Annotated in this window: 40 protein-coding genes, 2 tRNA genes and 1 pseudogene (1 of these 43 only partly in view); 35 read left to right on the top strand and 8 right to left on the bottom strand. The window is 72.3% G+C overall.

Annotated elements, in window-relative coordinates; translation table 11 throughout:
- The 5 genes and pseudogenes from I3F54_RS20165 to I3F54_RS20145 all read left to right on the top strand — a co-directional run.
- Positions 1-410 (top strand): annotated as a pseudogene (locus I3F54_RS20165) (ribonuclease E/G); the annotation flags it as partial.
- A 265-nt stretch (positions 411-675) separates the two neighbouring features.
- Entirely contained in the window at positions 676-996 is a 321-nt protein-coding gene (gene rplU, locus I3F54_RS20160) for a 50S ribosomal protein L21 (protein ID WP_009188585.1), read from the top strand.
- A gap of 13 nt (positions 997-1009) precedes the next feature.
- Positions 1010-1264: a 50S ribosomal protein L27 gene (gene rpmA / locus I3F54_RS20155; protein WP_205384449.1), complete on the top strand. Its 255-nt coding sequence runs from the start codon at positions 1010-1012 to the stop codon at positions 1262-1264.
- 125 nt (positions 1265-1389) lie between these two features.
- A complete protein-coding gene (gene obgE / locus I3F54_RS20150) occupies positions 1390-2835 on the top strand; it encodes a GTPase ObgE (RefSeq protein WP_240120218.1) in 1446 nt (481 codons plus the stop codon).
- Positions 2836-2993: 158 nt separating this feature from the next.
- A complete protein-coding gene (locus I3F54_RS20145) occupies positions 2994-5021 on the top strand; it encodes a glycosyltransferase family 4 protein (RefSeq protein WP_240120217.1) in 2028 nt (675 codons plus the stop codon).
- 102 nt (positions 5022-5123) lie between these two features.
- Here the strand turns inward: I3F54_RS20145 and I3F54_RS20140 are convergent, their stop codons facing one another.
- Positions 5124-8732 (bottom strand): bifunctional glycosyltransferase/CDP-glycerol:glycerophosphate glycerophosphotransferase, encoded by a 3609-nt coding sequence (locus I3F54_RS20140; RefSeq protein WP_240120216.1) that lies wholly within the window; start codon positions 8730-8732, stop codon positions 5124-5126.
- 25 nt (positions 8733-8757) lie between these two features.
- Positions 8758-10989 carry a bifunctional glycosyltransferase family 2 protein/CDP-glycerol:glycerophosphate glycerophosphotransferase gene (locus I3F54_RS20135; RefSeq protein WP_240120215.1) on the bottom strand — a complete coding sequence of 744 codons (2232 nt, stop codon included), beginning with the start codon at positions 10987-10989 and terminating at the stop codon, positions 8758-8760.
- Positions 10990-11256: 267 nt separating this feature from the next.
- Here I3F54_RS20135 and galE point away from each other — a divergent pair, with 267 nt between their 5' ends.
- From galE to I3F54_RS20105, 6 genes are all read left to right on the top strand, one after another.
- Positions 11257-12228 carry a UDP-glucose 4-epimerase GalE gene (gene galE, locus I3F54_RS20130; protein ID WP_240120224.1) on the top strand — a complete coding sequence of 324 codons (972 nt, stop codon included), beginning with the start codon at positions 11257-11259 and terminating at the stop codon, positions 12226-12228.
- Positions 12229-12675: 447 nt separating this feature from the next.
- On the top strand, positions 12676-13800 hold the full coding sequence (proB, locus tag I3F54_RS20125) for a glutamate 5-kinase (RefSeq protein WP_240120214.1): 1125 nt from the start codon (positions 12676-12678) through the stop codon (positions 13798-13800).
- Between the two features lie 158 nt (positions 13801-13958).
- Positions 13959-14453: a hypothetical protein gene (locus I3F54_RS20120; protein WP_240120223.1), complete on the top strand. Its 495-nt coding sequence runs from the start codon at positions 13959-13961 to the stop codon at positions 14451-14453.
- A gap of 61 nt (positions 14454-14514) precedes the next feature.
- Entirely contained in the window at positions 14515-15801 is a 1287-nt protein-coding gene (locus I3F54_RS20115; RefSeq protein ID WP_240120213.1) for a glutamate-5-semialdehyde dehydrogenase, read from the top strand.
- 110 nt (positions 15802-15911) lie between these two features.
- Positions 15912-16529: a hypothetical protein gene (locus I3F54_RS20110; RefSeq protein ID WP_240120212.1), complete on the top strand. Its 618-nt coding sequence runs from the start codon at positions 15912-15914 to the stop codon at positions 16527-16529.
- Positions 16530-16630: 101 nt separating this feature from the next.
- Positions 16631-17701 (top strand): hypothetical protein, encoded by a 1071-nt coding sequence (locus tag I3F54_RS20105; protein WP_240120211.1) that lies wholly within the window; start codon positions 16631-16633, stop codon positions 17699-17701.
- Between the two features lie 229 nt (positions 17702-17930).
- On the opposite strand, the gene I3F54_RS20100 is transcribed toward I3F54_RS20105, so the two are convergent.
- The gene (locus tag I3F54_RS20100; RefSeq protein WP_240120210.1) at positions 17931-19058 is read right to left on the bottom strand and encodes a M48 family metallopeptidase; all 1128 of its coding nucleotides are present in this window, start codon (positions 19056-19058) and stop codon (positions 17931-17933) included.
- 114 nt (positions 19059-19172) lie between these two features.
- Between I3F54_RS20100 and I3F54_RS20095 the strand changes: the two genes are divergently transcribed.
- The 9 genes from I3F54_RS20095 to I3F54_RS20055 all read left to right on the top strand — a co-directional run bounded on the left by I3F54_RS20095 (position 19173) and on the right by I3F54_RS20055 (position 24763).
- Complete coding sequence (locus I3F54_RS20095) at positions 19173-19334, top strand: hypothetical protein (RefSeq protein WP_240120209.1); 162 nt, start codon at positions 19173-19175, stop codon at positions 19332-19334.
- A gap of 138 nt (positions 19335-19472) precedes the next feature.
- Positions 19473-19637: a hypothetical protein gene (locus tag I3F54_RS20090; protein WP_205384439.1), complete on the top strand. Its 165-nt coding sequence runs from the start codon at positions 19473-19475 to the stop codon at positions 19635-19637.
- A gap of 82 nt (positions 19638-19719) precedes the next feature.
- Positions 19720-20448 carry a nicotinate-nucleotide adenylyltransferase gene (gene nadD, locus I3F54_RS20085; protein ID WP_240120208.1) on the top strand — a complete coding sequence of 243 codons (729 nt, stop codon included), beginning with the start codon at positions 19720-19722 and terminating at the stop codon, positions 20446-20448.
- A 17-nt stretch (positions 20449-20465) separates the two neighbouring features.
- Entirely contained in the window at positions 20466-22295 is a 1830-nt protein-coding gene (locus tag I3F54_RS20080) for an LCP family protein (protein ID WP_240120207.1), read from the top strand.
- Positions 22296-22455: 160 nt separating this feature from the next.
- Positions 22456-22902 carry a ribosome silencing factor gene (rsfS, locus tag I3F54_RS20075; protein ID WP_240120206.1) on the top strand — a complete coding sequence of 149 codons (447 nt, stop codon included), beginning with the start codon at positions 22456-22458 and terminating at the stop codon, positions 22900-22902.
- Positions 22899-23570 carry a histidine phosphatase family protein gene (locus I3F54_RS20070; protein WP_240120205.1) on the top strand — a complete coding sequence of 224 codons (672 nt, stop codon included), beginning with the start codon at positions 22899-22901 and terminating at the stop codon, positions 23568-23570. Before rsfS ends, I3F54_RS20070 begins: the two co-directional genes overlap by 4 nt.
- 123 nt (positions 23571-23693) lie before the next feature.
- Positions 23694-23766, top strand: a tRNA-Ala gene (locus I3F54_RS20065).
- Positions 23767-24326: 560 nt separating this feature from the next.
- Positions 24327-24560, top strand: coding sequence for a hypothetical protein (locus tag I3F54_RS20060; protein WP_003976229.1), 234 nt, complete (start codon positions 24327-24329; stop codon positions 24558-24560).
- A 130-nt stretch (positions 24561-24690) separates the two neighbouring features.
- Positions 24691-24763 (top strand) — tRNA-Ala (locus I3F54_RS20055).
- Positions 24764-24900: 137 nt separating this feature from the next.
- On the opposite strand, the gene I3F54_RS20050 is transcribed toward I3F54_RS20055, so the two are convergent.
- Both I3F54_RS20050 and I3F54_RS20045 read right to left on the bottom strand, forming a co-directional pair.
- A complete protein-coding gene (locus I3F54_RS20050; protein ID WP_240120204.1) occupies positions 24901-26514 on the bottom strand; it encodes an NADH-quinone oxidoreductase subunit NuoF family protein in 1614 nt (537 codons plus the stop codon).
- The gene (locus tag I3F54_RS20045) at positions 26511-27791 is read right to left on the bottom strand and encodes a cytochrome b/b6 domain-containing protein (RefSeq protein WP_240120203.1); all 1281 of its coding nucleotides are present in this window, start codon (positions 27789-27791) and stop codon (positions 26511-26513) included. The genes I3F54_RS20050 and I3F54_RS20045 overlap by 4 nt, the downstream gene beginning before the upstream one ends.
- A 409-nt stretch (positions 27792-28200) precedes the next feature.
- Between I3F54_RS20045 and leuS the strand changes: the two genes are divergently transcribed.
- The 9 genes from leuS to I3F54_RS20000 all read left to right on the top strand — a co-directional run bounded on the left by leuS (position 28201) and on the right by I3F54_RS20000 (position 39805).
- A complete protein-coding gene (gene leuS, locus I3F54_RS20040; protein ID WP_240120202.1) occupies positions 28201-31074 on the top strand; it encodes a leucine--tRNA ligase in 2874 nt (957 codons plus the stop codon).
- A 140-nt stretch (positions 31075-31214) separates the two neighbouring features.
- Positions 31215-31877: a hypothetical protein gene (locus tag I3F54_RS20035; protein WP_240120201.1), complete on the top strand. Its 663-nt coding sequence runs from the start codon at positions 31215-31217 to the stop codon at positions 31875-31877.
- 72 nt (positions 31878-31949) lie between these two features.
- Entirely contained in the window at positions 31950-32795 is an 846-nt protein-coding gene (locus tag I3F54_RS20030) for a DegV family protein (protein ID WP_240120200.1), read from the top strand.
- Positions 32796-32943: 148 nt separating this feature from the next.
- Positions 32944-34068 carry a ComEA family DNA-binding protein gene (locus I3F54_RS20025; protein WP_240120199.1) on the top strand — a complete coding sequence of 375 codons (1125 nt, stop codon included), beginning with the start codon at positions 32944-32946 and terminating at the stop codon, positions 34066-34068.
- Positions 34069-34127: 59 nt separating this feature from the next.
- Positions 34128-36638 carry a ComEC/Rec2 family competence protein gene (locus I3F54_RS20020; RefSeq protein WP_240120222.1) on the top strand — a complete coding sequence of 837 codons (2511 nt, stop codon included), beginning with the start codon at positions 34128-34130 and terminating at the stop codon, positions 36636-36638.
- A gap of 4 nt (positions 36639-36642) precedes the next feature.
- Positions 36643-37509 carry an arylamine N-acetyltransferase gene (locus tag I3F54_RS20015; RefSeq protein ID WP_240120198.1) on the top strand — a complete coding sequence of 289 codons (867 nt, stop codon included), beginning with the start codon at positions 36643-36645 and terminating at the stop codon, positions 37507-37509.
- Positions 37510-37786: 277 nt separating this feature from the next.
- Positions 37787-38032, top strand: coding sequence for a hypothetical protein (locus I3F54_RS20010; protein ID WP_240120197.1), 246 nt, complete (start codon positions 37787-37789; stop codon positions 38030-38032).
- Positions 38033-38306: 274 nt separating this feature from the next.
- Positions 38307-39296, top strand: a complete 990-nt coding sequence (holA, locus tag I3F54_RS20005; protein WP_240120196.1) for a DNA polymerase III subunit delta — start codon at positions 38307-38309, stop codon at positions 39294-39296.
- Positions 39297-39406: 110 nt separating this feature from the next.
- Positions 39407-39805, top strand: coding sequence for a nuclear transport factor 2 family protein (locus I3F54_RS20000; protein ID WP_240120195.1), 399 nt, complete (start codon positions 39407-39409; stop codon positions 39803-39805).
- A gap of 262 nt (positions 39806-40067) precedes the next feature.
- Here I3F54_RS20000 and rpsT read toward each other — a convergent pair whose 3' ends face one another.
- The gene (rpsT, locus tag I3F54_RS19995) at positions 40068-40334 is read right to left on the bottom strand and encodes a 30S ribosomal protein S20 (protein WP_205386425.1); all 267 of its coding nucleotides are present in this window, start codon (positions 40332-40334) and stop codon (positions 40068-40070) included.
- A gap of 250 nt (positions 40335-40584) precedes the next feature.
- Here rpsT and lepA point away from each other — a divergent pair, with 250 nt between their 5' ends.
- The 4 genes from lepA to hemW all read left to right on the top strand — a co-directional run bounded on the left by lepA (position 40585) and on the right by hemW (position 48460).
- Entirely contained in the window at positions 40585-42453 is a 1869-nt protein-coding gene (gene lepA / locus I3F54_RS19990; protein ID WP_240120194.1) for a translation elongation factor 4, read from the top strand.
- Positions 42454-42694: 241 nt separating this feature from the next.
- A complete protein-coding gene (locus I3F54_RS19985) occupies positions 42695-44569 on the top strand; it encodes a long-chain fatty acid--CoA ligase (RefSeq protein WP_240120193.1) in 1875 nt (624 codons plus the stop codon).
- A gap of 306 nt (positions 44570-44875) precedes the next feature.
- Positions 44876-47200: a SpoIIE family protein phosphatase gene (locus I3F54_RS19980; RefSeq protein ID WP_240120192.1), complete on the top strand. Its 2325-nt coding sequence runs from the start codon at positions 44876-44878 to the stop codon at positions 47198-47200.
- A gap of 27 nt (positions 47201-47227) precedes the next feature.
- A complete protein-coding gene (gene hemW, locus I3F54_RS19975; protein WP_240120191.1) occupies positions 47228-48460 on the top strand; it encodes a radical SAM family heme chaperone HemW in 1233 nt (410 codons plus the stop codon).
- A 118-nt stretch (positions 48461-48578) separates the two neighbouring features.
- On the opposite strand, the gene I3F54_RS19970 is transcribed toward hemW, so the two are convergent.
- Positions 48579-49385, bottom strand: a complete 807-nt coding sequence (locus I3F54_RS19970) for a DUF3097 domain-containing protein (protein ID WP_240120190.1) — start codon at positions 49383-49385, stop codon at positions 48579-48581.
- 42 nt (positions 49386-49427) lie between these two features.
- A complete protein-coding gene (locus I3F54_RS19965; protein ID WP_240120189.1) occupies positions 49428-50159 on the bottom strand; it encodes an MBL fold metallo-hydrolase in 732 nt (243 codons plus the stop codon).
- Between the two features lie 205 nt (positions 50160-50364).
- Here I3F54_RS19965 and hrcA point away from each other — a divergent pair, with 205 nt between their 5' ends.
- A complete protein-coding gene (gene hrcA, locus I3F54_RS19960; RefSeq protein WP_240120188.1) occupies positions 50365-51381 on the top strand; it encodes a heat-inducible transcriptional repressor HrcA in 1017 nt (338 codons plus the stop codon).
- On the top strand, positions 51382-51839 hold the 5' portion of the coding sequence (gene dnaJ, locus I3F54_RS19955) for a molecular chaperone DnaJ (RefSeq protein WP_240120187.1). Its footprint extends 679 nt past the window's final position; the window shows 458 of its 1137 coding nt (coding positions 1-458); it begins with the start codon at positions 51382-51384; the stop codon falls past the right edge of the window.

The following is a 51839-nucleotide window of genomic DNA, read 5'->3' as shown; positions in this document are numbered from 1 at the left end:
CCGCCGCTCCGGCCCGTCCGCGGCGCCGTGCCGTGCGCAAGGCCACCGCGCCGACCGCGTCGGAGGACACGGCCGTCGTGGTGCTGCCGGCGGCGCAGGACGAGGCAGCTGGGGCGGAGGCGTCCGCGCAGGGTGCTGCCGGGGCCGGTCCCGAGGCCGAGGAGGAGGCGGCGCCGGCCAGGAAGGCGGCCCGCAAGGTCGCCAAGAAGGCCACGGCGAAGAAGGCCGCCACCAAGACGGCCGCGGCCAAGAAGACCGCGGCCAAGAAGACCGCGGCCAAGAAGACCGCGGCCAAGAAGGCGACGGCCAAGACGGCGGCGGCCAAGAAGGCGGCGAAGACCACCAAGACGGCGGCGAAGAAGACGGCGGCGAAGAAGACCGCGGTCCCGGCCTCCGCAGAGGAGAGCTGAGCCGCTACGGCGTGACCGATGCGGGGTGCGGCCGGTCCGGGTGACCGGCCGTGCCCCGTTCTGGGCCGCGTTCCGGGGGCCCGGACCCGGTTTGACCGTCTCGGCCGTGGCCCCGTAACCTGGACCGTCGGCGTGTCCACAGCACACGCCGCATCCCCGTAAACCTTCTTCCTCCCGGTCACAGGGTGGCTGGGAGAGGTCGCCCGTGCATCACGGGAGGCTGGCCTGCGGGGGTTCGTTTCCCGAGCGAGAGAGTGAGTTCCGCGTGTACGCCATCGTGCGCAGCGGTGGTCGGCAGCACAAGGTTGCTGTCGGCGACATCGTCGAGGTTGACAAGATTTCCACCGCCAAGGTTGGCGACACGGTCGAGCTCTCGACCCTGCTCGTTGTCGACGGCGACGCCGTGACCAGCGACCCGTGGGTGCTGGCCGGCATCAAGGTCCAGGCCGAGGTCGTGGACCACCACAAGGGGCAGAAGATCGACATTCTGCGCTACAAGAACAAGACCGGTTACCGCCGTCGCCAGGGCCACCGCCAGCAGTACACGGCGATCAAGGTCACGTCGATCCCCACGGCTGCGAAGTAAGGACTGAGGAGAGATGGCACACAAGAAGGGCGCATCGTCCACCCGGAACGGTCGCGACTCCAATGCCCAGCGGCTCGGCGTGAAGCGCTTCGGCGGTCAGGTCGTGAACGCGGGCGAGATCCTGATCCGCCAGCGTGGTACCCACTTCCACCCGGGTGCGGGTGTGGGCCGTGGCGGCGACGACACGCTGTTCGCCCTGCAGGCCGGCGCGGTGCAGTTCGGCACCCACCGCGGCCGCAAGGTCGTGAACATCGTTCCGGTCGCCTGACCGGACGCATCACTTCGCGAGGCGGACCTCACTTCCCGTGCGGGAAGGCGGGTCCGCCTTTCGCTTGTTCTCATGGAACACAGCACTGCAACGCCATGACCGCACGTATCTGGAGGCACTGAACCATGACCACCTTCGTGGACCGCGTCGAGCTGCATGTCGCCGCGGGTAGCGGAGGCCACGGCTGTGCCTCCGTCCACCGTGAGAAGTTCAAACCGCTGGGCGGGCCCGACGGCGGCAACGGCGGGCGAGGCGGCGATGTGATCCTCACCGTCGACCAGTCGGTGACCACGCTCCTCGACTACCACCACTCCCCGCACCGCAAGGCCACCAACGGCAAGCCGGGCGAGGGCGGCAACCGTTCCGGCAAGGACGGCCAGGACCTGGTCCTGCCGGTGCCGGACGGCACGGTCGTACTCGACAAGGCGGGCAACGTCCTCGCCGACCTGGTCGGCCACGGCACGTCGTACATCGCCGCACAGGGCGGCCGGGGCGGGCTGGGCAACGCCGCTCTCGCCTCCGCCCGCCGCAAGGCGCCCGGGTTCGCGCTGCTGGGCGAGCCGGGGGATCTCCGGGACGTCGTCCTGGAGCTGAAGACCGTCGCCGACGTGGCGCTGGTCGGATACCCGAGCGCGGGCAAGTCCTCCCTCATCTCGGTGCTGTCGGCGGCCCGGCCGAAGATCGCCGACTACCCCTTCACCACCCTCGTCCCCAACCTCGGTGTGGTCACCAGCGGCTCGACCGTCTACACCGTCGCCGACGTGCCCGGTCTGATCCCGGGCGCCAGCGAGGGCAAGGGCCTGGGGCTGGAGTTCCTGCGGCACGTGGAGCGGTGCAGCGTGCTCGTCCACGTCCTCGACACGGCCACCCTGGAGGCCGAGCGCGACCCGGTCTCCGACCTCGACGTCATCGAGGAGGAGCTGCGGCAGTACGGAGGCCTGGACAACCGTCCGCGCATCGTCGTCCTGAACAAGATCGACGTGCCGGACGGCCGCGACCTCGCCGAGATGGTGCAGCCGGACCTCGAAGCGCGGGGCTACCGGGTCTTCGAGGTGTCCGCGGTGGCGCACACCGGGCTGAAGGAGCTGACGTACGCGCTGGGCGAGCTGGTGGCGAAGGCACGGGCGTCCAGGCCCAGGGAGGAGGCCACCCGGATCGTCATCCGGCCCAAGGCGGTCGACGACGCGGGCTTCACGGTCACCCGGGAGGACGTCGGCGGCGAGCCGCTCTTCCGTGTCCGCGGCGAGAAGCCCGAACGCTGGGTGCGCCAGACCGACTTCAACAACGACGAGGCCGTCGGCTACCTCGCCGACCGGCTCAACCGCCTCGGCGTGGAAGAGGAGTTGATGAAGGCGGGCGCCCGCTCCGGTGACGGTGTGGCGATCGGCCCCGAGGAGAACGCGGTCGTCTTCGACTGGGAGCCGACCGTGACGGCCGGTGCGGAGATGCTGGGCAGGCGCGGTGAGGACCACCGCTTCGAGGCGCCCCGCCCCGCGGCGCAGCGCCGCCGCGACCGGCAGGCCGAACGGGACGAGTCGGAGCGCGCGTACGACGACTTCGAACCGTTCTGACCCGTCCCGGAGGCGGAGTTCACCCGATTGCCGTCGAATCGGCCCGCGGCCGACAACTTTTCCGAGCGGTGACACGTCTTCCTTGAGGCGACAGCGGCTTCTGTCGTCGGCGCCTGCCAGCGCTGCGCCTCACCGCCGGACGGAAAGTACTTGTACAGATGAAGATCTCGTTCATTGTCAGCAACCTCTGCCACATCGGCGGTGTGGTGAGCGCGACGCAGAACCTCGCAGGGGCGCTGGCGGAGAAGCACGACGTGGAGATCGTGTGCCTGCGCAAGTCGCGCGACGCGTCCTACTTCCCGCTCGACCCGCGGGTGAAGGTCACCGTCCTCACCGACCTGCGCGGCAACTCCCCGGCGTCCGACCTGGACAACCCGCTGATCCAGGAGTTCCCGAAGGTCTACGTCTTTCCACCGAAGGAGAGGGAAGGCAGGCCGTGGATCAGCCGGCTCGCCGAACTGAGGCTGCTGGAGTGGCTGGAGACCACCGACGCCGACGCGGTGGTCAGCTCCAGCCCGCGGATCACCATCATGCTCAGCCACGCCCGCAAGGACTATCTGCGGCTGGCCCAGGAGCACTCCATGCCCGCGATCTACGCGGAATGGGAGAAGAAGCCGCTCTTCCGCACCTACCACGACCTCGACGCGATCACCGCCCTCACCCCCGAGGAGGTCGCGAGCCTGGGCAAGCTCGTGCCCGGTGTACGCAACCGGCTGGAGGTCATGCCGAACTGCGTGCCCGCCTCCACGCACCGCTCCACCGGTGACAACAAGGTGATCATCGCGGCGGGGCTGCTGAAGGAGAACAAGAACTTCGCCATGGCCGTCGAGGCCTTCGCCCCGGTGGTCGCCAGGCACCCCGGCTGGAAGCTGCGCATCTACGGCACCGGCGCGGAGAAGGCGAATCTGCGCAAGCAGATCGAGAAGCTCGGCCTGTACAACGACGTGCTGCTGATGGGCCCGGCCACCCCGGTGTCACCGGAGTTCGCCAAGGGATCGGTGTTCCTGATGCCCTCCAGGCGCGAGGCCTTCGGCAACGTCATCGTCGAGGCGATGGCCGCCGGGCTGCCGGTGATCAGCACCGACGCCGACCACGGGCCGCGCAACATCATCGCCGACGGCGAGGACGGCTTCGTCGTGCCCAAGGACGACGTCGCGGCGATGACCGCCGCGATGATGACGCTGGTCGAGGACGACGAGCGCCGCCGGAGCATGGGCCGGGCCGCCGTGCGCAACGCCGAACGCTTCCACGAGACGGGCAGCCGCGAGCGGTTCGAGGCCATCCTGGAACGGGCCCTGGCCCGCCGCCGGCTTCCGCACACCGCCACCGCCGTCGTCCAGGGCGACGGCTCCGTCCTCATCGCCGTGGAGCGGATGCCCGTCGACCTCGGCGAGGTCGACATCATCTGCCGCCGGCCCTGCCAGGACGACGAGGAGCGCCGCTTCCCGCTGTCCCCGGCCGGTGAGGCACTCGTGCCCTGGCACGACGGGCTGTCCGAGGGCGAGTGGGAGGTGTCCGTGGGCACCGCGGACGGCCTGGAGGTGCCGCTGACCACGGACGGCTTCGGCGTGGACACCCGGGACCTGCTCACGGTCGAGCTGCCGCGGCCCGGCGACGGCCCGGCCCTGGAGTGGCTGCTGCCGTACCGGCAGGACGACGGGCGGCTGCGCGTGCGCAGCCGGGTCCGTGACCGGCACGCCGAGGTGGCGGGCCTCACCGTGGACGGCTTCACGCTGGTCGTCGACGCCGCGCTGTGGGGCGCGGCGCCGAACGGGACCGTCATCGAGGCGACCCGGCGCGGCAAGGTGCCGGCGACGGTCACCTTCGACACGCAGCCGGGCTCCGGCGGGGCGCTGGTGGCCCGGCTCGACAGCAAGCGGCTGATCGGCGACCACAAGGGCAAGGAGACCATCTGGGACGTGTGGCTGCGGCCCGCACCCGGCGCCGACCGGCTGCCGCTGAGCAAGCTCGCCACCGATGTCCTGAAGCCGATCGACGTCTACACCTACCCGCGGCCCGTGCTGAAGCCCGCCGTGGCTGCCCGGCCGAGCCCGCTGGGCCGGCAGCTGCGCCGGGTCAAGCGGAAGGTCACCGGCACGGCCGCGCCCAAGCCGCCCAAGGGCGTCGAGGTGCGCCCGTACTTCAACAGCGCGGCGCAGCTGTCCGTGAAGACCGTGACCGTCTGAGTCCGCCGGCCGGCCGGCGGCACCGACCTTCCGGGCCCGTCGGCCGACACGGCGAAGGGCCGCCCACCAGGGCGGCCCTTCGCCGTGTCCGGCGCCGGCGGATCAGAGCCTGCTGTCGTACCGGCGCGCCTGCTCGAACATCAGGTCGGCGACCCGTTCGGCGGCATGGCCGTCGTCCAGGTCGCAGAACAGTGTGTGGAAGCGGTCGTACTCGGCGCGGTACTTGTCCGACACCCTGTCGATGTCGCGGATCGCGTCGATGAGTTCCCCGGAGGTGTGGATCAGCGGTCCGGGTGCGTCGTTCTCGAAGTCGAAGTAGAACCCGCGCAGCCGGTCCCGGTAGTGCTCCAGGTCGTAGGTGAAGAACAGCATCGGACGGCGCAGGTGCGCGAAGTCGAACATCACCGACGAGTAGTCCGTGATCATCATGTCCGCCGCGACGTACAGGTCCGCGATGTCCGGGTACTCCGAGACGTCGAAGACGAACCCGTTGCCCGCGCCGGGGATGCTGTCCACGACGTTCGAGTGCCGGCGGATCATCAGGACGTGGTCGTCGCCCAGGCGGCGCTGGGCGTCCTCCAGGTCCAGGCGCAGCTCGAAGCGGAACTGGCCGACGCGGTGCGAGAGGTCGTCCCGCCACGTCGGCGCGTACAGCACGACCTTCTTCCCCTCGGGGATGCCGATCCGCCGCCGCACCTCCGCCGCCCGCTCGTCCAGGTCGGAGGCGTACAGGTAGTCGTTGCGGGGGTAGCCGGTCTCGACGATCTCGCCGTCGAAGGCCATGGCCCGCTTCAGGATCGGGGTGCTGAAGCGGTTGGAGGAGACCATCATCGACCAGTTGGCCGCTTCCAGCCGCAGCTGGTCGTGGTAGTCCGGGTTGAACTTCGGCGCGTCGATGTCCAGGCCGATCTTCTTCAGCATGGTGCCGTGCCAGGTCTGCACGACGACCTGCTCGGGACGGCGCTCGATCCAGTGCGGCAGGTGCGCGTTGGTGACGATGTAACGGCAGCGGGCCAGCGCGTCGTACCAGTCGGCGCCCTGGAACCGCACCGGGGTGACGGTCGACGGCACGTCCACCTGGCCGTCGCGGACCAGCCACAGCTGCTCCAGGTCCGTGCCGCGGCGCATCAGTTCCTCGTGGATGGCGCGCGGGCTGTCGGAGTACTGCTTGCCGTTGTAGCTGATGAACAGCACCGACTCGCGCAGCGGCTTGGTGCGGCCCTGCTCGTACACCTCGCTGCGCAGCCGGGCCTGGTGGAAGGCGCCGCGCTCCTCCATCGTCAGGTCGGGCAGGCAGTGCAGCTGGGGGTGGTCGAACCAGCGGGCTTCGAAGTCGTAGCCGCGGCCGTTGTGCTCGCCGGAGACCGGCAGCTTCGGGGCGGCGTGCCGGTCCAGGATGCACGGCATGTCCGGCTCGTCGCCCCCGGAGCGCAGGAACAGGTTCCAGCGGCCCGTCTTCAGCGGCAGGCTCTGCGCCGCGCCGGACATCCGGGACGGCGTGAAGTGGGCCTCGAAGCGGCCGTCTGCGTCCACCGTCAGATCGACGGTCTTCTCGTCGAAGTAGTCGCGCGCCTTGATCAGGAACGTCCAGCCGGTGATGTCCTGCGGGGCCGTGCCGTGCACGGTGTAGCGGCCGTCGGCCCAGCGCACGTCGGTGACGCAGGCGCGCAGGCTGCGGCCGGTGAACTTCAGGTAGCCGGTGTTGCCGGCCAGTACCGCGAGCTCGAAGCGGTCCGCGCCGTCCCCGAGGGAGTGCGGCAGCCGGATCTGAAGGTCCGGGAGCGCGTCCGCGACGACGGTGCCGAACTTGCGCTTCTTGCCTTCCAGGTCGGTCGCGACCAGTTCCGTCGACCAGGTACGCGTGGCGACCTGCGCCGGGTCGGCGCCGCCGCTGGAGACGTCGGTGCCGGTGGCGTCGATGTGCTCGGGCAGCAGTGCCACGTCCTCCAAGGGCACGCAGACGCGGAACGAGGTGCGCTCGCCCTGGGTCGTGCCCAGCTCGACGGGGTAGTCGAGCCGTTCGCCGCTCTTGCGGTTGGTGACGGACAGCGCGACACGCTCGTTCGCCGACAGCGGCACCCGGATCTCGCCCGTCAGCTCCAGGGTGTCGTCGACCTGGCGGCGGTCGGTGACCACGGCGCGCACCCGCTCGATCCGCAGCTTGAGCGAGCCGGTGGCAGTGCTGGGCAGTATCCGGAAGTTCTCGTCCAGCCACTGGTAGGTGGCGTGGTTCTGGGCGGCGGCGCCACTGGTGTGGATGGCCTTCTTGCGGACCAGGCCGGCCGAGGCGATGCCGACGCCCAGGTGCCAGGTGCCCTCCTGCCAGGTCTTGCCGCGGCGCAGCCGGGCCGGGTCGAACTCGTACTCCCAGCCGGCCCAGTCGTAGTTGTACTGGCGCTGGTTGGACAGCGCGGTGCACTCGGGCGCGTGCACGTTGCGCAGCGGCAGCACGCTGCGCTTGCGGGAGCCGTCGCGCTTGAGTGCCAGCACCTTGATGGCACTGCGCGGGCCGGACTGGTCGACCCGGTTGATCCAGGCGTGGCCGGCCATGTGCAGCTTTCCACCGCGCCAGCTGAGTTCGCGCAGCGGGGCCGCCGCCGTCATGTCGCGGTCGATGCGCAGCACGCGCCTGGGCAGCCGGACCGAGCTGTTCTCCAGCGCGGAGAAGGCGGCGTACTTGCGCAGCAGGCCGTCGATGCGGACGCGGTCGCCGCGCCGCTCGGACTCGAACAGCTCCAGCAGCTCCGCCAGGGCGTGCTTGCGCACCAGCAGCCACTTCACGCGGGCGGGTGCGGGCAGTTCCATGACCAGGTCCGGATCGACCTGGTCGAGGTAGCCGTTGACCACGCGGAAGAACTCGGCGTGGAACTCCTCCTTGCCCTCGGGCAGGACGTTCAGGAAGATCCGCAGGTCACCGGTGAGTACCGTGCGGTCGTACTCGCGCTTCATCTCGGCGGCCGCCGGCTCCGGGCGCTCGGCGAAGAAGCGGCTGACGGACTGGACGGCGGCCGTGCGGTCGCGGACCGCCTTCGGCTCGGAGCGGCGCTGGGTGATGGACGGGGCGGCCTCGCCGTCACGCAGGCGCCAGTAGTACGTGGGGGCACTGATGACGTCGACGGACCGGGCCAGGAACTGGGCCGGGACGATCACCGGGGTGTCCTCGTAGAGCACGCCCTCGGGGAAGCGGAAGCCGTGACGCTCCCAGAAGGACCTGCGGAACACCTTGTTGCAGGCGATCCGGTCGGTCAGCAGCCGCAGGTCGCGGGTGACGTGCGTGCCCTGCACGGCACCGCGCGACAGGATCCGGTGCATCGGCGACTGCCAGATCTTGCTGCTGTTGACGTGCAGCACGTTGCCGGTGACGAAGTCCGAGCCGGACTCGTCCAGGCTCGCCAGCATCAGCCGGTAGGCGTCCGACGGTATGACGTCGTCACTGTCGACGAAGGCGATGAACTCGCTCTGCGGCGCCAGGTGCTCCAGGCCGGTGTTGCGGGCCGCGCCCAGGCCGCCGTTCTCCCGCGTCACCAGGCGGAACCGCGCGTCCTTCGCGGCGAACTCCTCGGCGATGGCCGCGGAGCCGTCCGGTGAGCCGTCGTCGACCATGACGACCTCGAGGTCGGGCATGGTCTGCGCGGCCAGCGACGTCAGGCACGCGGACAGATACCGCTCCACGTTGTAGATCGGGACGATGACACTGAGCCGAGGGGCCATGGCGTGGTGGGTCTCCTTGTCGGGGTCAGGCCCGCTCGACGGGTGCGAGCGCCTGGGCGGGAGTCGGAGCGTGGGTGCGCTCGGGGAACGGGACGAAGGGCACCGGGGTGTCCTCACCGAGGAAGACGCTTCGAACCACCCGTTCGGCTGCGCGGCCGTCGTCGAATTCACAGAAACGGCTGCGGAAGGCGGCGCGGCGCTCGGTCGTGTCGGCGGTGTCGTAGTCACCGGAGTCCAGCAGCCTGACCAGTTCGGCCTGCGAGGTCGACACCGCGCCGGGCGACTCCTGGAGCAGGTTGAAGTAGGTGCCGCGGACGGCGGAGTACACGTCCCAGTCGGGAGCGTGGATGATGATCGGCCGGTCCAGTACGGCGTAGTCGAACATCGCGGAGGAGTAGTCCGTGATCAGCGCGTCGGCGGCGAGGTAGAGGTCCTCGACCGGGTGGTGGGCGGACACGTCGACGATCCGGCCGCTGCGGCGCAGGTCGGCCAGGCGCGGGGAGGAGCCGTAGAAGTAGTGGCCGCGTACCAGCAGCGTCACGTCCGGGCCCAGTTCCTCCGCCATCCGGGCGAGGTCGAGGTGGGGCCGGAAGTCCGGCTGGTACTCGCGGTGGGTCGGCATGTAGAGGAACGCGCGGGTGCCGTCGGCCAGCCCGAGCGCCGCACGTGCCCGGCGCACATCGGCGGCCGTGGCGTTCACCAGGACGTCGTTGCGCGGGTAGCCGGTCTCCAGGGTGGTGTACGAGCAGGGGTACACGCGCTCCCACACGGTGGTGGAGAACCGGTTGGCGCTGACGCTGTAGTCCCAGCGGTCGCAGCGCTCCAGCAGCTTGTCGAAGTCCATGTCGGTGGAGGCCGGGTACTTGCGCTGGTCCAGGCCCATGGTCTTCAGCGGGGTGCCGTGGTGGGTCTGCACGTGGATCTGGCCCTCGCGTTTGACCACGACGTCAGCGAAGTTCACGTTGTTGACCAGGTACTTGGCGCGGGCCAGCGCCGCCCAGCACTCGCGCGACCCCAGGAGCACGTGGTCGACGCCCGCCGGTACCTCGCCCACGGCGTCCGGCCTGAGCACCCACACCCGGCGGATGTGCGGGGCGAGAAGGGCGAGCCGGGCGTCTATGGCGGCGGGGTTGCAGGAGACGCTGCGGCTCCAGTACGACGAGAACACGGCGAGGTTCTCGTCGAGCGGCAGGCGCAGCTGGGACTGGTAGAAGGCGCCCATCGCGCCGCGCTTGGAGAGGCTGACGGCCGTGCGGGCGCGCTTCCTGACGGTCTGACGGAACTTGACCGCGGTCATCGCACCGGCCCAGGCGGCGTAGGCGTCCCGCTCCAGCAGCGCGAGCTTCTTGCCCTTCCCGCCCGCGGGCCGGGTGAAGCCCTTCGGTACCCGCGCCCGGTAGTCGGCGGACGCACGGTGGAAGAACTCCGCGCGGTCGCTGCTCGGCAGCCGCCCGGGCTTCTCCAGCACCGTCAGGTAGTGGCCCACCATCTTGCGGAACAGCGGCTCGCGCCACTGGTCCAGCTCGGGGTGCGCGTCGAGGAAGTCGAAGACGCGCTGGTACTGGTCGAAGACGTCGAAGTGCTTGCGGCTGGTGGTCTTGAGGATGTTGCCGCCCTCCCTGCGCTGCCGGTAGAGCACGCCCACCCGGTCGAGCAGGGTGATGCTCTCGGCGCTGATCAGGGAGCAGTACGTCCAGGGGGCGTCCTCGTAGTACCCGGTGGGGAACGTGAGGCCGACCCGGTCGACGAAGTCGCGGCGGTACGCCTTGTTCCAGACGATCTGGAGCAGGTCGAGCAGCTGGGGGCGGTCCGCCAGCCGGAGCACGTCCTGGCCGTCGCTCCGGAGCAGGTCGGCGCGGTAGTTGCGCTCGATGCGGCCGTCCCAGTAGGAGCGGGCGTAGTCGTAGATGAGGATCTCGGGGTCCCCGGTGGCGTCCAGGCGGTCGGCGATCGCCCCCAGCGCCCCCTCGGTCATCGTGTCGTCGCTGTCGAGGAAGAGGATGTAGTCGCCCCGGGCCTTCTCCATGCCCGCGTTCCGGGCGTGCCCCAGGCCGACGTTCTGGGTGAGATGGATCACGTGAACGCGTGCGTCGCGCCGGGCGTAGTCGTCGAGGATGGCCCCGGACCCGTCGGGCGAGCAGTCGTCCACCGCGATGATCTCGAAGTCCGTGTAGTCCTGGCCGAGGACGGAGTCGAGACACTCGGAGAGATAGCCCTGCACCTTGTAGGCAGGGACGATGAGTGAGAGTCGGGGCATCCTTACAACCTGTTCCGAGGGCTGACCGCGAGGGGGTCGGCGGGCCGGGGCGCTCGCCTGCGGCCCGGGGTGCCGCAGCCCTCAGGGTAAAGGATTCACGTGCTGTTTCCGTGGGCGAGGTGGCGGGCGCCCGCTTGCCCCGCAGGAACTCCCATCCGTCCGCCATTTGCACCTTCTTGTCGACTTGCGGTCCGTATGTCTGATTCGATTTTCCGGTGCGCAGCGGCGAGTCTGCATCCGATGACCGTCGACGGAGGAGACGTGCGGATGAGCTGGCTGGTCACGGGCGGAGCCGGATACATCGGGGCGCATGTGGTGCGTGCGCTGATCGGGGGAGGCCAGAGCGTCGTCGTCTACGACGACCTGTCGACCGGCAGCGCCGACCGCGTGCCCGCCGGCGTGCCGCTGGTCGTCGGCAGTGTGCTGGACGCGGCCCTGCTGGAACGGGCGGTCCGCGACCACGCCGTGACGGGTGTCGTGCACATCGCGGCCAAGAAGCAGGTGGGGGAGTCGGTCGAGCAGCCGCTCCACTACTACCGGGAGAACGTCACCGGCCTGCAGACGCTGCTGGAGGTCATGGCGGCCACCGGCGTCGACCGGCTCGTCTTCTCCTCCTCCGCGGCCGTCTACGGCATGCCCGACGTGGACCTCGTCACCGAGGAGACCCCCTGTGCGCCGATGAGCCCTTACGGGGAGACCAAGCTGGTCGGCGAATGGCTCATCAACGCCGCCGCACGGGCCGGCGGGCTGCGCGCGGCCAGCCTGCGCTACTTCAACGTCGCCGGAGCGGCCGGCCCCGAGCTGGCCGACACGGGCGTGTTCAACCTCGTCCCGATGGTGTTCGAGCGCCTGGAGGCCGGCGAGGCGCCGCGCGTCTTCGGCGACGACTACAGCACGCCGGACGGCACCTGCGTGCGGGACTACATCCACGTCCAGGACATCGCCGCCGCGCACCTGGCCGCGGCCGTCCGCCTGGCCGATGCCGAGCCCGGCACCGCGCTCACCCTCAACGTCGGCCGCGGCGAGGGCAGTTCGGTCCGGGAGATGGTCGACCACATCCTCAAGGTCACCGGCCGTTCGGACCTCGCCCCGGTGGTGACGGAACGCAGGCCCGGCGACCCGGCGCGCGTGGTGGCCTCCGCCGACCGCATCCGCCGGGAACTGGGCTGGTCGGCCCGCCACGGCCTCGACGACATGATCGACTCGGCCTGGCGGGGCTGGCAGCACCACCACGCCTGAGTCCCGCCCCGAGGGCGGCATCAGGCACCGCGTCCCCGCGCGCAGGACCGGGCGGGGACCGTGAGAGCCGGTCGCCGCAGCGGCAGTGGCGCGCGGGGACGGGACGGAGCGTGGGGACGGGCGAGCGCGGGGGTCCGGGGAGCGCGCCCCTCCCCGGACCGGCGGCGAGACGGGGGCCCGGGGCGGTCGCGGCGGCGTGCCGACGGGGAGGGCGAGGGCACGGCCGGGGACTGTTGCGGCCGGGCGGTACCCGCGCGCCGGACCGCGAGCGGCGTCCCCTCCGGCCGGGTGGCCGGCGCTACGGCCGCGCCGGATCCCGCCCACTCACCGGAACCGGAGCGCGGTCCCCGCCCCGCTTCGCGTAGATTGCCGCTCAGGGCATCGGCCCGCAGGAGCGTGTGTGAAGGGGATGGACCGCAGGTGTCAGCGGCAAGGCAGAACGGCGTCATGGCGGCGAGGCAACAGGTCGCCAGGGCCCACCGGATCGTCGTCAAGGTCGGTTCCTCGTCCCTGACCACCGCGGCCGGCGGACTCGACGCGGATCGCGTCGACGCGCTCGTCGACGTCCTCGCCAAGACCCGCAGCGGCGGTGAGAGGGAGATCGTCCTGGTCTCCTCCGGTGCCATCGCCGCCGGACTCGCCCCCCTCGGCCTGCGCCGCCGCCCCAAGGACCTGGCCCGGCAGCAGGCCGCCGCCAGCGTCGGCCAGGGCCTGCTCGTGGCCCGCTACACCGCCTCCTTCGCCCGATACGGCGTCCGTGTCGGGCAGGTGCTGCTGACCAGTGACGACATGAGCCGGCGCGCGCACCACCGCAACGCCTCCCGGACCCTGGACAAGCTGCTGGCCATGGGGGCCCTGCCCGTCGTCAACGAGAACGACACCGTCGCGACCGACGAGATCCGCTTCGGCGACAACGACCGTCTCGCCGCCCTCGTCGCCCACCTGGTCAGGGCGGACCTGCTGGTCCTGCTGTCGGACATCGACGGCGTGTACGACGGCGACCCCGGCAAGCCGGGCACCTCGCGCATCGCGGAGGTGCGCGGCCCCGACGACCTCTTGGGCGTGCAGATCGGCAGCGCGGGCAAGGCCGGCGTCGGCACCGGCGGCATGGTCACCAAGGTCGAGGCCGCCCGCATCGCCGCCGCAGCGGGCATTCCCGTCGTCCTGACCAGCGCGGTGCACGCCGCGGTCGCGCTCCAGGGCGGCGACACCGGCACCTACTTCCACCCCACGGGCAAGCGCTCCGCCGACCGCCTGCTGTGGCTCCAGCACGCCTCCACCCCGCAGGGTTCCCTCACCCTGGACGACGGCGCGGTCCGCGCGGTCGTCGAGCGGCGCACCTCCCTGCTGCCGGCCGGTATCGCCGCCGTCGAGGGCGAGTTCAGCGCCGGCGACCCCGTGGAACTGCGGGACGGCACGGGGCGCGCGGTGGCCCGCGGACTCGTCAACTTCGACGCCAAGGAGATCCCCCGGCTGCTCGGCCGTTCCACCCGGGAACTCGCCCGCGAGCTGGGCCCGGCGTACGAACGCGAGGTCGTACACAGGGACGACCTGGTCCTCCTCCACCCGTAAACGGTGTCGAAACCCTCCGTCCCGGTGGGGGACGTTCCGTAAAACCGCCCCGCGAAGCCGTACGGCCTGCTCAACTGTGTCCCAGGGGATGTGCCCGCGACGCACATTCCGTACGAGCAGTGGGCGAGGACCGGGCGAAGGAGGCCGTCGTGGCCGTCGTGAGACGAGTACGCCCCGAGGCTGCGGCGTCCCGCGGTGGCACGAACCCGGGTGCCCGCGGCCTCCGCGGTCCCCGCGCAGACGGCGCGGAGCGCTCTCTCGCCAGCGTCCCCGGCCCCGGCGCCGGGACCGACGGCAGCGGCCCCGTCGACCTGCCGCGGCTGTGGCACGTCACCCTCAGCGTCTCCGGCCGGGAGGTCCCGCTGAAAGAGGTGCGGCGGGGACTGGAGCAGCTCGCCCACGACCATCCCTTCCTGCTGACCAGTCGCTACGCCGGTGACCACGCGGAGATCCGCTACTGGGAGGAGGCCCGGGACCTGCACGACGCCGCCGCCGTCGCGCTGCGCCTGTGGGGCGAGCACCGCCGAACCGCCGGGCTGCCGCCCTGGGAGATCGTCGGCCTGGAGGTGATCGACCGCGAGACGTACCACCAGCGGGTGGCCGAGGGGTACGGCCCGCCCCCGGCGGTCCCTGTCGGAGTTCACCCGTTTTGAGAACGTCTCGGGGTGTGGGACACGCGGTGGCCGGCGCCGTCCGGCGCACTACCCTTCCCCCATGACCACGCTCTCGCCGTACGACTCCATGTCCCCGGTCACCCAGGCCGCCTACCGCGCCAAGGCCGCTGCCGCGACGCTCGCCCCGCTGCCGCGGGCCGAGAAGGACGACGCGCTGCTCGCCGTCGCCGACGCGCTGGAGGTCCGCACGAGCGAGATCGTGGAGGCCAACGCGCTGGACCTGGCCAAGGCTCGTGAGAGCGGTATGAGCGACGGCATGATCGACCGGCTCACCCTCACCCCGGAACGGGTCCGCGCCATCGCCGCGGACGTGCGCGACGTGGCCGCCCTGCCCGACCCCGTCGGCGAGGTCGTCCGCGGCTCCACCCTGCCCAACGGCATCGACCTGCGCCAGGTCCGCGTCCCGCTGGGTGTCGTCGGCATCGTCTACGAGGGCCGCCCCAACGTCACCGTCGACGCCGCCGCCCTCTGCCTGAAGTCCGGCAACGCCGTCCTGCTGCGCGGTTCCTCCTCGGCCTACCGCTCGAACACCGCCCTGGTACGGGTGCTCCGCGACGCCGTCGGCGGGGCGGGGCTGCCCGCCGACGCCGTCCAGCTGGTGCCGGGCGAGAGCCGCGAGAGCGTGCGCGAGCTGATGCGCGCCCGCGGCCTGGTCGACGTGCTGATCCCGCGCGGCGGCGCCTCGCTGATCAACGCCGTCGTGCAGGAGTCCGTCGTCCCGGTCATCGAGACCGGTACCGGGAACTGCCACGTCTACGTCGACGCGCAGGCCGACCTCGACATGGCCGTCGAGATCCTGATCAACTCCAAGGCGCAGCGCGTCGGTGTCTGCAACGCCGCCGAGACCCTCCTGGTCCACCAGGACATCGCCGCCGAGTTCCTGCCCCGCGCCCTGGACGCCCTGGCCGACGCCGGTGTCACCGTCCACGCCGACGAGCGCGTGATGGCCCACGCCGAGGCCTCCCGGGCGACCGTGGTGGAGGCCACGCCGGAGGACTGGGAGACGGAGTACCTGTCGTACGACATCGCCGCGGCCGTCGTCGACTCCCTCGACCGGGCCGTGGAGCACATCCGGCTGTGGACCTCCGGTCACACCGAGGCCATCGTCACCACCTCGCAGGCGGCGGCCCGCCGCTTCACCCGGCTGGTGGACTCCACCACCGTCGCCGTGAACGCCTCCACCCGGTTCACCGACGGCGGCCAGTTCGGCTTCGGTGCCGAGATCGGCATCTCCACGCAGAAGCTGCACGCCCGCGGCCCCATGGGCCTCCCCGAGCTGACCAGCACCAAGTACATCGTCACCGGCGACGGGCACGTACGCCGCTGAGTCCCCCGCCCGGCGGGCGCATATGCGACCGGCATGCGCTCCCGGACCGGACGCGCGCCGCGTGAAAGCCGTCTCACCCGGCGGATGAATTTCCATACCGTCTGCCCAAATTGACCCCCCAGGTCTACTCTGGATCTGTGCCGGAGGACGTGGGGGGCATGCCGTTTCGTGACGGCTGGGAGCCCGACGACGACCACGACCGCGGGGTGTCGGACGAAGAGTTCGCCTCCGTGGTCTTCGACGAGGCCTTCGTGCGGGCGGCCGCGGTGCATGAGCCGACTGCCGTCGAACGCCTCCTGGCCGCCGCCCGGGCGAGAGCGGAGGCCTCCGAGTCCGAGGCCCGTCGCGCCCGCCGCCGCGTCGAGCGCCACGACGACGGCCACGGACTCGACGGGTACGGGAGGCCCGGCCGTGATCCCGGCTACGGCGACCTGGACGACGCCGACGACGCCTACGCCTTCGACGACCGCTACGGCACCCGGCGCGCGTACGGCCGGCAGGCCCGCTGGCACCGTCCCGTCGCCTGGATCCTCGCCCTCGTGATGGGGATCGGCATGGTCGCGCTCGCCTTCGCCGCGGTCTACCGGGGCGCCTCCTCGGGAGGCAACCACGACCGGGTCCCGCCGCCGCCCGCCTCGACCGGGCTGGACGGGGCGGGCGGGGTCGTTCCCTCGGCCTCCGCGGACTACTCCCAGCCCGCCGTCTCCGCGGTCCCCCGCACCCCCTGACGCCCGTACCTCCTGACACCCCCGACCGCTGTTGAGGACCTGTCAGAACTTGTCGTGTACCTGGGCGTTTATCGGGGCTTGAGGAGACCTACCCTGAAGGTATGGGCGGGCCTGGAGAGCCACCCGAGGGGACGCCCGAGGGAGCCCCCGGTGGTAGTGAGGACGAGTACCGATCCGTCGTCTTCGACGAGTCGTTCGTCCGCGCTGCGCGCCTCCAGGAGTACTCCGCCCAGGAGCGGATGACCGAGCACACCCCCGCCGTGCGCCGCCGTCCGCCCCTGCGCCGCAGCCTGTCCCGGCAGGTGCTGGTCCTGGCCCTGCTGATCGCCGTCGCTTTCAGCACCGCCGTCTACATGGGCATACGGCACCCGTACTCCTCCTCCGAGGCGCGGCGGCCCCCGGAACCCCTGCGCATGACGGTCGTCCCGCTCGCCCCCGAAAGCCCGGTGCCCGGCGCGGCCGACGCCGAGTACCTGTACGCGCACAGCCCCGCCGCCCATTTCCGGATCGGCGCCGAGGGCATACCGCTGCCGGCCTCGCGGCGCACCGCGCACTTCTCCGAGAGCCAGGTCGTGGCCGCGCTGACCACCGCCAAGGACTACCTGGTCCACTCCTCCCTGTACCCCGAGGTGCTCACCGGAGAGCAGATCCGCCCCGTGCGCCTGCTGGTCGATCCCGGCCAACTCGACCAGTTCGACAAGACCTTCGACCACCCGGCAGCCGACGGCCGGCACGCGCCCACCGGATGGCTGATCCGCTTCGCCTCCTCCGAGGTCCGGCTCGCCGACCGCAAGATCCGCGTCCAGGGCACCCTCCAGGCCGCGGAGACCGACTCCGCCACCCTCGAGGTCACCGCCGACCACACCTTCGTCTACGCCCTGAGCCCGGCCGGCTCCGGTGCGGGCGACCAGATCTCCCTGTTCACCGTCCGCCGCCAGGTGCAGTTCCGCTTCGACCGTGAGGACCTGCGCCTGCACCAGGCCCAGCTGGTCGCCTCCTCGGCGCAGGCCGGGCCGCTGTCCTGCTCCGGGGACAGCACCGACCGGCTGCACCCGCTGCTCGCCGGGCAGACCGCTACGGGCGGTGGCCCGGCCGGCACCGACCCCTACGCCACGGGAGGTGCGACGGCCCTGTGCGGCTCCATGGCGACGGGAGCCCAGCCGCGGGTGTGAGCGGAACCGGACCGGGGCCCCACCGGGCCGTGACGCCTCGGCCGACGGCCGTTGCCCGCCCGCCGCGCGCCGTCCGGGCCACGGCACCGTCCGTCCACCGGTCCCCCGAGGCATGTGAGCGTGCGCCGACCGTCCGGGAAACGCCCCGCTGCGGCCGTCCTGGACTCGCCACTCGCCACTCGCCGCGGGCCGGCCGGGCTGAGGCGCCGCCCACCTCCCGCCTGGAGCGTCAGTCCTCGTCGTCCCGCGGATCCGTCGAGGGACGGTCCTTCGTCGTCGCGCCCCCGGCGCCCTGGGCTCCCTCCCGGCCGCCCGGTCCCGTGAACCCGGCGAAGCCGCGCCGGACCCGGCCGCCCAGGTCGCCCGCCCCGCCCGCGAGGTCGCTGACCAGCTTCATCAGCGGGTCCTTCGACGACTTGACGTGGCCGGCGTAGTGCGCCGCGGACTCACGGAAGGAGTCGGAGACCGAGGCGTCCTTGTCCTCGCTGCGCCGAGGGTAGTGGCCGTCCATGATCCGCTGGTAGTCGCGGGAGGCGGCCCACTTCTTCAGCTCGGCCGCCCGCACGGCCGTGAACGGGTGCGAGCGCGGCAGCACGTTGAGGATCTTCAGCACGGAGTCGCGCAGATCGCCCCCTGCCTCGTACTCCTCGGCCTGCTGGAGGAACGCGTCCACGTTCATCTCGTGCAGGTGGTTGCCGCCCGCGATCTTCATCAGGCCGCGCATCGAGGCCGTCAGGTCCTGGCCCACCAGCAGGCCCGCCCGGTCGGCGGACAGCTCCGACTTGCGGAACCACTCCCGCAACGCGGTGACGATCGCCATGATCGCCAGGTTGCCCAGCGGGATCCAGGCGACCCGGACGGCCAGGCTGGTCAGGAACAGCAGAATCGTCCGGTAGACCGCGTGGCCGGACAGCGCGTGGCCCACCTCGTGGCCGATCACCGCCCGCATCTCCTCCTCGTCGAGCAGCTCGACGAGCCCGGTGGTCACCACGATGATCGGCTCGTCCAGTCCGATGCACATCGCGTTCGGCTGCGGGTCCTGGCTGACGTACATCGGCGGGACCTTCTCCAGGTCCAGGATGTAACAGGCGTCCCGCAGCATGTCGTTGAGATGGGCGAACTGCTGGTCCGACACCCGTACCGAGTCGGACAGGAACAGCAGCCGCAGGCTCCGCTCGGGCAGCAGTCCGCTGAGCGCCTTGAAGACGGTGTCGAACCCGCTCAGCTTGCGCAGTGCCACGAGGGCCGAGCGGTCCGCCGGGTGCTCGTACGCACGCGAGGAGATCCCCGGGAAGCGCCTGCGCTGCCTGCTCGGCACGTTCTCGTGCCCGTCGTGCCGGTGGCCGTCTTCGGACATGTGGTCCCCCATGTGCGTCGGTGTGGCCGTCTGCGGCCCTGTGTGCCCCCGAAGCAGAGCCCAGCCTAGGTGGAGTTACCGTGGACGGGCACCACAGCGAAGGAGTTCCCTGCCATGGAGTACCCCCCTGCCGCCGCCTGGTTCGCCGAGGCCGCGGGTGCCGCCCCGCACGAGGGCTCGGGGTACCTGCTCCGGGTCATCCTGATCGTGATGCTCGTCGGGTGTGTTCTGACCGCGTGGTTCCTGCTCCGGGGCTACAGCCGGAAGGACGACTGAGGCTCCCGGAAAGTTCCCCGGGACCCGGTGCGGCCGAGCGGCGGCTCCCATTGGCGGAGTCGGCGTGATCGCCGAGGAGGCACCCGCTTACGATGGGCCGACGTTCTTCATCCCGCCCACACCGGATAGGTCCTGCAGATGAGCTTCCACAGCGCCGCTGCCCAGTTGGTCACCCTCGCCGCCGAGGGCGAGGAGCACGGCGGCAACCACGAGAGCCTCAGCCCCTACGTCACCGGCGGCAGCGCCCTCGTCATCCTGCTGCTCCTGCTGTGGGTCACCACCCGCTTCAACCGCGACCGCTGAGCGCGGCCCGGCAGCCCCTCCCGGTCGGCGCCGGGAAGCCGGCGGCGGAGGCTCTCGGACCGGGCCGGTAGGGTCTGCACGCATGGGAGAGCAGGACATGCCTACCGGTCCGGCGCACGGTACCGTGCGCGGCCCGGTCGACACGGACCACCGCGCGGCCGACGCGGCGTGCGCAGCAGCGCCCCGGCCCGCGACCGACCCCGGAGCCGGACCGTCGCACCCGGGCAAGCGCCGCCTCGGCGTCATGGGCGGCACCTTCGACCCGATCCACCACGGCCACCTGGTGGCGGCCAGCGAGGTCGCCGCGCAGTTCCACCTGGACGAGGTCGTCTTCGTCCCGACCGGCCAGCCGTGGCAGAAGACCCACCGCAAGGTCTCCCCGGCCGAGGACCGCTACCTGATGACGGTCATCGCCACCGCCGAGAACCCGCAGTTCTCCGTGAGCCGCATCGACCTCGACCGCGGCGGTCCGACGTACACCGTCGACACCCTGCGCGACCTGCGTGCCCTCAACCCCGACACCGACCTGTTCTTCATCACCGGTGCCGACGCGCTCGCCCAGATCCTGACCTGGCGGGACACCGAGGAACTGTTCTCCCTCGCCCACTTCATCGGTGTCACCCGGCCCGGCCACCACCTCGACGACCCCGGGCTGCCCGCGGGCGGAGTCTCCCTCGTCGAGGTCCCGGCCCTCGCCATCTCCTCCACGGACTGCCGTGCGAGAGTCGCCAAGGGCGACCCCATCTGGTATCTGGTGCCGGACGGAGTCGTGCGCTACATCGCCAAACGCGAGCTGTACCGCGGCGAGTGAGCCGAGAGGGGCTACCGGTGAACGACGGATACGACGCGGGTCAGGGGGGCGACCAGTACGAACTCGTCGGCTACGACGAGTACGGGCAGCCGGTCTACCGGCAGGTCCCGCCCCAGCAGGCAACCCACCCGGCGTACGACCCTCACGCACAGCAGGGCTACGGCTACGACCCGTACGCGACCGGTCAGCAGCCGCCGGTACCTCCGTACGACCCCTACGGCACCGGAGGGCACCAGCAGCCCACCGGACACGACCCCTACGGCTCGCCGCAGCAGGCACCCGCCGGCTACGACTCCTACGGCACCTCCCCGCAGGGCGTCGTTCCCGGCCACGACCCGTACGGCACCCCCCAGCACCCCGCCGCAGGGCACCACGGCAGCTACGAGACGGGCCGGCAGCCCGCCGGGGAGCACGCCCTCCACGGCACGCCCCGGCAGGCCGCCGACGGATCCGACCCCTACGGGTGGTCCCCGGCCGGCGGGCAGCAGTCCCGGCTCGCCGAGCAGACCGCCCACATCCCGCAGCAGGCCGGCCCCGCCGGGCAGGAGGCGCCCGACGGGCCCGCCGAACGGGATTACCACACCGAGCAGTTCGCTTTCGTCGAGGAGCCCGACCGGGACTCCGAGGACGTCATCGACTGGCTGAAGTTCACCGAGAACCGCACCGAGCGCCGCGAGGAGGCGCGCCGCCGCGCCCGCAGCCGCATGATCGCCCTCCTGGTCGCCCTCGCCCTGGTCGCCGTCGGCGGCGTCGGCTACCTCTGGTACGCCGGGAAGCTGCCGGGCCTGTCGGACTCCGCGGCCGAGACCGGCGGTACCACCGCCGCGGGCGCCCAGAAGCGCGACGTGATCGTCGTCCACCTGCACGACACCAAGAAGGGCGGCACCGCCACCGCGCTGCTCGTCGACAACTCCACCACCCGGCAGGGCACCACCGTCCTGCTGCCCAACGCCCTCGCCCTGACCGCCGACGACGGCACCACCACGACACTCGCGAAGTCCGTCGACGGCGACGGCTCCTCCGGTACCCGCGAGGCGCTCGACGGCGTCCTCGGCACCGACATCCAGGGCACCTGGCGTCTGGACACCCCCTACCTGCAGAACCTCGTCGACCTCGTCGGCAACATCGAGGTCGACGCGGACACCGACGTCCCCGACCCGGACGCCGGGAAGAAGGGCGTGCCCCCCGTCGTGCGCAAGGGCGCCGACCGGACCCTCAGCGGCAAGACGGCCGTCGCCTACGCCACCTACCGCGCCTCCGGCGAGTCCCAGAACGCCCAGTTGCAGCGGTTCGGCCAGGTCATGCAGGGTGTGCTGCGGAAGCTGTCGTCCGACCCGCAGGCCGCTACGGTCACGGTGCAGACCCTGGCGCAGATCCTCGACCCCTCGCTCACCGACAAGGACCTCGGCACCTTCCTCGCCAAGCTGGCCGACCTCGCCAAGGGCGGCGACTACAAGACCGCCCTGCTGCCCGTCCAGGACGACGGCACCCTGAACGCGAAGGCGTCCGACAGCGTCGTCAAGGACGTCCTCGGCGGTACCGCCAAGAGCCCCGACCGGGGCAGCGCCGTCCGCGTCTCCGTGCGCGACGCCAGCGGCGCGACGGGCACCACCGACAAGGCCCGCGTCGTCCTCCTCAACGGCGGCTTCACCTTCCTGGACGCCGGCACCGGCACCGTCCGGGCGACCTCCACGGTCACCTACGCCGACGCCGCCGACAAGGACGGCGCCACCGAGGTCGCCAAGACCCTCGGCCTGCCCACCGGGGCGGTCACCCGGGGCAAGGTCTCCGGGAACGCCGACGTCTCGGTGGTCCTCGGCCAGGACTACAAGCCCTCCTCGTCCTGACCGCCGCCCCCCGGGGCGACCCGGGGGACGGACCGGCGCCCCGGGGCCCGGTCCCGGTGACGGAGCGTACCCACCGCGCGTGATCCCGTTATCACGTGGGGTGCCGGCGGCGGTCCGTGAGACCCTGGAGGGCAAACGACCGCCGACGGAAAGCCCTGCAGTGACCGCAACCGACCGTTCCCTCGAGCTGATCGACACCGCGGCCCAGGCCGCCGCCGACAAGCTCGCGCACGACATCATCGCCTACGACGTCAGCGACGTGCTGTCGATCACGGACGCCTTCCTGCTGGCCTCCGCGCCCAACGACCGCCAGGTCAAGTCGATCGTCGACGAGATCGAGGAGCGGCTGCTGAAGGAGTGCGGCGCCAAGCCGGTACGCCGCGAGGGCGACCGCGAGGCCCGCTGGGTCCTGCTCGACTACGTCGACATCGTCGTCCACGTCCAGCACAGCGAGGAGCGCGTCTTCTACGCGCTGGAGCGCCTGTGGAAGGACTGCCCCGAGATCGAGCTGCCCGAGGACGCCAGGGCGACCCGCGGCAAGGCCGAGGAGCACGCCAAGCTACAGGCGGCCCAGGAGGCGGCGGGGCCCGGCGGTGAGTGGCGGTGAGCCGCACCGGTGAGGTGGGCCCCGGCCGGCCCGGCCGGGGCCGCCGCGTCATCCTGTGGCGCCACGGCCAGACGTCCTGGAACGTGGAGCGCCGCTTCCAGGGCACGACCGACGTCGAACTCACCGAGACGGGCGTGGCCCAGGCCCGTCGCGCCGCGCGGCTGCTCGCCTCGCTGCGCCCCGACGCGATCGTCTCCTCGGACCTGCAGCGGGCGGCGAACACCGCCGCCGAACTCGCCGTGCTCACCGGGCTCGACGTCACCCACGACGAGGGCCTGCGTGAGACGTACGCGGGGGTGTGGCAGGGCCTGACCCACGACGAGATCATCGAACGCCACGGCGACGAGTACACGGCCTGGAAGCGCGGCGAGCCCGTGCGCCGCGGCGGCGGCGAACTGGAGAGCGAGGTCGCCGAGCGGGCCGCGCCCGTCGTGCTGCGGCACGCCGACAAGCTGCCCGACGACGGCACGCTCGTCGTGGTCAGCCACGGCGGCACCATCCGCACCACCATCGGCCGCCTGCTCGGCCTGGAGGGCCGCCACTGGGAGAGCCTCGGCGGCCTCTCCAACTGCTGCTGGTCCGTCCTCGGCGAGGGCGCCCGCGGCTGGCGCCTGCTGGAGCACAACGCGGGGACGCTGCCGGAACCGGTGCTCGGCGACGACGACTGACTGCCGCCCGAAGCGGCGGGGGACCCCGGATTTCACTTTCCAGCAGGTGGCAGGCTAGAGTTCTTCTTGTTCGCCTCGCCCGGCGGGGCGGACAAGGCATGCGGTTCCGCCGCATGACGGCAAGGGGCTATAGCTCAGTTGGTAGAGCGCTTGCATGGCATGCAAGAGGTCAGGAGTTCAATTCTCCTTAGCTCCACCGATCGGCACTCCGCGGAGTCGCCGAGGATCGGTACGAGGATCCCGTCCCCACAGGGGCGGGATCTTCTGTTGTCGCCGTGCCCGTCCCCACGCCTCCCGCCCCCCCGCGGCCACAGGCTCTCCCGCCCGGGCGGAGCGCTCCGCCGGCCCGTCGGTGTGGCGGCCCTCGGGGCGCTCTTCCCCGCCGCCTTGAGTCACTCGGGGCCCCGGGGGCGTATACCTCTGCGGAAGCGCTTCTCACATGCATGCTCGCCCTTCGCTGCGACGGCCGTCGCGGGTGCGGTGTCCGGACCGGTCCTGAGGCGTCGCTGACCGCATCGGCCGGGCCGTGGCAGAATCAAACGGCCGGAAGGGGGCGCGGCCCGACGGGAGGGAGCAGTGATGCCTTCGTGCATCCTCGGAGAAGTCGGTCACTTCTCCGACGCAGGCGGGACACGGCACACGGGGACCCGCCTCAGCTGCCCTTCCTGCGGTTCCGCACATGTGGCCCAGGTCCTCGGCGACAACGGCGGAATCTCGTACGTGTGCACTTCCTGCGGTCACAGCTGGAGCTGATCGATGGGTGCACACAGGCGAAAGTGCGACTGGTGCGGCAGTGGCACCCCGATCGTGCGTGACATGGAGCCGGTCAACCCGGACTACCAGTACTGGTGCGAGGAATGCGCGCGGGCGCTGATCATAAAAGGCGACCCGATCGAGACGTACCGCGAGCTGGAGGGTGAGCCGATCTACGGCCGGCTCCTGGAGGAACACTGCACGTTGAAGCGGTTCTACTCGTTCGTCACGGCCTGACGGCGGCAGCCTGACGATCCGACGGAGAACCGATTTGGTGTTCACCCCCCAGGACCGTGTAATGTTGTCGTCGTCGCCGGGGGAACCGGGCGAAACGAAAAAGGCATGTGGTTCCACCACATGACAACAAGGGGCTATAGCTCAGTTGGTAGAGCGCTTGCATGGCATGCAAGAGGTCAGGAGTTCAATTCTCCTTAGCTCCACAGAAGTCGAGGGCGGGTCACCCGGAACGGGTGGCCCGCCCTCGGCGTTCGGCCGGCGTTCGGCGACCCGGCTCACGTACCGTGCCGTCCGTGGCGAGCGGACGGAGTGGATCCCCGTGGGGGATCCACTCCGTCGCTCAGCGTCCCAGGGCCCGCCTGCCGCGTCCTTGGGAGAGCACCGGCAGGTTGCTGCGGGAGTCCCCCTGCGCGCGCGAGTCCTCCTCCAGGCGCAACGCGAGGGCCGGGCAGCGGCGTACCGCGCGCAGCGCCTTCGCCTCCGCGTACCGCGGAACCGCCGCCTGCGCGACGGTGGGGAAGCCGTCCGCGCCGAGCTGGAAGACCTCCGGGAGGATGTCCGCGCACAGGCCGTGGCCCCGGCACAGCGTCCAGTCGACGTAGATCTTCTGGCGGCTGGGACCGTTCTCCTCGGACTCTCCGCCGCCCGGAATGCCCGTGGGGGCCTTGCCCCCCTCGAAGAGCGGCAGGACGCCCTCCACGGGCCGCCCGCAGCCGTTGCCGAGGACGTGCGCGGCGAGGTCGTCGGTGAACGCCTTGATGGTCGACTCCAGGAACATCGCGGAGCCGTCCGGGTGCGAGCACGCGCCGCGCCGTTTGATGTTCTTGGCGACCTGTTTGAGGGCCTCCAGCGCGGCCGGTCCGCCGCCGTTCAGGATGTCCTCCATGCCGCGCGCCGCCGCGGGCAGCCCGAGGTAGCACGGGCCGCACTGGCCGGCGCTCTCCTCCGCCAGCCACTGCGCCACCCGAAGCGACTCGCCCAGCGGGCACGTCTCCTGAGTGATCGGCAGGATCGCGCCGGCCCCCAGCGCGCCGCCCACCGCGTCCAGTGAGTTGCGGGAGACGATCGCCTCGTTGACCGTCGCCGCGTCGATCCACCGGCCGTGGTAGCCGCCGGTCAGCACCCCCTGCGGTACCGGCGGGGCCCCGGCCAGTTGCAGGACGTAGCGCAGCGGAACGCCCGTGGGGACCTCGATCACCATAGGGCGGGCCACCGCGCCGGACACGGTCAGCATGACGGTGCCGGGTTCGTCGTACAGGCCGGTGTTGCCGTAGCGCTCCGGGCCGATGCGGGCGGCGATGGCCAGTTGGGCGAACGTCTCGGCGTTCGACAGCAGCGTGGGTGCCCCGCCGACGCCGGTCTGCGAGGCACTCACCTTGCGGCCGGGCGGGATGGCCGGGCCGCCGTCGATCGAGCGGATCAGGGAGGCGGCGGCGCCGGTGACCATCCGTACCGGATTGCGCTGCACGCGCGCCCGGAGCGCCGACCGGCGCCCGTTGCTCAGGCCGCGTTCGGCGAGTGCCGCCTCCATGGAGCGCTGCGTCGATTCCCGGGTGACCCCCACCACGAGCGTGCGGGCACCCATGGCCTCGGCGCACAGCAGGGCGCCGTCCAGGATGAGGTGCGGGGAACGGTTGATCAGCACCGTGTCCTTGCGGCAGGCCGGTTCGTCCTCACTGCCGTTGACGACGACGACCGGCCTCACGCCGCGGCGGATCGCCGACTCGGCGACCGACCGCAGCTTCTTGTGGAAGGGGAAGCCCGCGCCGCCGCGGCCCCTGAGGTTGATGCGCTCGGCGAGCTGCGCGAGCTGCTCGCCGCCCATCGGTTCGAGCGGCCCGTGCACCTTCAGGTGCATGGGCAGATCGAGCCGTTCGACAAGGTCGAAGCCTGACGTGAGCTGGGGAAGGCCGACCACACGGACTTCGGGGACGTCGGGCAGGGCCTCGTTCACCTATGGCCTCCGGAAGGCATGTTCCAAGGTTCGCCCGAACCCGGCGCGTCGTACGCGCCGGGGATTGGTTCGGTTGCGGGACCGCTGTTGTACGTGTCGTTCTGGTTGTACGTGCCGTACCCCGTGTTCGTCTCACCGGTGTCGTACAGATCACGTCCGCCGTAGCCGCCGGTGTCCGGATTGCCGTAGGCCGGGACGGTGTATCCGGTGTCCGTGAGCGGGTCGTACGCCGACGGGGGCGCCTCCCCGACCGGGGGCGGGGAGGGGATCGGCCAGCTTCCCGAGGTGCTGCCGCCGCTGTCGACGCGCGGGAGCGTCTCCGTGGGCTGGACGGCCTGCGGGACGTCCCCGTACGCGGTCGCGTCGGCGGCGTACTGATGCTGTCCCTGCCCGCGGGAGGACACGGCGCGGTAGGCGGCGGAGAATCCGGAACCGGCGGGCTCCGCGGGCTCCGGGGTGTCGAAGAGCGGCGCGGAGGGCGACTCGGCGGGCGCCGCCCGGCGCCGGCCCTCGTACCCCGGCAGGGGCGTGGACCCGGTGTCCGCCGCTCGCGCCCGGCCGGTGTCCGGGTTCTCGCGGCCGGGCTGCTCCTCGGTGCCGAGCAGGTCCATGACCCGGTCGGCGATCCGGCGCTTGACCGGTCGCGGGGCGGCCCGCAGGGCCAGCGCCGCCATGACGCCGAGCACGGACAGGCCGTAGAGGATGGTGAAGATCGGCTTGGCCGGGCGACCCGCGTAGAGTCCGTGGACGAGCGCGGCGCACCAGGCCGGATAGGCCAGCATGTGCATGGCCCGCCAGCGTGCCGCGACCGGGGCCGGGGCGGCGAAGTTGCTGCGCAGGGCGCCGGTGATGCCGACGAAGATCATCAGCAGTCCGGCCAGGGAGCCGAGGCCGATGAGTCCGCCGCTGCTGCTGAAGCCGAGGGAGAAGGGGATCACCGCGGCGATCAGTTCGGTGTGCTCCAGCGCGAGCTTGATGGCGATGTGCACCAGAAGGAAGGCGATCGAGGCGACCGCGGTCGTGCGGTGCACCGCCTGCCCGATGATCCGCTGGCGGATGTTGAGCAGGAGCCGGTCCTGGGCGACCAGGCCCCAGATCACCGAGCAGCTGAGCGCGACCAGCGACAGCACGCCCGCACCGAAGTTGAGGAAGTTCCGGAGCCATTCACCTCCGATCAGCACGATCACGGGTATGAGCAGCAGGACGACGACGGATGCCGCCCCGTAGGCCGAGCGGCCGGGTTTGGGGAGTGAGCTGGTACTACGACGAGGGTTCATGGGGGCAACTCCGAGCAGTTCGGGTGAGCGGTCCCGGGCCGCACTCTAGGTCGCGCCATACCGATCAGTACGAGGTTTGAGTTATTGCGTTGTTATCAAAGGACAATGCGGCCGGCGTGATGTCCCTTAGGGCGTGTTACGCGAAGTAATCCGACCTCGGTTCTGTGGATGCGGGCGTAGACATGATGTGTCGACTAGGCGTACGGAAGGGCGTCGCGGCTTGCTCAAGCCGTGCGGTACCCTGGCGCCATGCGTGCCGTACGCCTTCTGCTTAGCGGGCCGCGCTGATCAGTCCCGGCCACCGGTGAGAACGTGGTCGGAGTCGGCGCGGCGTCCCCTCCTGTGTGAGGGGATTTTTCGTTTCCTGGGTGAAGCGCAGGCAGAGACGATCGATGGAGCTTTGAGGATCATGAGCGAGACGAACCCCGCTGCCGCTTCCGAGGTGGCCGCGCCGCACCGCTACACGGCCGCCATGGCTGCCGAGATCGAGGCACGCTGGCAGGACTTCTGGGACGCCGAGGGCACCTACGCCGCACCCAACCCCACGGGTGACCTGGCGGGCGACCCCGAGCTGGTCGCCCGGCCCAAGAAGTTCATCATGGACATGTTCCCGTACCCCTCCGGTGCGGGTCTGCACGTCGGCCACCCCCTGGGCTACATCGCCACCGACGTCGTCGCCCGCTTCCAGCGGATGACCGGCCACAACGTGCTGCACACCCTGGGCTTCGACGCCTTCGGCCTGCCCGCCGAGCAGTACGCCGTGCAGACCGGCACGCACCCGCGCGTGTCCACCGAGGCCAACATCGAGAACATGAAGGCCCAGCTGCGCCGGCTGGGCCTGGGCCACGACAAGCGCCGGTCCTTCGCCACGATCGACCCGGAGTACTACAAGTGGACCCAGTGGATCTTCCTGCAGATCTTCGACTCCTGGTACGACGAGGCGGCCGGGAAGGCCCGCCCGGTCTCCGAGCTGGTCGCCCAGTTCGCCTCCGGTGAGCGTGCCGTCCCCGGCTCCACGCGCGCGTGGAGCGAACTGAGCGCCACCGAGCGCGCCGACGTCCTGGGCGAGTACCGCCTGGCCTACGCCTCCGACGCGCCGGTCAACTGGTGTCCCGGCCTGGGCACGGTGCTGGCCAACGAGGAGGTCACCGCCGACGGCCGCTCCGAGCGCGGCAACTACCCGGTCTTCAAGGCCAAGCTGCGCCAGTGGAACATGCGCATCACCGCCTACGCCGACCGGCTGCTGGACGACCTGGAGGAGCTGGACTGGCCCGAGGCCATCAAGCTGCAGCAGCGCAACTGGATCGGCCGCTCCGAGGGCGCCCGCGTCGACTTCCCGATCGACGGCGAGCGCATCACCGTCTTCACCACCCGCCCCGACACCCTGTTCGGCGCGACCTACATGGTGCTGGCGCCCGAGCACCCGCTGGTGGAGAAGTTCACCCCCGCCGCCTGGCCGGAGGGCACCCGCGCGACGTGGACCGGCGGCCACGCCACCCCGGCCGGGGCCGTCGCCGCCTACCGGGCGCAGGCCGCGTCCAAGTCCGACGTCGAGCGGCAGGCCGAGGCCAAGGACAAGACCGGTGTCTTCACCGGCGCGTTCGCCACCAACCCCGTCAACGGCGAGCAGGTCCCGGTCTTCATCGCCGACTACGTGCTGATGGGGTACGGCACCGGCGCGATCATGGCCGTCCCGGCGCACGACACCCGCGACTTCGCCTTCGCCCGGGCCTTCGAGCTGCCGGTGCGCTGTGTCGTCGAGCCGAACGACGGCCGCGGTACCGACCCGTCCACCTGGGACGACGCGTTCTCCTCCTACGACGCGAAGATCGTCAACTCCACCGGCGGCGGCGTCGAGCTGGACGGCCTGGGCGTCACCGAGGCCAAGGCGCGCATCACCGAGTGGCTGGAGCACCGGGGCATCGGTGAGGGCACCGTCAACTTCCGCCTGCGCGACTGGCTGTTCAGCCGCCAGCGCTACTGGGGCGAGCCCTTCCCGATCGTCTACGACGAGGACGGCATCGCCCACCCGCTGCCCGAGTCGATGCTGCCGCTGGAGCTGCCCGAGGTCGAGGACTACAGCCCGCGCACCTTCGACCCCGACGACGCCGACACCCAGCCCGAGACGCCGCTGTCGCGCAACGAGGAGTGGGTCGACGTCACCCTGGACCTGGGCGACGGGCCGAAGAAGTACCGGCGTGAGACCAACACCATGCCCAACTGGGCCGGTTCCTGCTGGTACGAGCTGCGCTACCTGGACCCGCACAACAGCGAGCAACTGGTCGCCCCCGAGATCGAGCGGTACTGGATGGGCCCGCGCGAGGGCCTGCCGCACGGCGGCGTCGACCTGTACGTCGGCGGTGCCGAACACGCCGTGCTGCACCTGCTGTACGCGCGCTTCTGGTCCAAGGTCCTGTACGACCTGGGGCACGTGTCCTCCGCGGAGCCGTTCCACAAGCTGTTCAACCAGGGCATGATCCAGGCCTACGTCTACCGCGACAGCCGCGGCATCGCGGTGCCCGCCGCCGAGGTGGAGGAGCGCGACGGCGCCTACTTCTACCAGGGCGAGCAGGTCGGCCGCCTGCTGGGCAAGATGGGCAAGTCCCTGAAGAACGCGGTGACTCCGGACGAGATCTGCGCCGAGTACGGCGCCGACACCCTGCGCCTGTACGAGATGGCGATGGGACCGCTGGACGTCTCCCGCCCGTGGGACACGCGCGCGGTGGTGGGCCAGTTCCGGCTGCTGCAGCGGCTGTGGCGCAACATCGTCGACGAGGTCACCGGCGAGCCCACCGTCGCCGACACCGACGCCGACGAGGAGACGCTGCGCGCCCTGCACAAGGCGATCGACGGTGTGCGCGGCGACCTGGAGGGCATGCGGTTCAACACCGCCATCGCCAAGGTCACCGAGCTGAACAACCACCTGACCAAGACGGGCGGCCCGGTGCCGCGGCCGGTGGCCGAGGCACTGGTGCTGCTGGTCGCGCCGCTGGCCCCGCACATCGCCGAGGAGCTGTGGCGCAAGCTGGGGCACACCGGCTCCGTCGTCCACCGGGACTTCCCGGTCGCCGACCCGGCCTACGTGGTCGACGAGACCGTGACCTGCGTCGTCCAGATCAAGGGCAAGGTCAAGGCGCGGCTGGAGGTGCCGCCGGCCATCTCCGGGGAGGAGCTGGAGAAGGCGGCGCTGGCCGACGAGAAGGTCGTGACGGCACTGGGTGGCGCCGGGATCCGCAAGGTGATCGTGCGGGCGCCGAAGCTGGTGAACATCGTGCCCGCGTGAGCGGTCGGGGCGGGCCGGTGTCCGGCTCGGGGTAGTCCCCTACGGGCAGGTTCGGGGTTCCGGTGGAACCCCGAACCTGCCCGTTGCGTTTACCTTGGAAGAGCGGCGCGGCGGGTGCCGCGGGCCGGAGGAGGAGTGCCGTGGAAGTGGTTGTCGCCGTCTTCGCCCTGCTCTTCGTTCTCTTCGTGGGCCTCGGCGTGTACGTCACGGCCAAGGCGATCGGCGCCGCCAGGCGCGGTGTGGACCGCACCCTCACCCAGGCCCGGCGCACCGTCGAGGATCACACGCTGCGCGCCAAGTCGCTCACCCAGCCCGGCCCCGCGGGCGAGATCGCGCAGCTCCGCCTCGCCCTGCGCACCTCGATGCGCGCCACCCAGGACGCGCTGCACGCGGGTGTGAGCGGCGACGCGTCCCTGAAGGAGTCCCTGGGTCTGTTCGAGCGGCTCAGCCTGCACGGGCGCGAACTCGACGACGAACTCAGGCGCCTGGAGACGGAACCGGACCGTCTGGCGCTCTCCCGGCTGCTGCCCGCCCTGCGCGAACGCACCGAGCGCATCACGCGATCGGCGGACTCGCTGCGCTGGGCGGCACGCGACCGGGCCCACCGCTTCGCCGACGACGACCTCGACGCCCTGAGCGCCCAGATCGACGTGGAGGCCGGCGCCCTGCGCCACTGGACGGCCCCGGAACCGCCGCCGTCCTCCCCGCTGCCCGGGGAACCGGCCCGTCCCGCCGTCACCCCGCCGACTCCCCGCACGACGTACTCCTGGCAGAAGAAGCCCCGTCCCGAGAGCACATCGTGATCCGGCCACGCCCGCCCCGGGTGGGCGGGGTCGGGCTGCCGCCGGAGCGGTACGACAGGTAACCTCCAGCTCATGTCCCGCCATGTCGCGATCGTCACCGATTCAACGGCCTACCTGCCGCCGCGGACGATGGAGCGCCACGGCATCACCGCGGTGCCCCTGACCGTCGTGCTCGGCGACCGGGCACTCGAAGAGGGCACCGAGATCTCGACCCGTTCCCTGGCCCAGGCGCTGCAGAAGCGACGCCCCGTCACCACCTCACGGCCCAGCCCCCAGCTGTTCGCGGAGACCTACCGCAAGGTCGCCGACGCCGGGGCCACCGGCATCGTCTCCCTGCATCTGTCGGCCGAGCTGTCCGGCACCTACGACGCGGCGGTCGCCGCCGCCCGGGAGGCGCCGGTGCCGGTGCGGGTCGTCGACACCGGGATGATCGCCATGGCGCTCGGCTTCTGCGCGCTGGCCGCTGCCGAGGCGGCGCAGACGGGGGGCACGCTGGACGAGGCCGTCACGGCCGCGGAGAAACGCGCCGCCGGCACCTTCGCCTACTTCTACGTCGACACCCTCGACTACCTGCGCCGCGGCGGCCGGATCGGGGCGGCCCAGGCACTGCTCGGCTCGGCCCTGGCGGTGAAGCCGCTGCTGCAACTGGAGAAGGGCCGGATCGAGCCGCTGGAGAAGGTCCGTACGGCGTCGAAGGCGATCGCACGCCTGGAGGAACTGGTGGCCGACCGCGCCGGCGCGGCTCCCGTCGACATCGCCGTCCACCACCTCGCCGCCCCCGACCGGGCCACTGCCCTCGCGGACCGCCTGCGGGAGCGGGTACCGGGCCTGGCCGACCTGCACGTGAGCGAGGTCGGCGCGGTGATCGGGGCACACACGGGGCCGGGGCTGCTGGGGGCCGTCGTCTCCTCGCGGTGAACGCGGGCTCCGCCGAGGGAGCCTCCCGGGGCGGCAGCCCGGACGGCGGATCACCCGTGCGGGTGGCGAAGTTGTCCACAACCAGGCCCTCGTCCACGGAAAACAAGCAAGATCATCGCGGCGGCGGTCCGTGCCCGATCCTCATGGCATGGCACTTCGATCACGCTCGCGCACAGCAGCCGCCACCAGCGGACCGGGCCGTGAGCCCGCCTCCGACAGCCGCGTCCGCCACCGCCGCCCGCCCGGTCGCGGCCACACCCGGCAGCGCCGCGCGCCGGCCGAGGACCTCAGGCGGCGCGCGGAGGCGCTCCTCGCCCGGCATGGCGGGGAGGAGAGCCGACACGCCTGCGACGGGCGCCAACGCGCCGACCCCGGAAGCGAATCGGGCGCGGGACCGCCTCCGGGCGTAACGCGGACCGCCGGGACCGGTCACCCGGGGTCGCCCGCGCCGACGGACACCGGCACCGGCCCGGTGGCCCCCGCCGCGGGATCGTGGCGGGCGCGCGCAGGAGTGGCGCTGCGGGAGCGGATGCCCCTATGGGTCCAGGCACGATGCGGGCTGGAACGCAGAAGCGTGATCGCGCTCGCCGTGCTGCTCGCCGCCGCCGTCGCCTTCGCGGCTCAGCACTTCTGGACCGGGCGGACCCGGCCCGTACGGGCCCCGGAGGTGGTCCGGGCGGCGACGGCCCCCTACGGCACGGAGCACACAGGTGACACGAGCGCTCCGGCGGGCACCCCGGCCGGGAACGGCCCGGACCACGCCCTCGGCCCCGGCGCGGGGGCGGGACGACCGGGTGGCGCGCAGAACGGTGCACCAGGTGCCGTGGCCGGAGCGGAGATCGTCGTGGACGTCGCCGGCAAGGTCCGCCGCCCGGGGATCCACCGCCTGCCGGCCGGCTCCCGGGTGGCCGACGCCCTCGACGCCGCGGGCGGGGTGCGTCCCGGCACCGACCTGACGGGCCTGAACCGTGCCCGCTTCCTCGCAGACGGGGAGCAGGTGATCGTGGGCGCGCCGGCCCCGGTGACCGGCACGGGCGCGGGCACCCCGCCGGGCGGTCCCATGGTGCCCGCGGTGCCCGTGGCCCCCGTGCCACTCAACACCGCCACCGTGGACCAGCTCGACACGCTCCCGGGTGTGGGCCCCGTGCTGGCACGGCACATCGTGGACTACCGCACCCGGCACGGCGGTTTCCGCTCGGTGGACGAACTGCGCGAGGTCAACGGCATCGGTGAGCGCCGCTTCGCCGATCTGCGGAACCTGGTGCGGCCGTGAGCGGGAGCGAGGACGACGCCGCACGCACCGCACCGGCGCCGCCCGCCAGGCGGCACGACGTGCACCTCGCCGCCGGCAGCCGACTCGGCGCGGCACACCCGCGGCAGGAGGGGCCGGCGGACCTCAGACTGGTGCCGCCCGCACTGGCAGCCTGGGCCGCGGCGGCCCTCGCACTCGACGCCCCACAGCCTGTGGTCACCGCCGCCGTCGTCGTCTGCCTCGCTGCCGCCGCCGTGCTGATGACGGCCCGGCGACGCCGGCCCCCCGATCCCCCCGGGCCGCGGCGGAGCGGGTGGCCGCGGGCCACGGCCGCCGCCGTGCTGCTCTGCGCCGCCGCCGCTGCCGCCTCGGCCGGGCTGCACGGAGCGGACCTGAGCCGGGGACCGGTACCGGAGCTGGCCCGCCGGTACGCCACCGTGACCGCCGAGGTGGAGGTCGTCTCCGACCCCCGGCCCACCCGGCCCCGGGTCACGGGCGACCGCGCGGCCCCGCCCTCGGTGGTGCTGGAGGCGGAGGTACGGGACGTCCAGCACCACGGCGGAGCACCCGTGGCGACCAGGACCCCGGTTCTGGTGATCGTCCCGGCCCGGGGAGGCGGGGCCGGGGGGACGGACGGCGCGCCGGAGCGCTCGCGATGGCTGCGGCTGCTGCCGACGACACGGCTGCGGGTGACGGGCCGGCTGGCTCCGCCCGCCGTGACCGGCGACCGGATCGCGGCCGTGCTGCGGGTCCGGGGCGCGACGCCCCCGCACGTGGTGCAGCGGCCGTCGGGGCCGCAGCGGCTCGCGGGGCGACTGCGGGCCGGGCTGCGGGAGGCGACCGACGGGCTGCCGGGGGATGCGCGGGCGCTGCTGCCCGGGCTGGTCGTGGGGGACACCGCGCGCATCACACCGGAGCTCGGCGAGGCGTTCCGGGAGACGGACCTCGCGCACGTGCTGGCGGTCTCCGGGAGCAACCTCACCCTCGTCCTCGCCCTGCTGCTGGGGCCGCCCGGGCTCGCCCAGCGGGCCGAGCGCCGCGGTGCCGCACCCCGCATGGGCCTCACCCTGCGCACGACGGCACTGCTCGGCGGGATGCTCACGCTGGCGTTCGTACTCGTGTGCCGGCCCGACCCGAGTGTGCTGCGGGCGGCGGCCTGCGCGGGCGTCGCGCTGCTCGCGCTGGCCACGGGACGACGCAGGTCGCTCCTCCCGGCGCTGGCGACGGCGGTGCTGCTGCTGGTGCTGTACGACCCCTGGATGGCCCGCAGTTACGGCTTCCTGCTGTCCGTGCTGGCCACCGGTGCCCTGCTCACGCTGGCACCGCGCTGGAGCGCCGCCCTGCGGCGTCGCGGGGTGCCGGCCCGGCTGGCGGAGGCGCTGGCCGCGGCGGGAGCGGCGCAGGCCGTGTGCGCTCCCGTCGTCGCGCTGCTGTCCGCGCGGGTCAGCCTGGTCGCGGTGCCCTGCAACCTCCTCGCGGAGGTCGCGGTCGCGCCGGCCACGGTGCTCGGCTTCGCCGCGCTGGCGTGCGCGCCGGTGGTGATGCCGGTGGCGGAGGCGCTCGCCTGGTGCGCGGGCTGGCCCGCCGGTTGGATCGCCGGGATCGCCCGGACCGGTGCCGCGCTGCCCGGCGGGGCCGTGGACTGGCCCGGCGGCTGGACGGGCGCACTGCTGCTCACCCTCGCCACCCTGGCCGTCGTGCTCGCCGGACGCCGGCTGCTGCCCGGCCGTCCCTGGCTGTGCGGCGCCTGCGGGGTGCTGCTCCTGCTCGCGGTCGTGCAGCCGCCGCCGCTCGCCCGGGTCGTCACGGGCTGGCCGCCGCCCGGCTGGCGGCTGGTGATGTGCGACGTGGGGCAGGGGGACGCGGTCGTGCTCGCGGCCGGCGCGCACACGGGAGTGGTCGTGGACGCGGGCCCCGAGCCGGGCCGTGTCGACCGCTGCCTGCGCCGGCTGGCCATCACCCGGATCCCGCTCGTCGTGCTGACCCACTACCACGCCGACCACGTGGCCGGGCTCCCCGGCGTCCTGCACGGACGCCAGGTCGGCGCGATCGAGACGACCGGGTTCGAAGAGCCCGAGGACCAGGTGCGGTTCGTCAGAAAGGAGGCGGCGCGACGGAACATCCCGCTCACCCGGGCCGCGGCCGGGGAGCGACGGCGGGCCTCGGGCGTCGACTGGCAGGTGCTGTGGCCGCCCGGCAGCCCGGGGGCCACCGAGGCGCTGGAGGGACCGAACGACGCCAGCGTCGCCATGCTCGTGCGGTCGGCCGGGCTGCGCATGCTGCTCCTGGGCGACCTCGAACCCCCGGCCCAGCAGGCGCTGCTGAGGTCGCCGGCGGCTGCGGTGATGAGCCGTGTGGACGTGCTGAAAGTGGCCCATCACGGCTCGGCCTACCAGAACGCCGGCCTGATACGCCTGGTGGCGCCCCGGCTGGCCCTCATCTCCTGCGGGGCGGACAACCCCTACGGCCATCCGGCGCCGGGCACGGTCGCGGCCCTGCGGGCCCAGGGGGCGGCGGTGCTGCGCACGGACCGGGACGGGACGCTGGCCGTCACGGGGGCGGACGGAGGACTGCGGGTGGCGGCAGACTGAGGCCATGGACGCTGCACAGGTCGACGCCTACCTCCGCCGCCTGGGTGTCGCGGACACCCCCACCCCGCCCACCAGTGAGGGACTGCACGCGCTGCACCTGCGCCATCTGCTCACCGTCCCCTTCGAGAACCTGTCGGTCCACCTCGGTGAGGAGATCGTGCTGGACGACAAGCACCTGGTGGACAAGCTGGTGGCCGCCCGCCGCGGCGGATTCTGCTACGAACTGAACGGCGCGTTCGGGGCGTTGCTCGCCGCCCTGGGCTTCGAGGTGTCGCTGCTCGCGGCGCGGGTGTACGGGGAGGCCGGGAGGCTCGGTGTCCCGTACGACCATCTCGCGCTGCGGGTGCGGACGCGGGACGGAGGCGACTGGCTGGCCGACGTCGGGTTCGGGGCGCACAGCCACTATCCGCTGTCGCTGGCCGACCGGGGCGAGCAGCACGACCCGGGCGGGGTGTTCCGCATCGCGGAGTCGGCACCGGACGCGGCCGGTGCCGGTGCTGATACCGAAGACGGAGGCGGCGGGGTCGAACGGGCGGGCGGGGGAGGCGACCTCGACGTTCTGCGGGACGGCGTGCGGCAGTACCGGCTGGAGCTGCGGCCCCGGGTGCTCGGGGACTTCGTGACCGGCGCCTGGTGGCACAGCACCAGCCCGCGCTCCCACTTCCTGCAGTCGCTGGTGTGCTCGCGGGTCACCGAGGACGGGGGCCGGATCACGCTCAGCGGGCGGCGGCTCACGGTGACGGGAGCCGACGGCGGGCGTGAGACGCGAGAACTGGAGGGTGACGAGGAGGTGTTGTCGGTGTACCGGGAGCGGTTCGGCATGGAGCTGGACCGGGTTCCGGAGGTGCGGGACCGGGACGGCGACGGCTGATCCCCGGGTTTGAGCCTGGGATGCCGAGGGCGCCGAGCATGCCGACCCGTAGGGCATGCCGACCCGGGATGGCGACACGCGAGCTGGCGACTGTGCCGGGCGTGCCGGGGTCGCCGGGGTGCGGTCGGCGCGCTGACCGCACCGGAGCCGTCGGGGGGCCGGGGCCGGCACGGGGCGGCGGCACACGGGGTCCGGCGTCCGGGTGGGCCGGACGGGCGGCCCGCGTGCTGTGGGCGGCCCGTCCGTCGTCGTACCGGGCATGCCGGAAAATGGCGGCGTGAGTGATGTGAGACATGTGCTGGTGCTGCCCGACCGCGATGCCGCGGAGGAGGTCGTGGAGGCGCTCGCGGAGCGGTTCGGGGTCCGGGAGGAGCCGCTGGTCGTCCGGGACGCGCTGGCCGGCGAGGACGATGCGGAGGATGCTCAGTGGCTCGTCGTGCTGCGGGACGAGGACGGGCGGTTCCACCCCGGCGAGCTGGACGCGTTCGCGGGGGAGTGGGACGGGTGGCGCGAGGAGCCGTGAGGTGAGCGGGGCACCTGCCTGAGTGAAGTCGTCCACTTGCGGATGCCCCCGCCCCCCGTCCCACCCGCAGCGGCCCCACCCACGGCCGTTCTGCTGAGGGCGTCCCCGCCCCGAAGCCGTCCATCCGCAGCCGCGCCCACCCGCGGCCGGTCGGCCCCGCGGCCGTGGCGGCTCGGTCCGGCGGCCGCAGCGGCCGGGCCCGATGGCCCCCGGCCGCAGCCGCCCCGCCCGGCGGCCGGAGGCGCTGTCGGTGGCGCGTGCCATGCTTGTCCCGATGCCCAGGAAGACTGCGAACGACGACCTTCTCGCCCCGGTGACGCTGGCCGTGGGCCAGGAGGACCTGCTGCTCGACCGCGCCGTGCAGGAGGTGGTGGCCGCCGCGAGGGCTGCCGACGCCGACACCGACGTGCGCGAGCTGACCCCGGACCAGCTCCAGCCGGGGACGCTCGCCGAGTTGACCAGCCCTTCCCTGTTCGCCGAGCGCAAGGTGGTCGTCGTCCGCAGTGCGCAGGACCTGTCCGCCGACACGGTCAAGGACGTGAAGGCGTACCTCTCGTCGCCCGCGGAGGAGATCACGCTCGTACTGCTGCACGCCGGCGGCGCCAGGGGCAAGGGCCTGCTGGACGCCGCACGCAAGGCGGGGGCACGGGAGGTGGCCTGTCCGAAGACGACCAAGCCGGCGGACCGGCTGGCCTTCGTACGGCAGGAGTTCCGCGCCGCCGGGCGGTCCGCGACCCCCGAGGCCTGTCAGGCGCTCGTCGACGCCATCGGCAGCGACCTGCGCGAGCTGGCGTCGGCGGTCTCCCAGCTGGTCGCCGACGTGGAGGGGACCGTCGACGAGGTGGTCGTCGGGCGGTACTACACCGGGCGGGCGGAGGCCTCCAGCTTCACGGTGGCCGACCGTGCCGTGGAGGGCCGGGCCGCGGAGGCGCTGGAGGCGCTCCGCTGGTCGCTGGCGACCGGCGTGGCACCCGTGCTGATCACCAGCGCGCTCGCGCAGGGTGTGCGGGCCATCGGGAAGCTGTCCTCCGCCCGCGGTGGGCGGCCCGCCGATCTCGCCCGCGAGCTGGGCATGCCGCCGTGGAAGATCGACCGGGTGCGGCAGCAGATGCGCGGGTGGACGCCGGACGGTGTGGCTGTGGCCCTGCGGGCCGTCGCCGAGGCCGACGCCGGAGTCAAGGGCGGCGGCGACGACCCCGAGTACGCCTTGGAGAAGGCGGTCGTCATCATCGCCCGGGCGGCCAGATCACGGGGCCGCGGATAGGCGCACCGGTGCCGGGCGGGTTCCGGCTCGTCTCGTCATCGCGGTCCGGCGCGAGGAGAATCGGAGGTGTCAGCCGTTCATCGCCGAGCGACGGAGAGGTGGCGATCGCCATGGCTGAACACCCGCACGCAGCGCTCGTCCGCAAGGGCTACGAGGCATTCCAGCGCGGGGACATGGACACCCTGCGCGACATGATGACCGGGGACTGCACGCAGCACGTGCCCGGTTCGCACCCGCTCTCGGGTGACCACAAGGGGACCGACGCGATTCTCGGCGGGTACTACGCCCGGCTCGGCTCGGAGACGGGTGGAACGTTCCGGGTCGAGTTGCGCAACGTCTTCGTCGACGGCCGCGGGCACGCGGTGTCCGTGCACCACTTCACCGCCGACCGCGGCGGCCGGCACATCGACGAGATGGGAGGAATCGTCTTCCGGATCGTCGGTGACAAGATCAGCGACCTCGACGAGTGCGTCGCGGACATCGACAGGACCAACGAGTTCTGGGCGTGATCGCACGCCGCGCACGGCACGCCGCACCCCGGATCCGGAGGGCTGTCGGATGCGCTCCGGCCTGCCCGGGCCCCGTCGGCGCCCGGGCAGGCCGAGGGCCCCGGTGCCCGCTCCGGGGAGGAGCAGGGCGCCGGGGCCCTCGGTCGAAACCGGTGAGTCCGTTCCCGCGTGGCGAACGCAGGCCGCGAACGGACTCGGGGTGCCGGACGGGAGCGGATGAGAGAGGGCCCGCTCGGTTCCCTCCGGCGATCACATCACAGGGTCAGCCCTTGAGGGACGCGACCTTCTGAGCCAGCGCCGACTTCTTGTTGGCGGCCTGGTTCTTGTGGATGACGCCCTTGGAGACGGCCTTGTCCAGCTGGCGTGCGGCAACACGCTGCAGCTCGTTGGCCTTCTCGACGTCACCCGCGGCGGCGGCCTCGCGAGCCTTGCGGATCGCGGTCTTCAGGGAGGACTTGACGGCCTTGTTGCGCAGCCGGGCCTTCTCGTTGGTCTTGATCCGCTTGATCTGGGACTTGATGTTCGCCACGAATGAGCCTTTTCAGGTTCAGGCACGGCTCCAGGGGGGCTCCGCGAACGGAGTCCGGGACCCGTACCAGGTGATTTCTTGAAGACGTGCCTCGCGCTGAGAGGGCATGAGACACAGCCCCCTACACTACCAGCGGCCCTTCGGGTGGCCCAAACCGGTCGCCGCGCCCTGCCCGTGGGACCATGGAACCTACGTATCGATCCGACCCGAGACCGTCCATCGGCGGATACCTCAAGAATCAGGACCCTGCGTGCCCGCGACCCCGAACCACGTGCCCGAGCCAAGCCGTACCGACCCGGCTCTGATCCGCAATTTCTGCATCATCGCGCACATCGACCACGGCAAGTCCACGCTCGCCGACCGGATGCTCCAGTTGACCGGTGTGGTCGAGCAGCGGCAGATGCGTGCTCAGTACCTCGACCGGATGGACATCGAGCGCGAGCGCGGCATCACGATCAAGTCCCAGGCGGTGCGTCTGCCGTGGGCCCCCACCCACGACCCCGGCAACACGCACATCCTCAACATGATCGACACCCCGGGGCACGTCGACTTCACCTATGAGGTCTCGCGTTCGCTCGCCGCGTGCGAGGGGACCATCCTCCTCGTCGACGCCGCCCAGGGCATCGAGGCGCAGACCCTCGCCAACCTCTACCTGGCGATGGAGAACGACCTCACGATCATCCCCGTGCTGAACAAGATCGACCTGCCGGCCGCGCAGCCCGAGAAGTTCGCCGAGGAACTGGCCAACCTGGTCGGCTGCGAACCGGACGACGTGCTGAGGGTCTCCGCCAAGACGGGCCTCGGTGTCGAGGCGCTGCTCGACAAGGCCGTCGCGGAGATCCCGGCGCCGGTGGGTGTGGCCGACGCCCCCGCCCGGGCGATGATCTTCGACTCCGTCTACGACTCCTACCGCGGCGTCGTGACCTACGTCCGGGTCGTCGACGGGAAGCTCAACAAGCGCGAGCGCATCAGGATGATGTCCACCGGCGCCACGCACGAGCTGCTGGAGATCGGCGTCAACTCGCCCGAGATGCTCCCGGCGGACGGTCTCGGCGTCGGCGAGGTGGGTTACCTGATCACCGGCGTGAAGGACGTCCGCCAGTCCAAGGTCGGTGACACCATCACCAGCCAGTCCAAGGGGGCCCAGGAGGCGCTCGGCGGGTACAAGGACCCCAAGCCGATGGTCTTCTCCGGCCTGTATCCGCTGGACGGCTCCGACTACCCCGAGCTGCGTGACGCCCTCGACAAGCTGCAGCTCAACGACGCCGCGCTGGTCTACGAGCCGGAGACCTCCGCCGCGCTCGGCTTCGGCTTCCGCGTCGGCTTCCTGGGCCTGCTCCACCTGGACGTGATCCGTGAGCGGCTGGAGCGCGAGTTCGGTCTCGACCTCATCGCCACAGCTCCGAACGTGGTCTACCGGGTGATCATGGAGGACGGTGTCGAGCACGTCGTCACCAACCCGAGCGAGTTCCCCGAGGGGAAGATCGACGAGGTGTTCGAGCCGGTGGTCCGGGCGACCATCCTCGCGCCCTCCGAGTTCATCGGCGCGATCATGGAGCTGTGCCAGACCCGGCGCGGCACCATGCTGGGCATGGACTACCTCTCCGAGGACCGTGTCGAGATCCGTTACACGCTGCCCCTCGCCGAGATCGTCTTCGACTTCTTCGACCAGCTGAAGTCCAAGACCCGCGGATACGCCTCGCTGGACTACGAGCCCACGGGCGAGCAGTCCTCCAGCCTGGTCAAGGTCGACATCCTGCTGCACGGCGACAAGGTCGACGCCTTCTCGGCGATCACCCACAAGGACCAGGCGTACGGGTACGGCGTGCGGCTCGTGGCCAAGCTGAGGGAACTCATCCCGCGGCAGAACTTCGAGGTGCCCGTCCAGGCCGCCATCGGCTCCCGGGTGATCGCGCGCGAGACCATCCGAGCCATCCGCAAGGACGTCCTCGCCAAGTGCTACGGCGGCGACATCTCCCGCAAGCGCAAGCTGCTGGAGAAGCAGAAGGAGGGCAAGAAGCGGATGAAGATGGTGGGTTCCGTGGAGGTCCCGCAGGAGGCCTTCATCGCCGTCCTGTCCAGCGACGACAGCGCGGGACCGGCCAAGGGCAAGAAGTAGCCGCCGGCCGCCCGGCCGGGGCGGTGGCAGCGGGGACCCGTCGTGCGCCTGCGCGGCGGGCTCTCCCGCTCACCCGAGCGGACCGCCGCGCGAAGTGAAGGGGCGCGGCCCCTTACGCACCGGCCTGTTGACCCTTACTCTGATGCCTGCTCGATAGTTACTCGTGAGTTAAACAACGTTTCGCGGGTAGGAACCAGCCGCACTGAGCCAGCCGCACTGCCGCGGGGCCCCGGAGGATGTCGTGAGCGACGCACAGACACTGATCGAGAACCGGCCGCCGTCCGTTGCGGGCCTGTTCCTGGACCGCGTGGCAGCCACGCCGGACGCCGAGGCCTACCGCTACCCGGTGCCCCGGGCCTCCGGGGAGGGTCCCGACGACTGGAAGTCGCTGAGCTGGGCGGAGACGGCCGAACGGGTCTACGCCATCGCCGCCGGCCTGATCGAGCTGGGTGTCCAGCCGGAGCAGCGCGTCGCGCTCGCCTCGGCCACCCGCATCGAATGGATCCTCGCCGACCTCGGCATCATGTGCGCGGGTGCCGCCACCACCACCATCTACCCGCAGACCAACGCCGACGAGTCCGCGTACATCCTCTCCGACTCCGAGAGTCATGTGCTGATCGCCGAGAACGCAGCGCAGGTCGCCAAGGCGGTCGAGAAGCGCGACGAACTGCCCCGGCTCACGCACGTCGTCGTCATCGACGCGGCCGGGGTCGAGACCGGCGACTGGGTCCTCAGCCTCGAAGAGCTGGAGCGGCGCGGGGCCGCCCGCCTGGAGAAGGACCCCGATCTGATCAAGGAGCGGGTCGGCAAGATCACCCGGGATCAGCTCGCGACCCTCATCTACACCTCCGGCACCACCGGACGCCCCAAGGGGGTGCGCCTGCCGCACGACAACTGGTCGTACATGGCCAAGGCGATCGCCGCGACCGGGCTGGTCAGTGGCGAGGACGTGCAGTACCTGTGGCTCCCGCTCGCGCACGTCTTCGGCAAGGTGCTCACCTCCGGTCAGGTCGAGGTCGGCCACGTCACGGCCGTCGACGGCCGCGTCGACAAGATCATCGAGAACCTGCCGGTCGTCCAGCCGACCTACATGGCGGCCGTGCCGCGCATCTTCGAGAAGGTGTACAACGGCGTCGCCGCCAAGGCGAGGGCCGGCGGCGGCGCCAAGTACAGGATCTTCCAGTGGGCGGCCGACGTCGCCCGCGAGTACGCCAAGGTCACCCAGGACAACTTCCGCCGCACCGGCAACCGCACCGCACCCTTCGGGCTCGCCGCCAGGCACAAGGTCGCCGACGCACTCGTGTACGCCAAGATCCGCGAGGCCTTCGGCGGCAACCTGCGTGCCTGCATCTCCGGCTCGGCCGCGCTCGCACCCGAGATCGGCTACTTCTTCTCCGGTGCCGGCATCCACATCCTGGAGGGCTACGGCCTCACGGAGTCGTCGGCGGCGTCCTTCGTGAACCCGGGCGAGGCCTACCGCACCGGCACCGTCGGCAAGCCGTTGCCCGGCACCGAGGTCCGCATCGCCGACGACGGCGAGATCCTGCTGCGCGGCCCCGGCATCATGCAGGGCTACCACCAGCTGCCCGAGAAGACCGCCGAGGTGCTGGAGAGCGACGGCTGGTTCCACACCGGCGACATCGGCGAGCTGTCCGCGGACGGCTATCTGCGCATCACCGACCGCAAGAAGGACCTCATCAAGACCTCCGGCGGCAAGTACATCGCGCCCGCCGAGGTGGAGGGCCAGTTCAAGGCGGTGTGCCCGTACGTCTCCAACATCCTCGTCCACGGCGCCGACCGGAACTTCTGCACGGCGCTCATCGCGCTCGACGAGATCGCGATCCTCGACTGGGCGAAGGAGAACGGGCTGGAGGGCAAGTCGTACGCCGAGGTCGTCGCCGCGCCCGAGACGGTCGCTCTCGTCCAGGGGCATGTCGACCAGCTCAACGAGGGCCTGCAGCGCTGGCAGACGATCAAGAAGTTCCGGCTGCTGCCCCGGGACCTCGACGTGGAGCACGGGGAGATCACGCCCAGCCTGAAGCTGAAGCGGCCGGTGGTGGAGCGGGAGTACCGCCACCTGATCGACGAGATGTACGCGGGGGCGCGCGAGGCCTGACGCGCGCCAGCCCGGGCGGGCCGCCGGACGGGGAGTCCGGCGGCCCGCCCTGCTCCCGCTCCCGCCGCCCTGCTCCCGCCGGCCCGCCTGCATCGGCTGACCTGCCACCCGTCCGGTCACCTGTACGCCTGTGGCGTTCAGATGCTCGAATCCGGCTTTCGATTGGTTCGGTTTCGAACACGAGGGGAGCACGGTTGTCGTCCATGGCGACCCACTTCGGTAACTCGGCGCTTATGAGCCCGCTCGTTCTGTCACGCTGACGGCATCGACCGAAAGCTTTCGTCCGAACAGTTCGGGGAGTTGCCGATGGGGGCCGTTCCGACGCAGCGGGAGACCGATGCCCGGGCGGGAGGTGCGCCTGTCGGCGGTACGGGTGAGGGGGCGCGGACGCACGCCACCCTGCCCGGCAGCTCCCTCGCGCCCGGCGCAGCCCGGGACCTGATGCGCACCGCGCTGCACGAGTGGGCCGAACTCTGCCCGCCCGGCGCGCGTCACCTGAGCGACCGGCTCGTCGAGGACGCGATACTCGTCGTCAGCGAACTCGTCACCAACGCCGTCGTCCACGCCGGCACCGACGTCCGGCTGCTGTCCCGTCTGGAACCCTCCGGCCACGTCGTCGTCGAGGTCTCCGACCAGCACCCCTCGCGCGCCCCGCGGGACGGCGAGGCCGCCCGGGCGACGCCCGAGCCCCCCGAGCACGGGCGCGGGCTGCGCCTGGTCTCCGCGCTCGCCGAGTCCTGGGGCGTCACCTACTGCCGCGATGCCAAGACGGTCTGGGCACGGCTGGCCGACGGCGGCTGCACCGGCACGGACGACACCCCTCACCCCGTCGCCACCGAGCCCGCCGTCGACACCGCCCTGCACGTCGCCGGGGTCCTCGCGCCCGAGCCCGGGCCCGGCGACGGAGACGGGGAGTGGCTGGGCCGCCGGGCACTGTCCTTCCTGGCCGAGGCCTCCGATCTGCTGGCCGGGCAGCTCGACGAGGACCTCGTCGCCGCGCTCACCGGCCAGCTGGTCGTGCCGCGGCTGGCCGACTGGTGTGCGGTGTGGCTGGAGGACGAGGTCACCGGGCGCGGCCGGTGGGGCGACGGCACCGTCGCTGCCGGGCCGCGGCTCGCCCGTGTCCGGCACACCGACGAGAACGTCGTCGAGGACCTGCGCCGTGTCCTGGCGGCGGACCCGCCCCACCCGCCCGACGCCTTGCGCTGCGGCCCCGTCCCCTACCCCTGGCCCGCCGCGGTCCTCGACCGGAGGAGTGACGGGACGCGCCTCCTCCCCGGCCGGGCCGGACCCCCGGAGGCGGTCAACGGGACGGTGTACCCGGCAGGGGTGGCAGCCCCCGCACGGGACGACGGCCACGGTGCGGGCACCGCACGCCCGGATGCCGGGAGCCCCGAACCCCCGGACCGTGACGGACTCGCCCCGGACGCCGCCGGACAGGACGGCAGGGGCGCTGCTCCCCGGTGGCGCAACGGTCATGCCGCCGGTGCCCTCGTCCCCGGCGGCCGGGGCGCCGTGCTCGCGGAGCCTGACGGCCGGCGGCCGGGTCCCGCGGACGGTCCCTGCCCGGCCGCCGTCACGGCGGCCGGGGTGCCACGCGGTTCCGCGGCCCGCGACGGCCGCGATGCCGTACACCCGGGCGCCGACGGCAGGACCGCCGTGCCCGTGCCCCCTCGGGGCCGGGGCGTCGCCCTCGCCTACCGGCTCGTCGCCGGGGGCCGGCCGCTGGGCTCCCTCGTCATCGGCAGGGCGGACGCGTCGCGCTTCCCCGACGAGGTCACGGGACTGGTGGAGGACCTCAGCCGCCGTGTCGCCCTGGCCGTCGGCGCCGCCCGCCAGTACGCCCGCCAGGCCACCATCAGCGCCGTGCTCCAGCGCGGGCTGCTGCCCGGGGCCGTCGCCGAGATCCCCGGGCTGCGCAGCGCCCTGGTCCACGAGCCGTGTGACGTCGGAGGGCCCAGTGGTGACTTCTACGACCTCTTCCCGGCCGGCGACGGCCGCTGGTGCTTCGCCGTCGGGGACGTGCAGGGCAAGGGGCCCGAGGCCGCCGTCGTCATCGGCCTCGCCCGGCCCTGGCTGCGGCTGCTGGCCCGCGAGGGCTACGGCGTCGCCGACGTCCTGGACCGGCTCAACCAGCTTCTCCTCGACGACGCCACCGAGGCCGCGGACGCCGCCGCCCGCGCGTTCACCGGCCCCGTCGGTCCCGGCGACGGCCCCCAGAACCGGTTCCTCTCCCTGCTCTACGGCGAGCTGGTGCCCTTCGACGGCGGCGTCCGCTGCACCCTGGCCTCCGCCGGGCATCCGCTGCCGCTGATCCTCGGCCCCGACGGAGGCGTGCGCACGGCCGCCCGCCCGCAGACGCTGCTGGGCGTCGTCGAGGACGAGACCTACCGCAGCGAGACGGTCGAGCTGAGCCCCGGCGACACCCTGCTGTGCGTCACCGACGGCGTCACCGAGCGCCGCTCGGGCTCCCGCCAGTTCGACGACGGCGACGGACTGGCGGGCGCCCTCGCCGGATGCGCCGGCCTCAGCGCCGAGCTGATCGCCGAGCGGATCCGGCGGCTGGTCCACGAGTTCGGCGGGCGGCCGCCGGAGGACGACCTGGCGCTGCTGGTGCTCCAGGCCGAGTAGCCGCGGGCCTGCGGGACAATGGGCACCATGCCTTCCGCACTCCCCGACGGCGAGCCCGTTCCCGACGACGGCGCGCTGCCCCCGCACGCGCGCGCCGGGGCCGCGGACCGCCCGCTCGGCTTCTACCTGCACGTGCCCTACTGCGCGACCCGCTGCGGCTACTGCGACTTCAACACCTACACGGCGACGGAGCTGCGCGGCACCGGCGGCGTGCTGGCGTCCCGCGACAACTACGCGGCGACCCTCACCGACGAGATCCGCCTGGCCCGCAAGGTGCTCGGCGACGACCCCCGGCCGGTCCGCACGGTGTTCGTCGGCGGCGGCACGCCCACCCTGCTGGCCGCGGACGACCTCGTGCGGATGCTCGGGGCGATCCGCGACGAGTTCGGCCTGGCACCGGACGCGGAGGTCACGACGGAGGCCAACCCGGAGTCCGTGGACCCGGCCTACCTGGCCGCCCTGCGCGAGGGCGGCTTCAACCGGATCTCCTTCGGCATGCAGAGCGCCCGGCGGCACGTGCTGCGGGTGCTGGACCGCACCCACACCCCGGGACGCCCCGAGGCCTGTGTCGCGGAGGCGAGGGCGGCGGGGTTCGCGCACGTCAACCTGGACCTGATCTACGGCACGCCGGGGGAGAGCGACGACGACTGGAGGGCCTCCCTGGACGCCGCGATCGGCGCCGGCCCCGACCACGTGAGCGCGTACGCCCTGATCGTCGAGGAAGGCACCCGGCTCGCCCGCCGCATCCGCCGCGGCGAGATCCCCGCGACCGACGACGACGCGCACGCCGACCGCTACCTGATCGCCGAGGACACCCTGTCGGCGGCGGGCTACGCCTGGTACGAGGTGTCGAACTGGGCCACCTCCCCGGCCGGCCGCTGCCTGCACAACGAGCTGTACTGGCGCGGCGCCGACTGGTGGGGCGCCGGTCCCGGGGCGCACAGCCACGTCGGCGGGGTGCGCTGGTGGAACGTGAAGCACCCGGGGGCGTACGCCGCGGCCGTCGCCTCCGGCCGCTCACCGGGCGCCGGGCGCGAGGTCCTCTCGGACGAGGACCGGCGGGTCGAGCGGATCCTGCTGGAGCTGCGGCTGCGAGAGGGCGTCCCGCTGGAGCTGCTGCGGGAGCCGGGCCTCGCGGCGTCCCGCCGCGCGCTGGCGGGCGGCCTGCTGGAGGCCGGGCCCTACCGGGAGGGCAGGGCCGTGCTCACCCTGCGCGGGCGGCTGCTGGCGGACGCCGTCGTCAGGGATCTGGTGGACTGACCGCCGCTCCCGCGCCGGCGGGGACGGCGGACCGCCGCTCCCGAGGGGGCGGCGGAGAGCCTCTCCGCCCCCGCGGGCCCGCGCCCACGGATACCTCCCCTCAGGCACGGGACCGGTCTCAGGGCGCGGTCACGTGATCGATGAGACGCTCGACACATCCCAGCAGCTCGGGCTCCAGGTCCTTGTACGACCCCACCCGCTTCAGGATCGCCTGCCACACCGCCCCGGTGTTGTCCTCCGGCCAGCCCAGTGCCCGGCACACCCCCGTCTTCCAGTCCTGGCCGTGCGGGACCGCCGGCCACGCGGAAATGCCCAGGGACGACGGCTTCACCGCCTGCCAGACGTCGACGTACGGGTGCCCCACGACCAGGGCGTGCTCGTCGGTCACCGACGCGGCGATGCGCCACTCCTTCGTGCCGGGGACGAGATGGTCCACCAGGACCCCGAGGCGGGCGTCCGGACCGGGGGCGAAGGCCTCCACGACCGACGGGAGGTCGTCGACGCCCTCCAGGTACTCCACCACCACGCCCTCGATGCGCAGGTCGTCGCCCCACACCTGCTCGACCAGCTCGGCGTCGTGCCGCCCCTCCACGTAGATGCGCCCCGCCCGGGCCACGCGCGCACGGGCACCGGGGACGGCGACCGAGCCGGAGGCGGTGCGGGAGGGCCGCGCCGGGGCGGTGGGCGACGGCCGTACGAGCGTGACCACCCGCCCCTCCAGCAGGAAGCCCTGCGGCCGCAGCGGGAACACCCGGTGCTTGCCGAAGCGGTCCTCCAGGGTGACCGTGCCCGCTTCGCATCGGATCACCGCGCCGCAGAACCCGGTGCCGGGCTCCTCCACCACCAGGCCGGGCTCCGCCGTGACCTCGGGAACCCGCTTCGGCTTCTTCCACGGCGGGGTCAGGTCGGCGGAGTACTGGCGCATTCGCACGACGATAGGAGAAGTGGCGGGCCGCTGCGGCCACGATCACCGCGACACGCCGAAGCGGGCCGCCAGTTCGTCCCGCTGCCCGCGCACGAACGCCGCGTCCACCACCGCACCGTGACCGGGCACGTACACCGCGTCCTCGCCGCCGAGCGCCAGAAGCCGGTCCAGGGCGTCGGGCCAGCGGGACGGCACCGCGTCCGGGCCGGCCTGCGGCTCGCCCGACTCCTCGACCAGGTCGCCGCAGAAGACCACCTCCGGGTCGCCGGGGACCAGCACGGCCAGGTCGTGCGCCGTGTGCCCGGGGCCCACGTTGGCCAGCAGTACCTGCCGGCCGCCGTCCAGGTCGAGCGTCCACTCGCCCGAGACCACGTGCCCCACCGGCATCAGCGCGTCCACCGCCTCCTGCGCCGCGGGGGCGTCCAGGCCGTTGCGCACGGCGTCGGCGCGCAGCTCCTCGCGGTCCCGCGCACGGGCCATCAGCGCATCCGCACCGACCGCGCCGTAGACCTCCGCGCCCGCGAACGCCGCCGCGCCGAACACGTGATCGAAGTGGGGGTGGGTGAGCGCGAGATGGGTCACACGGTGCCCGGCCAGCCTCTCCGCCTGCGCACGCAGCCGGGCCCCCTCCGCGATGCTCGCCCCGGCGTCGATCAGCAGCGCCGCCCCGCGGCCCACCACCAGCCCCGCCGTGCAGTCCCACACCGGCAGCCGGCACCGCCCGACCCCCGCCGCCAGCCGCTCCCACTCCAGCTCTTCCCAAGTCACCGTCATACCGCGACGCTAGTGCTGCGACCGGAAAGGTTCACCGGCGGACGGGCCCGTGACCGCGCCTCGGAGGACCGACCTTGCCCGCGGTGCACCCCACCGCCGTACACTGGGCCGGGGAAGTCTGGCACTCGGGTACACAGAGTGCCAGGCAGTGGCGGACACAGTGGCAGACACGGCGTCGGGACAGGGACCTCTGGAGGTGAGCGCGATGCTGAGTGAACGCAGGCTCCAGGTGCTGCGCGCCATCGTCCAGGACTACGTGGGCACCGAGGAGCCGGTGGGCTCCAAGGCGCTGACCGAGCGGCACAGCCTCGGCGTCTCGCCGGCCACGGTCCGCAACGACATGGCGGCCCTGGAGGAGGAAGGGTTCATCGCCCAGCCGCACACCAGTGCCGGGCGCATCCCCACCGACAAGGGCTACCGGCTGTTCGTCGACAAGCTCGCCGGCGTCAAGCCGATGAGCCCGCCGGAGCGCCGCGCCATCCAGAACTTCCTGGAAGGCGCGGTCGACCTGGACGACGTCGTGGCGCGCACGGTCCGGCTGCTCGCGCAGCTCACCCGGCAGGTCGCCGTCGTGCAGTACCCGTCCCTGACCCGGTCGACCGTGCGGCACGTCGAGCTGCTGGCCCTCGCCCCCGCACGCGTGATGCTGGTGCTGATCACCGACACCGGACGGGTCGAGCAGCGGGTGGTCGACTGCCCGGTGCCGTTCGGCGAGGCGTCCCTGGCGGACCTCAGGGCCCGGCTCAACAGCAGGGTCGCGGGCCGTCGGTTCGCCGACGTGCCGAGGCTCGTGGAGGACCTGCCGGACGGCTTCGAGGCCGAGGACCGGGGTACGGTTTCCATGGTGCTCTCCACGCTGCTGGAGACGCTCGTCGAGGAGAACGAGGAGCGGTTGATGATCGGCGGCACCGCCAATCTCACCCGCTTCGCACATGACTTCCCCCTCACGATCCGGCCCGTGCTCGAGGCGCTGGAGGAGCAGGTCGTGCTCCTGAAGCTGCTCGGCGAGGCCCAGGATCCGGGCGTGACCGTCCGTATCGGTCACGAGAACGCCCACGAAGGACTCAACTCCACGTCCGTCGTGTCGGTCGGTTACGGTTCGGGCAGCGAGGCGGTTGCCAAGCTCGGCGTGGTCGGACCGACCCGCATGGACTACCCGGGAACGATGGGAGCGGTACGCGCAGTGGCACGGTACGTCGGACAGATCCTGGCGGAGTCGTAGGTGGCCACGGACTACTACGCCGTACTCGGCGTGCGCCGCGATGCGTCGCAGGAAGAGATCAAGAAGGCCTTCCGGCGGCTCGCACGCGAGCTGCACCCGGACGTCAACCCGGATCCGAAGACCCAGGAGCGGTTCAAGGAGATCAACGCCGCCTACGAGGTGCTGTCGGACCCGCAGAAGAAGCAGGTCTACGACCTCGGCGGCGACCCGCTCTCCCAGGCCGGCGGTGCCGGCGCGGGCGGCTTCGGGGCCGGTGGCTTCGGCAACTTCTCCGACATCATGGACGCCTTCTTCGGTACGGCGTCCCAGCGGGGTCCGCGCTCACGGACCCGGCGCGGCCAGGATGCGATGATCCGCATCGAGATCGAGCTGGACGAGGCCGCCTTCGGCACGACCAAGGACATCCAGGTCGACACGGCGATCGTCTGCTCGACCTGCAGCGGGGAGGGGGCGGCGCC

Origin of the sequence: Streptomyces sp. MUM 2J, assembly GCF_022414535.1 — a bacterium.
Classification (GTDB): domain Bacteria; phylum Actinomycetota; class Actinomycetes; order Streptomycetales; family Streptomycetaceae; genus Streptomyces.
This window is presented reverse-complemented; position numbering and strand designations above follow the sequence as displayed.

Excerpts from the sequence above, each read along its gene's own strand:
- rpmA (WP_205384449.1), top strand. The coding sequence starts at position 1,010 with ATGGCACACAAGAAGGGCGCATCGTCCACCCGGAACGGTCGCGACTCC.
- obgE (WP_240120218.1), top strand. The coding sequence starts at position 1,390 with ATGACCACCTTCGTGGACCGCGTCGAGCTGCATGTCGCCGCGGGTAGC.
- I3F54_RS20145 (WP_240120217.1), top strand. The coding sequence starts at position 2,994 with ATGAAGATCTCGTTCATTGTCAGCAACCTCTGCCACATCGGCGGTGTG.
- I3F54_RS20140 (WP_240120216.1), bottom strand. The coding sequence starts at position 8,732 with ATGGCCCCTCGGCTCAGTGTCATCGTCCCGATCTACAACGTGGAGCGG.
- I3F54_RS20135 (WP_240120215.1), bottom strand. The coding sequence starts at position 10,989 with ATGCCCCGACTCTCACTCATCGTCCCTGCCTACAAGGTGCAGGGCTAT.
- galE (WP_240120224.1), top strand. The coding sequence starts at position 11,257 with ATGAGCTGGCTGGTCACGGGCGGAGCCGGATACATCGGGGCGCATGTG.
- proB (WP_240120214.1), top strand. The coding sequence starts at position 12,676 with ATGGCGGCGAGGCAACAGGTCGCCAGGGCCCACCGGATCGTCGTCAAG.
- I3F54_RS20115 (WP_240120213.1), top strand. The coding sequence starts at position 14,515 with ATGACCACGCTCTCGCCGTACGACTCCATGTCCCCGGTCACCCAGGCC.
- I3F54_RS20105 (WP_240120211.1), top strand. The coding sequence starts at position 16,631 with ATGGGCGGGCCTGGAGAGCCACCCGAGGGGACGCCCGAGGGAGCCCCC.
- I3F54_RS20100 (WP_240120210.1), bottom strand. The coding sequence starts at position 19,058 with ATGTCCGAAGACGGCCACCGGCACGACGGGCACGAGAACGTGCCGAGC.
- I3F54_RS20095 (WP_240120209.1), top strand. The coding sequence starts at position 19,173 with ATGGAGTACCCCCCTGCCGCCGCCTGGTTCGCCGAGGCCGCGGGTGCC.
- I3F54_RS20090 (WP_205384439.1), top strand. The coding sequence starts at position 19,473 with ATGAGCTTCCACAGCGCCGCTGCCCAGTTGGTCACCCTCGCCGCCGAG.
- nadD (WP_240120208.1), top strand. The coding sequence starts at position 19,720 with ATGGGAGAGCAGGACATGCCTACCGGTCCGGCGCACGGTACCGTGCGC.
- I3F54_RS20060 (WP_003976229.1), top strand. The coding sequence starts at position 24,327 with ATGGGTGCACACAGGCGAAAGTGCGACTGGTGCGGCAGTGGCACCCCG.
- I3F54_RS20045 (WP_240120203.1), bottom strand. The coding sequence starts at position 27,791 with ATGAACCCTCGTCGTAGTACCAGCTCACTCCCCAAACCCGGCCGCTCG.
- leuS (WP_240120202.1), top strand. The coding sequence starts at position 28,201 with ATGAGCGAGACGAACCCCGCTGCCGCTTCCGAGGTGGCCGCGCCGCAC.
- I3F54_RS20030 (WP_240120200.1), top strand. The coding sequence starts at position 31,950 with ATGTCCCGCCATGTCGCGATCGTCACCGATTCAACGGCCTACCTGCCG.
- I3F54_RS20025 (WP_240120199.1), top strand. The coding sequence starts at position 32,944 with ATGGCACTTCGATCACGCTCGCGCACAGCAGCCGCCACCAGCGGACCG.
- I3F54_RS20015 (WP_240120198.1), top strand. The coding sequence starts at position 36,643 with ATGGACGCTGCACAGGTCGACGCCTACCTCCGCCGCCTGGGTGTCGCG.
- holA (WP_240120196.1), top strand. The coding sequence starts at position 38,307 with ATGCCCAGGAAGACTGCGAACGACGACCTTCTCGCCCCGGTGACGCTG.
- I3F54_RS20000 (WP_240120195.1), top strand. The coding sequence starts at position 39,407 with ATGGCTGAACACCCGCACGCAGCGCTCGTCCGCAAGGGCTACGAGGCA.
- I3F54_RS19980 (WP_240120192.1), top strand. The coding sequence starts at position 44,876 with ATGGGGGCCGTTCCGACGCAGCGGGAGACCGATGCCCGGGCGGGAGGT.
- hemW (WP_240120191.1), top strand. The coding sequence starts at position 47,228 with ATGCCTTCCGCACTCCCCGACGGCGAGCCCGTTCCCGACGACGGCGCG.
- I3F54_RS19970 (WP_240120190.1), bottom strand. The coding sequence starts at position 49,385 with ATGCGCCAGTACTCCGCCGACCTGACCCCGCCGTGGAAGAAGCCGAAG.
- I3F54_RS19965 (WP_240120189.1), bottom strand. The coding sequence starts at position 50,159 with ATGACGGTGACTTGGGAAGAGCTGGAGTGGGAGCGGCTGGCGGCGGGG.
- hrcA (WP_240120188.1), top strand. The coding sequence starts at position 50,365 with ATGCTGAGTGAACGCAGGCTCCAGGTGCTGCGCGCCATCGTCCAGGAC.